The organism is Pseudomonas sp. NPDC089554, assembly GCF_050280645.1.
GTDB lineage: Bacteria > Pseudomonadota > Gammaproteobacteria > Pseudomonadales > Pseudomonadaceae > Aquipseudomonas.
Genome location: NZ_JBNNVR010000039.1, coordinates 1 through 42,870 on the forward strand (window position 1 = coordinate 1; position 42,870 = coordinate 42,870).

A 42,870-nucleotide genomic window follows, 5' to 3' on the forward strand; every position below is an offset into this window, starting at 1 on the left:
GAACAGGCGTGCCGGCGAGTAGCCCTTGTACCAGTGGTAGGCACTGACCAGCAGCATGCTGACGCTACCCAGGGCGAGCAGGGCAGGGCGTCGGCTTTCTTGCGCTCTTCCTCGTCCTGGCTGTACTTGACGATGTCCACCTGCTTGGCGGTGAAGTAGACCATCGCGCGGTTGCCTTCGGCGAAGGCCTTCATGGTCAGCAGCATACGGCGCACGTCCGGGTGGACGATGATCGGGTCGGCGGCTTTTTCCGGGGCTTTCGGGCCAGTCAACGAGCGCATCTGCAGACGCTCGCGGGCGTACTTCAGGCCGCCCTGGAACGCCACTTCGGCGTGAGCCAGGCCTTGCAGCGCGGTGCCCAGGCGAGCGGTGTTCATGAAGGTGAACATGCAGTTCAGGCCCTTGTTGGCTGGGCCGATCAGGTAGCCGGTGGCGCCGTCGAAGTTCATCACGCAGGTGGCGTTGCCGTGGATGCCCATCTTGTGCTCGAGGGAGCCGCAGCTCACCGCGTTGCGCTCGCCCACGCCGCCCTGGGCGTCGAGGGTGAACTTCGGCACGATGAACAGCGAGATGCCTTTGGTGCCCGCAGGGGCATCGGGCAGGCGGGCCAGGACGATATGGACGATGTTATCGGCCATGTCGTGCTCGCCAGCGGAAATGAAGATCTTGGTGCCGGAAACCTTGTAGGAACCGTCAGCCTGGGGCTCGGCCTTGGTGCGCAGCATGCCCAGGTCGGTACCGCAGTGTGGCTCGGTCAGGCACATGGTGCCGGTCCATTCGCCGCTGACCAGCTTGGTCAGGTAGTGCTCTTGCTGCTCGGCGGTGCCGTGCTCGGAGATGGTGTTCATCGCGCCATGGGACAGGCCTGGGTACATGCCCCAAGACCAGTTCGACGAACCAACCATTTCGCTGATCGCCAGGCCCAGCGACTCAGGCAGGCCCTGGCCGCCGTGGTCGACGTCATGGGCCAGGCTCGGCCAGCCGCCTTCGACGAACTGCTTGTAGGCTTCCTTGAAGCCGGTCGGGGTCTTCACGCCCGATTCGCTCCAGGTGCAGCCTTCCAGGTCGCCGACGCGGTTCAGCGGGGCCAGCACCTGCTCACAGAACTTCGCGCCTTCCTCGAGGATCGCGTCGACCATGTCCGGCGTGGCGTCCTGGCAACCCGGCAGGCCCTGATAGTGCGCTTCATAGCCAAGCAGCTCGTCACGGACGAAGCGAATATCACGCAAGGGGGCTTTGTAATCAGGCATGGCGATGAACCTTTGTGATGAGTTCGATGGGGAGACCGCGAAAGGCGACCAGCTCTTGGAGGCTTTCGGTCAAACAAGTGTTTGAAACTTACGTTTAGCTCCGATCAATGTCAAGGAGGGACTATAGTGCCATTTACGCCTCGAAAGATGTCATAACTGCCATCCTCAGCCAAACCCTTCAGCCACGGGGGCGCCCCGCGATGCGTTCTGTCAGACGGATAACTTTGGTTACAGACGATGCGACCGCAGGCCAAGCCCGCGATCACAGGGGAGATGTGCGAGTTGCAGTCAGACGTAGGTGTCGATGAACCGACCGAGCATTTCATCGGAAGCCTTGGCGACTTTTACGCCAAGCTCGACCTGGTGCTTGCCCAAGGCAAGCTCCACGGTGCTGGTGGCCAAGTCCATCTGCTGGCTGCGGTCGACTGCACGCAGGCGCTCGGCCTGGAAGTCGCTGGACTGGCTGGTGGCGGAACGCTCGACGCTGTTGTTGGCGATCTGGCTGGCGGCCTGGTCGACGCGATTCTGCCCGGCCTGGATGGCGCCAAGGCCTGCGTAGAAGGCAGAGCTACCGTTGATTTCCATTTCGGAACTCCAAGAAAGCGGAAGACGAACAGCCCTAATTAAAGCAGGGCCGAAGGCAAAAGGCCCGTTTAAATCCCTAATAGCCTAGTGCCAGCTGATAGAGAGCACCCGATGTTGTGCTCAATCCAGCAGGTCCAGTTGCAGGTGCGCCGCCACGGCATCGGCCGTGGCTTGCTTGAGCTTGGGCACCCGGCCCAGACAGGGTGCGGGCAGGCGTTCGGCGAGGCTGGCCAGGTTCTCTTCCAGGCGTGAAGTCCGTGGGTCGACGACGTTGGCCACCCAGCCCGCCAGCTGCAGGCCATCGCGGGCAATCGCCTCGGCGCTGAGCAGCGCATGGTTGATGCACCCAAGGCGCACCCCGACCACCAGGATCACCGGTAATTTGAGGGCCATGGCCAGGTCCGACAGATTGGCATGGTCCGACAGCGGTACGCGCCAACCACCTGCGCCCTCGACCAGGGTGAAGTCGGCGCCTTGTGCCAGCACATGGCGCATGGCCGCGAGCAAGCTCGGCACGCTCAGCGTCACACCCGCCTCACGCGCCGCCAGGTGCGGGGCGATGGCCGGTTCGAAGGCGAATGGGTTGACCTGCTCGTAGGGCAGTTTCACCGAGCTTTCGTCGATCAGCGCCAGCGCATCGCTGTTGCGCAAGCCTTTGGGGGTGAGGTTGCAGCCCGAGGCCACCGGCTTGGCGCCCAAGGTACTCAAGCCTTGCAGCCTGGCGGCATGCAGCAGCCCGGCAGCGATGGTGGTCTTGCCGACGTCGGTGTCGGTGCCCGCGATGAAATACGCCTGGCTCATCTCAGCCCTCCTTGCGCAGCACGCCGTAGACCACCTGGTAGGTAGCAGGCAGCCCTTCGGACTGGCGAAACTGCTCGTAGGCCTGCAACAGCCCTTGCATGCGCGCCCGCCCAGTCAGCCCGGAAGGCCGCCCAGGGTTGAGGTTGTGCGCGCCAAGTGCCTTGAGCTCGTGGGTGAGGCTGCGTACATCCGGGTAATGCAGCACATGGGGTTGGCAAGTCAGCCCCAGCACCTGCAACCCACTTGCGCCGCATAGCCGCTGATAATCGTCGAAACGGCGGAAACGATTGACGTGTACCTGCCCATCCACCGCCTGCCAGCTGGCGCGCAACTCTTCCAGCGTGCCGACACACAGGCTGCTGAAGGCCAGCACCCCACCTGGGCGCAACACACGCCGAGCTTCGTCCAGCACGGCAGCGAACTGATCGCACCACTGCACGGCCAGGCTCGAGAACACCAAGTCGACACAGCCATCACCCAGCGGCAGGCGTTCGGCATCGCCGGCCACATGGTAGTGCGCGCCACCCTGTTCACGGGCATGGTTCAACATACCTTCGGCGATATCCACAGCCACGCCGGTGGCAGTGTCGAAACGTGCCGCCAAGGCTCGACTGAAATGGCCGGTGCCGCTACCCAGGTCGAGCCAGCGCGACGGCGCCAACCCGGCGGGCAATAGCGCGAGCAGGCCTTCGCCAACCGCGCGCTGCAAGGCCGCGACGCTGTCGTAGGTGGCCGCTGCGCGGGAGAACGAGGCTGCCACCTGACGCTTGTCGGGCAGCGCGCCGGGCAGGATCGGTCGGGAAAGGTCAGTCATCGCCACTCTCATGCAGGAAACTCTTGATGCCCGCCGCCAGCTCCTGTGGGTATTCCAGCAGGAAGGCGTGGGAACTGTCTTCGACCAGGCCGACTTCCACGTCCGGTAGCAGTTCGCTCAGGGCCTTGGCGGCGTCGGCCGGCACCAGCGCATCGCTGCCGGCGAACAGGTGCAATTGCGGGCCGGCGTATTGCTCAAGCGCCGGGCGGGTGTCGAGCTTGGCCAGCACCTTGAGCCCGTTGGCCAGGTACAGCGGGTCGGTATCCGGCACCCCGACGCCCAGCTGGCGCAGCAGCGTGCGCGGTTGCTGGGCGCCGTCGCTGCACAGCGTGCGAAAACGCTTGAGGGTGACCTGGGTATGGCTGCGGCAGCCATCGAGGAAGGTGCCGAAGGTGTCTTCGGGCATGCCGTGGGGCCAGTCGGGCCGGGCCACAAAGCTGGGGTTGCTGGCCAAGGTAAGCAGGCCGCAGCAGTGGTCGCCGCGCTTGTGCGCCAGCAGGCTGGCCAACATGCCGCCAAGTGACCAGCCGCCCAGCCAGGCATCGGTGGGCAACGTGCGGTCCAGGTGATCGACCCACACTTGTACATCGTCGTCGGCCAGCTCCGGCAAGGGTGCCAGCTCGATCTGCAGCCGTGGGTCCTGGGCACGCAGGCTTGCGGCCAGAGGCTCCAGGGACGCAGTGCCCAAGCCCCAGCCGGGCAGAAGAATCAGTCGGTTACGCATCGGCAGGCTCCAGCTGTGCATGACATTCAGCCAATGCATTCAACAATAGCTGCACCTGCGCTTCGCTGTGCGCCGCGCTCAGGGTCACGCGCAGCCGCGCGCTGCCGGCGGGTACGGTAGGCGGGCGAATCGCCGTGACCAACAAGCCCCGCTCGCGCAGCATGCGTGACAACTGCAAGGCACGAGCGCTGTCGCCGATGAGAATCGGTTGGATCGCCGTCGGGCTGTCCATCAGGTCCAGGCCGATCTGCCGGGCGCCTTCGCGGAACTGGCGGATCAACGCATTCAGATGCTCGCGCCGCCAGTTTTCGCGACGCAGCAGTTCCAGGCTCTTGAGCGTGGCGCAGGCCAGGGCCGGGGGTTGGCTGGTGGTATAGATGTAGGGCCGGGCAAATTGCACCAGCGCCTCGATCAGCTCTTCGCTACCCGCGACGAAAGCCCCTGCGGTACCGCAGGCCTTGCCGAGGGTGCCGACCAACACCGGGACGTCCTCGACGCCCAGGCCGAAGTGCTCGACGATGCCGCCGCCCTGGGCACCCAGGGTGCCGAAACCATGGGCGTCGTCGACCATCAGCCAGGCACCCTGCGGCCGGGCGACCGCAGCCAGCGCCGGCAGGTCGGCCAGGTCGCCATCCATGCTGAACACCCCGTCGGTGACCACCAAGGTATCGCCCGTGGCTTTTTCCAGGCGGTTGGCCAGACTGACCGGGTCGTTGTGCAGATAACGGTTGAAACGCGCGCCGCTGAGCAGCCCACCGTCGAGCAGGGAGGCGTGGTTGAGGCGGTCTTGCAGCACAGTGTCGCCTTGCCCCACCAGCGCGGTGATGGCGCCAAGGTTGGCCATGTAGCCGGTGCTGAACAACAACGCCCGTGGGCGCCCGGTCAGTTCGGCGAGCGCCTCCTCCACCTCATGGTGTGGCGTACTGTGGCCGATGACCAAGTGCGAAGCACCGCCACCGACACCCCAGCGCTCGGCACCAGCGCGCCAGGCCGCGATCACTTCGGGGTGGTTGGCCAGGCCCAGGTAGTCGTTACTACAGAAGGCCAGCAGCGGCTGGCCATCGACCACCACCTGCGGCCCCTGCGGGCTCTCCAGCGAGGGCCGCTGCCGATACAGGTCCGCGGCGCGCCGTTCGGCCAGGCGCGCCGCCAGGTCGAAGGCCATGCTCAGGCAGAAGCGGCGTTATAGAACAACTCGGTGCTGCGCTGCTCGACCAGCGCCTGCTCGATGGCCGCCTGGTGCACCTCGTCGGCATGCTCCTCGCGCGCTTCAGGCTTGATGCCAAGACGGGCGAACAGTTGCATGTCCTTGTCGGCCTGGGGGTTGGCGGTGGTCAGCAGCTTCTCGCCATAGAAGATCGAGTTGGCACCGGCCATGAAGGCCAGGGCCTGCATCTGCTCGTTCATCTGCTCACGCCCGGCGGACAGGCGCACATGGGATTTCGGCATGAGGATGCGTGCCACCGCCAGCATGCGGATGAAGTCGAACGGGTCGACGTCTTCTTCTTCGGCCAGCGGCGTACCCGCGACCTTGACCAGCATGTTGATCGGCACCGACTCCGGGTGCTCGGGCAGGTTGGCCAGCTGGATCAACAGGCCTGCGCGGTCGTCCAGCGACTCGCCCATGCCCAGGATGCCGCCGGAGCAGATCTTCATCCCGGCGTCACGCACATAGGCCAGAGTTTGCAGGCGCTCGCCGTAGGTGCGGGTGGTGATGATGCTGCCGTAGAACTCCGGCGAGGTGTCGAGGTTGTGGTTGTAGTAGTCCAGGCCTGCGTCGGCCAGCGCCTCGGTCTGCTCGCGGTCGAGGCGGCCCAGGGTCATGCAGGTTTCCAGGCCCATGGCCTTCACCCCTTTGACCATCTCCAGCACGTAGGGCATGTCCTTGGCGGACGGGTGCTTCCAGGCCGCGCCCATGCAGAAGCGCGTGGAGCCGATGGCCTTGGCCCGTGCGGCCTCCTCCAGCACCTTCTGCACTTCCATCAGCTTCTGCTTTTCCAGCCCGGTGTTGTAGTGGCCGGATTGCGGGCAGTACTTGCAGTCTTCCGGGCAGGCGCCGGTCTTGATCGACAGCAGGGTGGAGACCTGCACGCGGTTCGGGTCGAAATGCGCGCGGTGGACGGTCTGCGCCTGGAACAACAGGTCATTGAACGGTTGCTGGAACAGCGCCTTGACCTCGGCCAGGGCCCAGTCGTGACGTGTTGTTGCAATTGTGCTGGCGCTCATCGGCGTTTCCTTATCTAGGCTCTGACTGGCGCCGGGACAGCAATGCCCGCCAGCGCATCACGGATAGCTCGCATAGTCAGGGAAGGCCCATGCACTGTCAACCACACATAAAAGCACTGGTTTACAAGTGTTTAAATATTAAACAATTGTGTTTGCTCTGTGGCGAACCTGCCGGGCAGCCCTACCCGCTATGCGTCACCTGCGAGTGCGAGCTGCCCTGGCTTGAGGAGCAATGCCTGCGCTGCGCCTTGCCGCTGCCCCTGCAAGACCTGCTCTGCGTGCAGTGCAGCCGCCGCTCGCCGGCATTCGAGCAGGTAGTCGCCCCTTGGCACTATGGCTTTCCAATCGACACGCTGATCAGCCGCTTCAAGCATCAAAGCCAGTGGCCGCTGGGGCATTTACTGGCCCAACAGCTTGGCATGGCGCTGCAACACCGCTACGCCGAGGGGTTGGCGCAGCCAAACCGGCTGTTGCCGGTACCGCTGGCCCGAGGTCGACTGCGCCAACGCGGCTTCAATCAAGCCGGCATGATCGCGCAGTGGCTATCGGCGCAACTGGGCATTCCCTGCGACGCGCAACTGCTACAGCGCCCGCACGACACCCCCGCGCAGCAAACCCTCGGCGCCAAGGCTCGGCAGCGCAACCTGCAGCGCGCGTTCAGCCTGAAGGCGGGGGCACAGGTGCAAGGCCTTCACCTGGCGGTGGTCGACGATGTGCTGACCACCGGAGCCACCGCTCAGGCTCTGGCCAGCCTGCTGCTCAAGGCCGGGGCACGCCGAGTCGATGTCTATTGCCTGGCGCGCACCCCGAAACCCGAGCAGGGTTGACTTGGCCGAGGTCGGGAGGCAAGTTCGGCGCATTCCCATAACCGATACCGGCCCCATGTCCCTGCCTGCCCTGCTCACCCAGCACATCGCCCGCCGCCCGCAACGTATTGCGCTGTTGCAGCACATTGCCGAACAAGGCTCGATCACCCGCGCCGCCAAGGCGGCAGGCATGAGCTACAAAGGCGCCTGGGACGCTATCGACGAGCTCAACAACCTGGCCGCCAGGCCCTTGGTGGAGCGCAGTACCGGCGGGCGCGGCGGCGGTGGCGCCAAGTTGTCGGCCGAAGGCGAGCGGGTGCTGCGCCTGTACCAGCGCTTGCAGGCTCTGCAGGCTGAAATCCTCGATGCCGCCGAAGAAACCAGCGACCTCGACCTGTTGGGCCGCCTGATGCTGCGCACCAGCGCCCGCAACCAGCTACAGGGCCAAGTCAGCGGCCTGCGCCGCGAAGGCCGCCACGATCGCGTCAGCCTGGCGCTGGGCGGCGGTCTGGAGATCGAGGCACTGATCACCCGCGACAGCACCGAGCGCCTGGAGCTGACCTTGGGCAGCACGGTCGTTGCACTGCTCAAGGCTGGCTGGGTGACCTTGTTGGGGCCCGATGACCAACTGGAGGCCGGCAGCAATGGCCTGAATGCAGTGGTTGAGGAGGTGCTGGCCGACGACGAAGGCGCCAGCGAGGTGCGGCTGGCCCTGGGCAATGGCCAGACACTGTGCGCCTTCGCCGAACGGGCGTGGCTGGAGCAGCGCAAGGTGCACGCTGGCAGTGCCTTGCGGGTGCAGTTCCACCCCAGCGTCGTGCTGCTCGGCGTGCCGGTGTAAGGCCGAACAGGGCGGCTTTCACAAGGGCTAATGCGCTACCATGGGGCACGCCGTTCAGCCGCCCGGAGCCTTCATGTCCCACCCCTTCGACACCCTCACCCCCGACCTGGTCCTGGATGCCGTGGAAAGCCTGGGTTTGCTCAGCGATGCCCGGGTGTTGGCGCTCAACAGCTATGAAAACCGCGTCTACCAGGTGGGCATCGAAGGCCAGCAGCCGCTGATCGCCAAGTTCTATCGCCCTGGGCGCTGGAGCGATGCGGCAATCCTGGAAGAACACCAGTTCACCGCCGAACTGGCTGAGCACGAAGTACCGGTAGTCGCACCCCAGCAGCACGAAGGCCGTAGCCTCTTCGAGCACCAGGGCTTTCGCTTCGCCCTGTTCCCGCGCCGTGGCGGCCATGCGCCAGAGCCCGGCGACCTCGACCAACTGTACCGCCTCGGCCAACTGCTTGGGCGCCTGCACGCCATTGGCGCCAGCCGCCCCTTCGAACACCGCGAGGCGCTGCTTGTGGACAACTTCGGCCACGCCTCGCTAGACACCCTGCTGGCCGGCGGCTTCGTCCCCAAGGAACTGCTGCCCGCCTTCGAATCCGTCGCCCGCGACCTGCTGCAACGGGTCGAGGCCATTTACCGCCGCACGCCTTACAACGCCATCCGCCTGCATGGCGACTGCCACCCCGGCAACCTGATGCATCGCGACGAGACCTTCCATGTCGTCGACCTCGACGACTGCCGCATGGGCCCCGCAGTGCAGGACTTGTGGATGATGCTCGCCGGCAGCCGCGAGGAGCGCATGGGCCAATTGGCCGAACTGGTCGATGGCTACAATGAGTTCCACGATTTCGAGCCGCGCCAGCTGGCCCTGATCGAACCCTTGCGTGCCCTGCGCCAGTTGCACTACAGCGCGTGGCTGGCCAGGCGCTGGGACGACCCGGCATTCCCACGCAGCTTCCCCTGGTTTGGCCAGCCGCGCTATTGGGGTGACCAGATCCTCGCACTGCGTGAACAGATCGCTGCCCTGGACGAAGAGCCGCTGAAATTGTTCCAGTAGAACCGCATAGTCTGTCTACAATACGCGTCGCATATTTAGTTACCTAAGCAAGGAATCAGCATGCACGCCGCCAACCCGCAACGCGGGTACATCCTCGGCCTTTCCGCCTACATCATCTGGGGCCTGTTCCCCCTCTACTTCAAAGCCATCCAGAGCGTTCCCGCGGTGGAGATCATCGTGCACCGGGTGCTCTGGTCGGCGCTGTTCGGCTCGCTCCTGCTGCTGGTATGGAAACACCCTGGCTGGTGGCGTGAGCTGCGCGACAACCCCCGGCGCCTGGCGATCCTGGCCCTGAGCGGCACGCTGATCGCTGCCAACTGGCTGACCTACGTGTGGTCGGTGAACAACGGGCGCATGCTCGAGGCCAGCCTGGGCTACTACATCAACCCGCTGATCAACGTGCTGCTGGGAATGCTGCTGCTCGGCGAGCGCCTGCGCCGCCTGCAATGGCTGGCCGTGGGCCTGGCGGCGTTGGGGGTCGCGCAACAGGTGTGGCAGGTCGGCAGCCTGCCGTGGGTATCGCTGACCCTGGCCTTGACCTTCGGCTTCTATGGCCTGATCCGCAAACAGGCGCCGGTAGCCGCGTTGCCAGGCTTGGTAGTGGAAACCTGGATGCTGGTGCCATTGGCCTGTGCCTGGCTGTTGTTCCATCCCGCCGCCCACAGCACCCAGCCTGAGTTCTTCACTACCAGCGAAGCGCTGTGGTTGATGGCCGCAGGCCCTGTAACCCTGGTACCGCTGGTGTGCTTCAACGCCGCGGCGCGCCACTTGCCCTACACGACCCTGGGCTTTCTGCAATACCTGGCGCCCTCCCTGGTGCTGCTGCAAGCGGTGTGGTTGTTCGATGAACACCTGGCGCCAAGCACGCTGGTGGCCTTCATGTTCATCTGGGCGGGGTTAGCGATCTACAGCGTCGATGCCTGGCTGAGCCTGCGCAAACGCAGCTGATCAAAAAACGCACAAAACCCTGCAGACCGCGTCTAACGCGGCCTGCAGGGTTATCTCCAAAGGTTATCCACAGCCTGATCCCCGTGCTTTGTGCACAAGCAACTGATTTTTGTACGTTTTTTACTCAAACCCGCGCATGCCGCATGGTCGTTGGGCTAGCGCTTTGAACCCCCAGGTTATCCACAGGGCCTTCCCCGCGAAACCGGGATAACCCGCTTACTCTTCAGGGCGCAACCGCAGCTCCACCATCAGGTCATCGGCCAGGCTTTCAAGGCGTTGTTGCAGGTCGTCCAGTGACAGCGTAAGCGGTAAGGCCAATAGCGCATCGGCCCGAAACAGCGGCTCGCTGCTCATGGGGGCGGGCACCACTTCGGTGGAGAAGCGCTCCAGGTTGACCCCCTGCTCGGCCAACAGCCGGGTGATGTCCCGCACGATCCCCGGCCGGTCATTGCCCACCAACTCCATGGCGATCGGCTTCCAGCTGCAAGAGGGCTCGATGCCGCTCTCGGCGATCAGTACGCGAATGCCGAAGGTATCGAGCTTCTGCAAGGCGACCACCAGCTCGTCGTAGCCCTCCGCCGGCACCGCCACCCGCAGGATCCCGGCGAACTGCCCGGCCATGCGCGACATGCGGCTTTCCAGCCAGTTACCGCCATGCTCGGCGATGCACTGGGCGATGCGTTCGACCTGCCCGGCCTTGTCAGGGGCGATCACGGTCAGTACAAGATGGTCCACAGGCCACTCCTCTGAAACGCTTCAAGCGTTATGAAACAAAGACATCGCATCAGTATAGGCAAGGCGCGGCAACCTGCCGCAGGGCGCTGCGCGCAACAAATCGTGTACCGTTTAAAGATTTATCTGGAACAATTAACCAGTTTTTTGCGAACATACGGCCTCCCAGCGTGACCCCACGCGACCGATGGGTCGCGCAACGGCGCTTTTAGTCTGATGTTCACCCGCCTACTGCATCATGTAGTATTCGCCAGCGCAGACTACAAAACGTCGTTCGACTGTCTGCCAAGGCGCCTGTGAAAATACGCAAACCGCTTGCCGGCACGTCTGGCAGGCAGCACCCAGCCGCCTCGCACGCGATGGAGGCATGTACTGGTAGGCGTATTTAGAGAAGCGCTACAGGCTTAATACTGAAAGAGCGAAACAGCTGAGCAGAGTGAGGCAAGCAATGACTGAACACGTTCACGTCGGTGGCCTTCAGGTCGCCAAGGTCCTGCACGACTTCGTCAACGACGAAGCCATTCCAGGCACCGGCATCGTCGCCGCGCAGTTCTGGGCAGGCGCAGAGAAGATCATCAACGACCTCGCTCCAAAGAATAAGAACCTGCTCGCCAAGCGCGACGCGCTGCAAGCCAAGATCGATGCCTGGCACCAGGCACGCCAAGGCCAGGCCCACGACGCCGCCGCCTACAAAGCCTTCCTCCAGGAAATCGGCTACCTGCTGCCACAAGCAGACGATTTCCAGGCCACCACCGCCAACGTCGACGAAGAAATCGCCCACATGGCCGGCCCACAGCTGGTCGTGCCAGTGATGAACGCACGCTTCGCGCTCAACGCCGCCAACGCCCGCTGGGGTTCGCTGTATGACGCGTTGTATGGCACCGATGCCATCAGCGAAGCCGGTGGCGCCAAGAAGGGCCAGGGTTACAACAAGGTGCGCGGCGACAAGGTCATCGCCTTCGCCCGCGCCTTCCTCGACGAAGCCGCGCCACTGGCCGCTGGCTCGCACGTCGACTCCAACGCCTACCGCATCGAAGCCGGCAAGCTGGTGGTCGGCCTCAAGGGTGGCAGCAACAGCGGCCTGCGCGACGACGCGCAACTGATCGGCTACCAAGGCGACGCCGCAGCGCCCACCGCCATCCTGCTCAAGCACAACGGTCTGCACTTCGAAATCCAGGTCGATGCCAGCACCCCGGTCGGCAGCACCGATGCCGCTGGCGTGAAGGACATCCTGATGGAAGCGGCACTGACCACCATCATGGACTGCGAGGACTCGGTCGCCGCCGTCGACGCCGACGACAAGGTCATCGTCTACCGCAACTGGCTGGGCCTGATGAAAGGCGACCTGGCCGAAAGCGTGAGCAAGGGTGGCAAGACCTTCACCCGCACCATGAACCCGGACCGCGAGTACACCGCAGCAGGTGGCGGCGACGTCACCCTGCACGGCCGCTCGCTGCTGTTCGTGCGCAACGTCGGCCACCTGATGACCAACCCGGCGATTCTCGACGGCCAAGGCAACGAGATTCCCGAAGGCATCCAGGACGCGCTGTTCACCGGCCTGATCGCCCTGCACAACTTCAAGAGCGACGTCAGCCGCAAGAACAGCCGTACCGCCAGCCTGTACATCGTCAAGCCGAAGATGCACGGCCCGGAAGAAGTGGCGTTCACCGCCGAGATCTTCAGCCGCGTCGAAGACTTGCTGGGCGTGCCGCGCAACACTCTGAAAGTGGGCATCATGGACGAGGAGCGCCGCACCACGGTCAACCTCAAGGCCTGCATCAAGGCCGCTGCCGAGCGCGTGGTGTTCATCAACACGGGCTTCCTCGACCGCACCGGCGATGAAATCCACACCTCCATGGAAGCCGGCGCCGTGGTGCGCAAGGGCGCCATGAAGAACGAGAAGTGGATCGGCGCCTACGAGAACAACAACGTCGACATCGGCCTGGCCACCGGCCTGCAAGGCCGCGCGCAGATCGGCAAGGGCATGTGGGCCATGCCTGACCTGATGGCCGCGATGCTGGAGCAGAAGATCGCCCACCCGCTGGCCGGTGCCAACACCGCCTGGGTGCCATCGCCGACCGCTGCGGTACTGCACGCCCTGCACTACCACAAGGTCGACGTGCAGGCGCGCCAGCGCGAGCTGGCCTCGCGTACCCCGGCGTCGGTGGACGACATCCTGACCCTGCCGCTGGCTGCGGACACCAACTGGTCGGCGGACGAAATCCGCAACGAGCTGGACAACAACGCCCAGGGCATCCTCGGCTATGTGGTGCGCTGGATCGACCAGGGCGTGGGTTGCTCGAAGGTGCCAGACATCAACAACGTCGGCCTGATGGAAGATCGCGCCACCCTGCGTATTTCCGCGCAGTTGCTGGCCAACTGGCTGCGCCATGGCATCGTCAGCCAGGAGCAGGTGCTGGAAAGCCTCAAGCGCATGGCGGCGGTAGTCGACAAGCAGAACGCCGGCGACGCCTTGTACCGCCCGATGGCGCCGAACTTCGACGACAACGTCGCGTTCCAGGCGGCTGTGGAGTTGGTGGTAGAAGGTGCCAAACAGCCGAATGGTTATACCGAGCCAGTGCTGCACCGTCGTCGTCGTGAGTTCAAGGCGCGTAACGGGTTGTAAGCCTGTAGATGGGGCCGCATAGCGGCCCCATTTTTCAATTGATCCCCAGCTCCTTCCTCACCAGCTCCAGCAACCTTCCCAGATCCACCGGCTTGAGCAGGAAATCCACCACCCCCAGGTGCATCACGTCCACCGCCTCCTTCACATCGGTGTCGCCCGACACCACGATGATCGACAACGCCGCCCGCTCCGACTCGCGAATCTGCCGGATCAACTCCAGGCCATCCTTGGGCTCCATGCGCAGGTCGGTGATCATCACGCCGATACGCGGCTCGCGCTTCAGGCACTCCAGCGCCGCCTGGGCGCCGTCGGCGGTGATGCAGTCCAGGCCCTTGGTCTTCAGGTACAGGCACAGCGCTTCGCGGTTGACCTGGTTGTCATCCACCACCAGCACCCGTTGCGCCAGGGCCGGGGGGACGGCGAGCACGGCCAACGCCTCACGCTCGGCGTCACTCAGCAGGTCGTCATGCTCGTTCATGGCCATCTCGTCAAAAAAATCCCTAATTCGAAGTTCAGACCGCAAAACAATGCCGTGCAAACTGCCTTTCGTCGGCTATTTGACGCGCATCGCCCACACATTCCGCTTATAGACTTACGTCCAATGGGCACCGCAGAGCGCTCGGCCGACCATGGGGCCCTAGAACAACAATGCCTGTGTATAAACACACAGACACACATACGCGGTCAGTTCCATGAGCAAGAAGGACGCCTACACCCAAGCCGGCAGGACAGCAGTGCTACAGAACATCCAGGGTACCCTGCAGTTCCTCCAGCGCTTCCCGCCGTTCAACCAGATGGAACACAGCCACCTGGCCTATCTGGTCGAGCAGTGCCAACTGCGTTTCTACGCCACTGGAGAGAGCATCATCAAGCCCTCCGACGGGCCGGTGGAGCACTTCTTCATCGTCAAGCAGGGGCGCGTGGTGGGCGAACGCCAGCACGTTACCGGCCCTGGCACGCAAACCACCTTCGAAATCGCCAGCGGCGAGTGCTTCCCGCTGGCCGCATTGCTGGGCGAACGGGCCACGCGCACCGAGCACCTGGCCGGCGAGGACACCTTCTGCCTGCAACTGAACAAGGCCGCGTTCATCCGCGTGTTCTCGCTCTCGGCGGTGTTCCGCGACTTCGCCCTGCGCGGCGTCAGCAGCTTGCTCGACCAGGTCAACCAGCAGGTGCGCCAGCGCGCCGTGGAAACCCTCGGCACCCAGTATTCGCTGAACACCCCGCTGGGAGAGTTGGCCATGCGCCACCCAGTGACCTGCACGCCTGACACGCCCCTGCGCGAAGCCGTGCGGCTGATGCACGAGCAGCAGGTGGGCAGCATCGTCATCGTCGACGAACAGCGCTTCCCTACTGGGATCTTCACCCTGCGCGACCTGCGCCAGGTGGTCGCCGACGCCAGCGCCGAGCTCAGCGCGCCAATCGAACGCCACATGACCGCCGCGCCTTTCTACCTCAACCCGCAGGCCAGCGCCTTCGACGCGGCCATGGCGATGACCGAACGGCACATCGCCCACGTGTGCCTGGTGGACGGCCGTCGCCTGTGCGGCGTAGTGTCCGAGCGCGACCTGTTCTCGCTGCAGCGGGTCGACCTGGTGCACCTGGCACGCACCATCCGCCACGCCCCGCGCCTGGACGTGCTGGTGGCACTGCGTGGCGAAATCGGCCAACTGGTCGAGCGCATGCTGGCCCACGGCGCCTCGTCGACGCAGATCACCCAGATCATCACCCTGCTCAACGACCACACCGTGTGCCGGGTGATCGAACTGGCGCTGGCCGAGCGCGGCGACCCCGGTGTGCCGTTCAGCTGGCTGTGCTTCGGCAGCGAGGGGCGCCGCGAGCAGACCCTGCACACCGACCAGGACAACGGTATTCTCTTCGAGGCCCGCGACAGCGCCGAAGCCGACGCCATCCGCGCGCGGCTGCTGCCATTGGCCCAATACATCAACCACAACCTGGCGCAATGCGGCTTCACCTTGTGCAAAGGCAACGTGATGGCCGGCAACCCCGCGCTGTGCCTGTCGCGCAGCGAGTGGGCGCGGCGTTTTTCGGGGTTCATCCGCGAGGCCAGCCCCGAGAACCTGCTGGGCTCGAGCATCTATTTCGACCTGCGCGTGGTCTGGGGCGACGAAGCGGGTTGCGAGCAACTGCGCCAGGGCATTCTGGCGCAGGTCGCCGACAACCGTATCTTCCAACGCATGCTGGCCGACAACGCCCTGCGCCAACGCCCGCCGGTGGGGCGCCTGCGTGAGTTCGTGCTGACCCGCCAGGGCAACGACAAGGCCGCCACCCTCGACCTCAAGGTGCAGGGCCTGACGCCCTTCGTCGACGGCGCCCGCCTGCTGGCCCTGGCCCATGGCATCGCCGCCAACAACACCCTGGAACGTCTGCGCCAGTTGGTGGCCAAGCAAGTCATCGATCCGCTCGACGGCGCTGCCTTCGAAGAGGCCTATCACTTCATCCAGCAAACCCGCATGCAGCAGCACCAGCGCCAGAGCCGCGACAACCTGCCGTATTCCAACCGCCTCGACCCGGACAGCCTCAACCACCTCGACCGGCGCATCCTGCGCGAGTCACTGCGCCAGGCCCAACGCCTGCAAAGCAGCCTGGCGCAGCGGTACCAGCTATGAACCTGTTCGCCTGGTTGCGTCCGGCGGCCCCCAAGCTCGACGACGACCTGCGCCAGCGCCTGGCGCACCTGCCGCGCCCGGCGCCGCTCGGCGAGCACCCGCTGCGCGCCCAGCGCTGGGTGGTACTGGATCTGGAAACCAGCGGCCTGAACCTGAACCGCGACCAGGTACTGTCGATTGGCGCCGTGGCCATCGAGGACGGCGCCATCGACCTGGGCCGCCAGTTCGAGCGCACACTTCACCGCCCCGAGCAGAAGACCAACTCCAGCGTGCTGATCCACGGCCTCGGCCCCAGCGCCCTGGCCGCCGGCTGCGACCCGGCCGAAGCCCTGGTCGAGCTGATGGAGTTCATCGGCGACAGCCCGGTGCTGGCCTTCCACGCGCCCTTCGACCAAGGCATGCTCGCCCGCGCCTTGAAGGAAAGCCTCGGCCACCGCCTGCAACACACGTTCCTCGACGTGGCCGAACTGGCCCCCCTGCTCAACCCGGAAACCGTGCTGCGCGAAGCCGGGCTGGACGACTGGGTCGCACGCTTCGGCCTGGAGGTGCAGGCGCGCCACCATGCCAGCGCCGACGCCCAGGTGACTGCGGAGCTGGCCTTGATCCTCTTCAGCCAGGCCCGCCGCCAACAACTCGACAGCCCGTTGCAGCTCGAGCAGCGCCTGAGGCAATGGCGTCGGCGCAACGTGACGGGCCACGGCCTATGATGGCATTCCGATAAGCGTCGATTGCGTCCCCCACCCTGGCTCTGCCACAATCGCGAATAGTTATCGTTAGTTAACGCATTTTCTTTCGGGGGACGCCTTTTGACGTCTGCGCACAGCCCACACGCCGAGCTGGTCGGCAACCTGTACCGCGACCATCGCGGCTGGCTGCTGGCCTGGCTGCAACGCAGCACGGCCTGCCGCCAGCGTGCCGAAGACCTGAGCCAGGACACCTTCGTGCGCCTGCTCGGTCGCGAGCAGCTGGACGCCCCCCGCGAACCCCGCGCATTCCTCGTCGCCGTGGCCAAGGGCCTGATGTTCGACCACTTCCGCCGCGCAGCGCTGGAACAGGCCTACCTGGCCGAGCTGGCCCTGGTGCCGGAAGCCGAGCACCCCTCCCCGGAAGCCCTGCACCTGATTCTCGAAGACCTCAAGGCCATCGATCGCCTGCTCGGCAAGCTGTCGAGCAAGGCCCGCACCGCGTTCCTGTACAACCGCCTGGATGGCATGGGCCATGCCGAGATCGCCGAGCGCCTGGGCGTCTCGGTGTCCCGGGTGCGCCAGTACATCGCCCAGGGCATGCGCCAATGCTACGTGGCCCTGTACGGGGAGCCGACGTGAGCAACACGCCGGTCTCGGGCAAGGTTCTGGAAGCCGCCATCGCCTGGAAACTGTGCCTTGAAGGTGGCGACGGCAGCCCTGACGAACGCAACGAATTCAAGCGCTGGCATGAGGCCTGCGAAGAGCACGCACGTGCCTGGTTCCAGCTCGGCATGCTCGACCAGCGCGTTGGCGCTGCCGCAGGCCCGGCCCGTCATGCCCTGCTGCAATCGCGCGCCGGCCTTCGCCAGCGCATCGGCAAGATCGGTGGCGGGCTGGCCGGCATGTTGCTGCTCGGCGGCCTGCTGGCCGGGGTCGGCGCCCCCTCGCTGTCGCCAGATTACTGGCTGGCCGACCAGCGCACTGCCACCGGCGAACTGCGCACCCTGCGCCTGGAGGACGGCACCCTGCTGAGCCTCAATACCCACACTGCCGTGGATATCGACTTCAAAGGCGAGCAGCGGGTGATCGTGCTGCGCCAGGGTGAGATTTCCGTGGAAACCGGCCATGGCGACCCACGCCCGCTGTGGGTGCGCACCGACGATGGCCGCTTGCGCCCACTGGGCACGCGTTTCCTGGTCAAGCGCGAGAGCGCCGGCACCCGCCTGGAGGTGTTGCAAGCCCAGGTGGCCGCCAAGCCTCGCGACAGCGGCAACGAGGAAGTGGTGCGCGAGGGCCAGCAGGTGCTGATGAGCGCCAACGGCCTGGGCACCCTCAGCCAGGTCAGCGTCGGCGCCGACGCCTGGACCCGCGGCATGCTGGTGGTGGACAACGTGCGCCTGGCCGATCTGGTGGCCGAGCTTGGCCGCTACCGCAACGGCCACCTGGGCGTGGCCGACTCAGTGGCCAACCTGCGCGTGACTGGCAGTTTCCCGCTGACCGACATCGACCTGGCCCTGGCCTCGTTGCAGCCGGCCTTGCCGGTGAAGATCGAACGACACACGAAGTGGTGGGTGACGGTCGGGCCTCGCTGAGGGCCGAAACGCGCGTTGGAAAATAATTTTTCGACAGCCCCTGTCACTTTCCAAAACTCACCCGGCAAGGAAGCAGTTGAGCACTTATCCTTCGAGGAGCCGCTGCATGTCCCGTGCTGTTGATTCGATCCTGCGCCCCAGCATGATGGCCCTGGCCATCGGCCTGGCCACCCCGCTGATGAGCACTGCACTGTTCGCCGCCGAACAGTCCACCGTGCGCGCCTACAACCTGCCAGCCGGTGCGCTGTCGACCACGCTGAACCAGATCGCCAGCCAAAGCGGCATCGCCCTGGCGCTGGACCCGGCACTGGTCAACGGCCGCACCTCGGCCCCGGTCAGCGGTCAGTACGACGGCCTCGGCGCACTGCAAGCCGCCCTGCGCGGCACCGGCCTGCAATTGCAAATGGGCAGCGCGGGCAGCTACAGCGTAGTGGCCACCCCGGAGGGCAGCGTGTCGCTGCCGGAAACCGCGATCAACGCCAACCGCGACCTTGAAAGCGCCTGGGGCCCGGCAGACGGCTACCTGGTCAAGCGCACCGCCGCCGGCACCAAGACCGACACCGCGCTGGTGGAAGTGCCGCGCTCCATCTCCGTGGCCACCCGCGAGCAGATGAACGACCGTAACGTGCACAGCCTGGATGACGCCGTGCGCTACATGCCCGGCATCGTCTCGGCCAGCTTCGGCAGCGACACGCGCTACGACTGGATGCGTGTCCGCGGCTTCGAGCCCACCCAGTTCCTCGATGGCCTGCCGCTGCCACGCGGCGTGTACGCCAACCCGAAACCCGAGACCTGGAACCTCGACCGCCTGGCCCTGCTGCGCGGCCCGGCCTCGTCGATCTATGGCCAGACCCCGCCCGGCGGCCTGCTGGACATCGTCAGCCGCCGCCCACAGGCCGAAAGCGCCCACGAAATCGAAGTGCAGTACGGCAGCGACAACCACCGTCAGATCAACTTCGCCAGTACCGGCAAGATCGACGAGCAGGGCCAGTTCCTCTATGGCATCAGCGGCGTAGTGCGTGACAGCGACACGCAGATCGACCACATCGAAAACAAACGCTACAACATCGCCCCCAGCCTGACCTGGAACATCAGCGACGATACCTCGCTGACCCTGCTGACCCAGTTCACCCGCGACGATACCGGCGCCACCAGCCAGTTCCGTCCGATCCAGGGCACCAAGATCGACATGCCATTCGGCAAGATCTCCCACCACAAGAACCTGGGTGATCCGGACTACGAGTTCTACGACCGTACCTACTACGCGCTGGGCTATGCCTTCGAGCATCGCATCAACGATGTCTGGCAGTTCCGTCAGAACCTGCGCTACACCAAGTCGGATCTGTCGTTCCAGACCATCACCCCCGGCAGCTACTACTCGCCCGGCGGCCCGGTGCAGAACGACGGCACGGTCAGCCGCATGTCGACCAACGTAGACGAGGACATCAGCCAGTTCGCCGTGGACAACAACTTCCAGGGCAACTTCTCCACCGGCGAGATCGACCACACCCTGTTGATCGGCCTGGACCACCAGCGCATCAACAGCAACTACCTGTCGATCTTCGGCTTCAACGTGCCGGACACCAACGCCCTCAACCCGGTGTATGGCCTGCCTATCACCCGTCCGGACCGCTCCACCGCGTTCTACGACTACAACCAGAAAAGCCGCCAGACCGGCCTGTACATTCAGGACCAGATGGCCATCGGCAACTGGCGCCTGACCCTGGGCGGGCGTGAAGACTGGGTACACACCGGCACCGAGTTCCACAACCGCAGCGGCGCCACCAACACCCAGCGCGATGTGGCCTTCAGCGGCAACGCAGCGCTCAGCTACGTGTTCGATTCTGGCTTCGTGCCGTACATCTCCTACGCCGAGTCGTTCCAGCCGACCAACAACGCCAGCGCCGACCCGGTCAACTCGTTCAAGCCGACCGAAGGCCAGCAGTGGGAAATGGGTATCAAGTACCAACCGCCGGGTTCCAACACCCTGCTGTCGGCTGCAGTGTATGACCTGACCCAGAAGAACGTCTCGGTCACCAACAACGTCGGTGGCATCACCGTCACCAGCCAGACTGGCGAAGTGAAGGTGCATGGCCTGGAGCTGGAAGCCGTTGCCGACGTCACCGAGAACCTCAAGGTGATCGCCGCCTACACCCTGGCGAAGTCGGAAGTGCAGGATGGCGACTTCAAAGGCAACCGTCTGCAACTGATGCCGAACCAGCAAGCCTCGCTGTGGGCCGACTACACCTGGCGCAGTGGCTTCCTGGATGGCTTCGGCATCGGCGCCGGCGCCCGCTACACCGGCAACACCTACGGCGACCAGGCCAATACCTACCTGGGCAAGGCCAAGGCCTACACCCTGTTCGACGCCTCGGTGCACTACGACCTGGGCCGCCTGGACAACAGCCTGGAAGGTGCCTCGCTGGCAGTCAAAGCCACCAACCTGCTCGACAAGGACTACCTCTCCACCTGTGACTCCTACTATTGCTACTTCGGAGACGAGCGCAGCGTCGTCGCCAGCGCCACCTACAAATGGTAAAAAGCTGACGTTGTGAGATTGCACACCGGGCCGCCCCACCAGGGGCGGCTTTGGTGTTTTTGAATGCCGAGAAAACCGTGCAATGAAAAGCCAAACCATTCGCCGCTGGTCGGTCATCCACACCTGGAGCAGCCTGGTCTGCACGGTGTTCATGCTGTTGCTGGCCCTGACCGGCCTGCCGCTGATTTTCCACCATGAAATCGAGCACCTGCTGGGCGACTCCCCAGAACTACGGGAAATGCCAGCCGACACGCCGCACCTCGACCTGCAACAACTGGTGCTCAAGGCCGAGGCCCACCGCCCCGGCGAAGCCATGCAGTACTTCGGCTACGAGGCAGACGAGCCCAACGGTGTGGTGGCGATCATGGCCGCCACGGCCGGCACCCACCCCAACCTCTCGCATACCTTCATGCTCGACGCCCGCACCGGCGAGGCCGTGGAGATGCCGGCCGCCAACGGCGGCTTCATGATGCTGGTGCTGCGCCTGCACGTGGACATGTTCGCCGGGCTTGCGGGCAAGTTCCTGCTGGCGTTCATGGGCGTACTGTTCGTGGTGGCGATCGTCTCCGGCACGGTGCTGTACGCACCGTTCATGCGCCGGCTGAAGTTCGCCGAGGTGCGCAACGACAAATCCACCCGCCTGCGCTGGCTCGACCTGCACAACCTGATTGGCGTGGTCACCCTCACCTGGGCACTGGTGGTGGGTGTCACCGGGGTCATCAGCGCGTTGTCCGACGTGGTCATCGCGGCCTGGCGCAACGACAGCCTGGCGGCGATGGTCGCGCCCTACCGCGACGCCCCACCGCTGCTGGAGCGCGCACCAGCCTCGCGCCTGCTGGACATCGCCGAACAGGCCGCGCCCGGCATGCGCCCGGACTTCATCGCCTTCCCCGGCACGCGCTTCTCCAGCGAACACCACTACGCGGTGTTCATGAAAGGCGGCACGCCGCTGACCTCGCACCTGTTCACCCCGGTGCTGATCGATGCGCAAACCCTGGCGGTCACCGCCGTGGGCGACCGACCCTGGTACCTGGATGCGATGGGCTTGTCGCAGCCGCTGCATTTCGGCGACTACGGCGGCAGGCCGATGCAGATCCTCTGGGCGGTGCTGGATGTGCTGACCATCATCGTGCTGGGCAGCGGCTTGTACCTGTGGTGGGGCAAGCAGCGCCGAGCGAAGGCGGTGCCGACATGAGCCACAAGTCGCAGAGCACCCGGCGGATCTTCGTCTGGCCAGCCGTGATCGGCGTGCTGGGCGCTGCGGGGTTGTTCGCCGCGCTGCTGGGCGATGGGCCCTGGGATGCGCTGGCCTGGATAGGCCTGGGCGCCCCGGCGGTGCTGGGCACCTGGGGTTTGTTCCGACGATGAGGTAGCCCGCTGGCCCCCCAGGGGGCTCGGCGGGATGCACGCTCGCGCTCTCCTACTGCCAAGGAGAGAAAGCCATGACCCCCTTGCAACGCCTGCAATCCTTCGACGAACCGATCGCCGCCCTTTTGTCCGGCCCGCCAAGGCCTGAGGCAAACGACGACCCCAGGCTGGCCCGCCAGGGCTTCTTCGCAGGCCTGGCCAGCTACTGGCTTCAACCAGACAGCAGCGGCCTCTCTCGCCAGGCCCGCTTGAGCCAGTTGCGGCTTGCCCAGCTGCTGGCCGAAATCGACCTGCGGGTCGACGACCAGACCCTCGCCGAACCCTACGCTGCCTTGCTACGCACCAGCCTGGACAACCCCCTGCCCTGGCAACGCGAGGCACTGCCCGCCGCGACACGCCCCCAGCTTTATCGCCCACGCCTGGACATCACCCGCCCGAACTGGCGCGGCCACCTGCCGGGGGCCATCGTCATCGTGCAAGGCGGCCCGCAGGGGCAGTGGCTGGGCCATGAACAAGCCACCGGTATCGTGGTGCTGTGCAGCCTGGCCCATGGCATCGAAGCCTTCAGCAACCTGCAGGCGCTGCACACCGAACTGTGCGAGCGCCTGGACGACCCCATGCAGAGCCAGCCCATGCTGCGGCTCTTCCCCCATGAGCGTGACCAGGACTGCGCGCACAACGCCGAGCGCCTGCGCTATGAATGGCTGGCGGACGATATGCTGGACCTTCAGGTGCAATGCCTGCTCGATGCCCAGCACGGGCAATTGACCCAGGCCTGGCAGGCCGCGCTGGAAGCCGACCTGCTCGTCGCTTCGCCGGCCTTCGACGAGCGCCTGCGTGTTGCCGCCGACATGAGCGCATACGCCTCCAGCAAGGCCGCGCTGCCAACCCGCTATGCGCTGCTGCTGGAAAAACACTCGCCGGCCTGGGTGAAGAACACCTCGGTACAAGGCCTGACCCACATCATGCAGACGATGCAGGAGCTGATCGTCGCCATCGAACAGGCCGGCGCCCCAGGCATCCTCACGTACCCGCAGTTCCTCGAGCAGAACAACCTGTTGGCCTGGACCCGCGAGCAACTGCGCCGGGAACTGCGCCAGCAGTACCAGCTGGACATCGCCGCAGAGCAGATCAAGGTCAGCGTCACGCTGGCGCGCCAGATCGGCCCGGTGTTCCACCCCAACCTGCCCAACGGCTACGTGCCCGTGGCCAGCCGCCCGCAGGTGGGCGACACCATCGAGATGGTCAGCAAGACCTACAGCCTCGACCGCCTGGCGCTGCTCAACGTAGGCTGGTTCGACATCGACTACTGGCTCACCGCACGTGTGCACCTGGCCGATGGCAGCCCCCTCGCAGGGCTCGCCCCCGCGCAGGCCAAGCAACTGGTACGCGAGTTGAACGTCGGCAGCAGCTATGCGCAGTTCCTGCAAACCCACCTTGTCGACTCCCCGGCAGGGCAATGGCGCAAGGAAGCCTACGCCAGCATCAGCCAGGCGCGTATGCGCGCAGAGGCGGCCAAGGCGCGTTACGCCGGGCATTTCCTGGAAGATCCACTCGAACAAGGTTATCGCTGGGCCAGGGTGCTGCTCATCTATCCCGATAGCCATTGGCGACCGCTGGTCGAGAACAATCGCCTCAGCGTACGCCAGTTGCTGATTGCTGGGCAGAGTGTCCAAGGGGTGTTGTTGATCATTCCTGAAGCGCCGCAAATGCAGCGCTTCCTGGTCTACACCCCGGATGCCCCAGACCGCAGGCCTTGGCGCGAATACCGCAATACCCGCGCGCTGCTGCGCACCCTGCGCAGCTCACCGGTGTTGCGCCAGTATGTGATCGAGCGCTTGCCACTGGCCAAGCCCGGCAGCGTCGAGCGGCTGCTGACCAAGGGCGGCTTGGGTGCGCAGGTGGAGCGCCGCGAAATCACCGGCAACTTCCAGCATGCCTGCTACCTGGCCGACGTCCGCGCGGTGATGGCAGCGGTGGATGCCGGCACCAACACACGCCAGGAACTGCTCGGCGAAACCAGCCTGCATACCCTGTGGATACTCCTGGACTTGGTGAGCCTGGTGTTGCCCACACCCGCACTGAGTGCGCTGGCGTTCGGCAGGGCGGTGGTTTCTGCGCTCGACAGCCTGCAAGCGCTGCACAACGACGACCGACTCGGCGCCCTCAAGCACCTGGTCGAGGCGTTCACCCACACCAGCGATGGCATCAACAACATCGCCGGGGCGACCGTGGTGCGTCGGGCCATCCGCGCCTTGCCACCCAGCCCGCCCTTGGCCCTGCCACCAAACTACGCGGCCAGGCCGGACGTCAGCACACTGCGCTACCGCATCGACGGCATCCATGCGCCGGGGGTCTACGAGAACACCCCTGAACATCCTGGGGTGCCGCTCTACTACATCAGGGATGCGACCGGCCACTTCTACCAGGTGTCATTCGATGGCTATCGTTGGCGTGCCGTCGACCCTCGGCAACCCGATGCCTACCTCAAGGTGGCGGTCAAACGGCGTGAAGATGGCCAGTGGGTGGTCGACTCACCCGTGCTCTGGTACGACGGGCTGCCGGACCTTTCGGCGCTGTTCGCGCAATGCCGAATGCCAGAAGCCCCCAACGGCGAAGCCGTGCCCGGGGTGGATGGCCTGCACCAGGCAGATGGACAACTGTACCTGCTGGCAGGCAGCCACGCCTTGGCGCTACGCGCGCACCTGCTCGAACGGCACTACCACCTGTTGATACCCGGCCAACCCAAGGAAAGCGGCACCGCCTGGGCCATCCTGCGCTGGCAGGACGACCAATGGCGGATCCGCGTGCGCCAGCCCGGGCGCAGCAGCGACTGGATGGCGCTGCCTGCGCACTAGTCGGCGAGCCGTGGCAACAGCTGGTCGAGCCGTTGGTGCAAGGCGCTGTCGCTGGGCCAGTTGCGCAACAGCCGCGCCCGGTCGCGGGCGTAGGCGGGGGCGAAGCTCAGTTGGGTGGCGTGCTGGCACATGGCATCGAGGTCGATCAGCGACCAGTCGCCATCCTGCCAAAGCAGGTTGTGCCCCTTGAAATCGCCATGGCTGATGCGCGCCTGGATCAGCCGCTGCATCAGCTGCACCAGCGCCTGCACCTGCACCTCGGGTGCATCGCCAGTGTCGACGTAGGGCGCGAAGCTGGCCTTGAGGTCTGGCCCATCGGCATGCTCGGTCACCAGGTAGGCCTTGTTGCGCAGGCCCATCACCCGCTGCTCCAGCACCGCCAGCGGGCGCGGCGTGGTGATGCCGAGAAACTCCAGGCGCAGGCCTTCGATCCAGGCGTGCCAGGCGCGGCTGGGGCGCCAGAAACGCTTGAACCAGTGGGCGGTGTTCTTGATGTTGTAGCGTTTGAGCACCAATGCGCGGCCGTTGACGTCGATACGCGCAACACTGGCCGAGCCGCCAGCCTTGTACGAATGGCCCTCTTCGATGCAACGATCGGCCTGTTCCAGCACCGGCAACAACGTCTGCACCTCGGCACGGCGGATCGCCCGCAAGCCCGAGAGGCTGCGCTCGACGCTGAACAGCGTGCAGTCGCGCCCAGCCTTGTCGAGGAAGTCCTTCTGGCGCCAGGCACGCACCTTGTCCACCTGCTTCTGCAAGGCTTCCAGCGGCAGCGCGTGTTCGGCGTTGGCCATCAGGTAGTGCACCAGCAGCTCTTCGATGAAAGGTTCTAGGCGCTTGGGCAATTGGGCGAAGAACACCCCGAGATTCTCCAGCACGCGCTGACGCGACAGCTGCTGGCCTGGGGTCTCGGCCTTGATGCCACCACCATCGATCAGGTACAGCTGGCCTTCGTGACGCAGCAGGTTGTCCAGGTGCAGGTCGTCCTGCCACAGGCCCTTGGCGTGCATCCGCGCCACGGCGGCAAGCGCCTCGCCCAGTACCTGCTGCTGCGCGTCGGCCAGCGGCGGCAACTGTTCGACCGCCGCCCAGGCATCACCCAGGCTTTCGGCATGCTCGAGGAACTCGAACAGCAGCCAGCCGCCTTCGCCTTCCTTCAGGCCATCGGCCAGCAGGCGCGGCGTGGTCAGGCTTTGGGCCGCCATCAGTTGCACACCTTCGCGTTCACGCTGGAAATGCCGGGCCGCGTTGCCACCGACCAGCAGCTTGGCCAGCACCGGCGTGCCGCGCCAGACACCAGCGCCGACGTAACGCTGGCCAGGCAGCACGCGCAGCAGGCTGAGCAGTTGCAAGTCGGCAGGGCCTGCGGCGTCGGCCAAGGTGACGGTCAGCGGCAACGACGGGCTACGCCCGGCATCCTTGAGTTCAGACAAACGCATCAGCGGGCCTCTTTGTGGCGACGGCGTTGCATCAGGCGCTGCAACCAGGTGTTGACTAGAGCGCTGTCCGCGGGTTGTTCCAGGTAGGCGGCCAGCAGGCTGCGCACATCCGCCTCGCTCCAGGCGTCGGCGCGGCGCAGCAGCGGCTCGAGGTCTTTGAGGCGGTCGCGCAGGCCGAACAGCAGTGGCCGGGTTTTCTCCAGGTCGATCAACTGCGCCTGCCAGCCTTCGCGGCGCTCACGCAGGAAGATGTGCTTGGGGTAGAAGCAGCCATGCACCTGCCCGGCAGCGTGCAGGGTGCGCGCCAGGCGGCCGCAGGCCTGGAGAATGCCCTGGCGCTGCGCCTGCGGCAGTTGCGGCCACTGCGCCAGCAGCTCGCTGAGGTCTTGCCAGTCGTCCAGCGCGCGGGTCAGCAGGATCGCGCGGTGCTCGCCGCCCTGCTTGCGCTCGCCGAAGAACACCGCCTGCAAGGCCGGGATCCGCAGTTTCTCGTAGCGGCAGATATTGCGAAATTCGCGGGCGAAGGTCGGCTCGCCGAAGGGCCGGTGCAAGGTGCGCGTGAGGTAGTCGCGCTGGCGCTTGAGGAAGTAGCCCTTGCCCTCCAGCTCCAGGCGGAACACGCTGCTCCAGCCGCCACGCCCGGTGTTGGGCTCGTCCACGGCATCGAGCTGCAGTTTCCACAGCGCTTCGAAATCGTTCAGGCCATGGCGCTTGAGCAGCGCGTGGTCGGCACTGGCCAGGTAATCGGTCATTCCCTTCCCTCGAAGAATTTCACCACTTGGCGAACCCGCTGCTTGTCCTTGGCATCGAGACGCGCCCGCCCGCTGTACTGTAAGTAGAAGCGCAGTCGCTGGGTGGCCGACAGGTGGTATTTGGCGACCTTGTCCAGGCACGCCAGGTCCTTGATAAGCCGGTGGCGCAGCATGAAGCCGCGCCAGAAGTCGCCGGTGGGGCAATCGATGAAGAACAGCGTGCCCTGGTCGTCCACCAACAGGTTGCGCCACTTCAGGTCGTTGTGGGCGAAGTGGTGGTCGTGCATCACTCGGGTGCAGTGCGCCAGCTGGCGGCTGACGTGGTCGACCCAGGCCCGGTCGGCCAGCCGCGCGTCGTTGCGCTGGGCCAACTCGGACAGGTCTTCGGTACGCGGCAGCTCGCGGGTGATCATCGCCCCACGGCCGAATGCCAGGCCATTGCGCTCCAGGCCCCAGGCCACCACTTCGGCAGTGGGGATGCCCCACTTGGCGAACTGCTTGAGGTTCTGCCACTCGGCCTTGATCCGCGGGCGCCCGACGAAGCGGCGCATGTGCTTGCCCGCGCTGGTATAGCGCTTGACGTAGTAGTTCACCCCATCGCGCTGGATGCGCACGACCTCGCTGAGCGGGTCTTGGGTCAGGCGTTCACCTTCGAGGGCGAACACCGCTTCGATACTGCCGAAATCTGCCTCCAGGTGCCGATACGCAGGCTCCAGTGTCCAACCCGCCATCAGAGCGCGCCCCCGTAGCGCAGTTTACGATCGTAGAGTTTCAGTGCCTTGCGCTCGAGCCGTGCCAGCAGCGCGGCTTCCTCGCGCAGCACCTGGCGCAGCGGGCGCTGGAAATAGCCCTTGAGGAAGCGCAGCTTGTCGCGCGGGGTCAGGCCGATGTCCAGCGCCGAGAAGTACAGCGCGGCCAGGTCCTTGTCGCGCCAGCGCTGGGGCACTGTGGCACGGGTTTGCGCGCGGTGCAGGTCGATTACCGACAGCTTCAATGCTTCTGGCGTCACCGGGCGATCGGTGTGCAGCAGGAAGTGGCAGATGTAGCAGTCGCGGTGGTTGACCCCGGCGCGGTGCATGCCGCCGGTCATCTTCGCCACTTCGGCGATCAACGCGCGCTTCAGGCGTGGCTCTGGCGGCTGGCTAGGCCAGTCGACGCAGTAATCTTCCAGGCTGATGGTGGGCGCCAGTTCCTCGGTGACGATGAACGAGTGCTGGGTCGCCGGGTTGTTGCCACGCTCGCCATAGGCCACGGCGGTCATGGTCGCAATGCCCGCCTCATGCAGGCGCTGGATCGCTCGCCACTCCTGGCCGGCGCCCAATACCGGCAGCTTGGCGCTGAACAGGTTCTTGAACACCTCGCCCCAACCGATGCCGCGGTGGATCTTGACGAAGTAACCTTCGCCATCGACCTCGGTACGCAGCGTACGGCGGCCTTCCAGCTCGCGGTACACCTCGCCCTGCAAGGCCTCCACGGCCTCGAAGGCATCGCGCTCGGCCCACAGGCGCTTGAAGGGTTCTGCCAGTATCAGCTTCATGGCGCCTCCTGGCCGAGGATCACGTCGGCGGCGTGCTGCGGCATGCTGTACAGATCGGCCGTTTCGGCGAAGGCCAGGCCATTCTGGCCCCAGGCCGCGCGGGCCTGAGGGTCTTCAAGCATGCGTTGCAGGTAGGCGTTGAGCTGCTCCTGGGCGAACGGCTCGTCCAGCACCAGGCCACTGTCGGCCTCGGCGATGTAGTGGGCGTAGCCGCACACCTTCGACACCAGCACCGGCAAGCCAGCCACCAGGGCCTCCAGCAGCACGGTACCGGTGTTCTCGTTGTAGGCCGGGTGGATCAGCAGGTCGGCCCCCAGCAGGAAACGCGGGATATCGCTGCGGCCCTTGAGGAACTGCACTTGCTCGCCCAAGCCCAGCGCTGCGCTTTGCAGCTGGAATACCTTGGGGTCGTCCTGGCCAATGACCATCAACCGGGTGCGCTTGCGCAAGCTGGCGGGCAGTGCTGCAAGGGCCTTGAGGCTGCGGTCCACACCTTTGGTCTTGAAGCCCGAGCCGATCTGCACCAGCAGCAGCTCGTCGTCGCCCAGGCCGAACTCCTGGCGGAACGCGGCGCGGATCTCGGCGGCGTTGGCCGGGGCGCGGCGGTCCTGGGAAATGCCGGGCGGCAACAGGTGGAAACGCGCCTCGGGGGTGGCGTAGTGCTTGATGAACAGGGGTTGCTGCACTTCGGAGATCATCAGGATCTCGGTGGTGGCGTCCTTGGCGAACACCGCGCGCTCGTATTCGGAGAAGTGCCGGTAGCGGCCCCAACGGCGGTACAAGCCGCCCCGCAGGTTCTGCGCCTTGTCCTCGAAACAGCCGTCGGCGGCGTAGTACACGTCCAGCCCCGGCATCTTGTTGAAGCCGATCAGCCGGTCGACCGGGCGTTTGGCCAGGTCCGCAGCCATCCAGGCGCTGAGCTTCTCGTTACGGCGATGGTTGAACAGCGCCTTGACCGGCGCCACCAGCACTTCGAAACCTTCAGGCACATCACCTTCCCAGATCAGCGTGTACACGCGGATCTGGTGTCCGCGCTTCTGGCACTCGAGGGCGATGCGCATGAAATCGCGCTGCAGCCCGCCGAAGGGGAAATACTTGTAAAGCACAAAAGCCAGTTGCATCAACGCACATCCTCGGCCAGCAGCAACGCGCCCAGGCGGCTCGCCACATGCTCGGGATTGAGGCGAGTGAAGCACAGCGGCCACTCGCGTTTGAGATCGAACCGGCGCAGGTCCTCGGCGCTCGGTTTATAGGTGCACTTCTTCTGCAGGCAGGGTGCGCAGGGGAAGTTGCTGGCCTGGTGGATCTGGGCGCGTCCGTAGGCGCCGGTCAGGCCAGGGTTGGTCGGGCCGAACAGGGAAATGGTCGGCACGTCCAGGGCGGCGGCCAGGTGGCCCAGGCCGGTGTCCACCGCCACGCAGGCCTTGGCCGCAGCCAAAATGCGGGCCACGCCCGCGAGGTTCAATTTGGGGAGTACCTTGCAGTTTTCCAAGCCTTGGGCGATGCGCTCGGCACGCGCCTTCTCGGCCGGGTTGCCCCAGGGCAGCAGCACTTGCAGCTTGCGTCGGCCCATGCGCTCGGCCAGCTCGCGCCAGTAGGCCTCGGGCCAGTGCTTGGTGGCCCAGGTAGTGCCATGCAGGAACACCACGTAGGGCGCTACCGGCGGCAGCTCCAGGCGAGCAAGGTCAAGGCCGTAGTCGCCGATGCCCTCGGGCAGGTCATAGGCCAGGGACAGGGCGAACAGCTGGCGCACGCGCTCCACCGCATGCTGGCCGACGGCGACCGACAAGGGCCGGTCATAGAAGCGGCTGGCCCAGCCCTCGCGCGCCGAGTAGCGGTCGAGCCCGGCCACCGGCGCTTTCACGTAGCGGGTCAGCCAGGCCGACTTGACCAGGCCCTGGGCGTCGATCACCAGGTCGTACTTGCGCTCGCGCAGGCGCTGCTTGAAGGCCTTCCACTCGCCGCTCTTGTGGGTCTGCCAGAGGTTCTTGCGCCAGCGCCGGATCGCCACCGGAATCACCTGGTCGACCGCCGGGTGCCAGGACGGGATCTCGGCGAAGCCTTCTTCCACCACCCAGTCGAAACGAATGCCGGGAATGGCATGGGCCGCGTCGGTGAGCGCCGGCAGGGTGTGGATCACGTCCCCCAGGGAAGACGTCTTGATGATCAGAACCCGCACTTAGTCGACCTCGGCCATGACATCGATCAGGTTTGGCCCGCCCAGGTGCTGCAAGGCGGCGATCACCGCTGCGGGCTCCAGCAGGCGCAGGCAGTTGTAGTGGCCGAAGCGGCAGGTACGCTCGAAGCAGGGGCTGCATTCGATACCGGTGCGCACCACCTCGACCTGGTCGGCCAAGGGCGGCGTAAAGCCTGGCGAGGTGGAGCCATACACCGCCACCAGCGGGCGGTTCAGCGCGGCGGCCACGTGCATCAGCCCGGAGTCGTTGGAGACCACGGCGTCGGCGCACGACAGCAGGTCGATAGCCTCGGCGAGCGACGTTTCCCCGGCCAGGTTGCTCGACTCCTCGCGCAGGCCGGGAATCAGCCGCTCACGGATCTGCTCACCCACCGGGTGGTCGCTTTTCGAGCCGAACAGCCACACCTGCCAACCCTGGCGGATCAGCGCTTCGGCCACCTGGGCGTAGTGCTCGGCGGGCCAGCGCTTGGCCTCGCCGAACTCCGCGCCCGGGCACAGCGCCAATACCGGCCGGTCGAGGGCCAGGCCGAACTTGGCCAGGGCGGCATCGCGGCTTTGCGCTTCGATGCGCAGGCTCGGTCGCGGGTAGGGTTGCGGCAACTCGGCACCCGGCGCGTAGGCCAGGGCCATGAAGCGCTCGATCATCAGCGGGTAGCGGGCCTTGTCGAGGGTCCGCACGTCGTTGAGCAGGAAGTAGCGCATCTCGCCGCGCCAGCCGGTGCGCTTGGGGATACCGGCAAAGTACGGCACCAGCGCCGACTTGAGCGAGTTGGGCAGCAAAATCGCCTGGTCGTACTGGCCGACCAGCGACTTGCCGATGCGTCGACGCGTGGCCAGCTCCAAGGCGCCGTGGCCGAGCGGGAAGCTCAAGGCCTGGCGCACTTCGGGCATGCGCTCGAGAATCGGCCGGCTCCAGTCAGGGGCCAGCACGTCGATCACGCAGTCGGGGTGCTGCTGTTTGAGGCACTGGAACAGGGTCTGCGCCATCACCATGTCGCCGACCCAGCTAGGGCCAATGATCAGTATTCTCATGGGTTGTCCAGAAACACTCGGGGAGGCTGCAAGCTGCGGTACAACCTGGCCTCCCCTCTTTATATTCAGGCTATGTGGCGGACAGTGTAACACTCAGGTCAAACCGAGCTGCCCCCAGATCCGCCGCACCTCGCGGCGCTCATCCACGAACTGCCCGGCATCGATGACCCCGGCCTGCTTCTGCAAGGCCTGGCGGTGCGAAGCCGAGCGAAACGCCTTGTACACCTCGCGCAGCAACACGGCATCCGCAGCGGGCATCAGGCCTGCCTGTTCGAGCTCTTCGAGAATGCGGATGTTGTCGGTCCAGCGCAGCAAGGCCGGATGCTCGTGGGACCAGGCCAAAGCGGCGTATTGCACCATAAATTCGATATCGACGATACCACCGGCATCCTGCTTGATATCGAACGGCTGGCCAGGCTCGAAGGCGTTGTCGGCGGTGCCTGCGCCGGTGCGTTTGCTGCCCAGGTTGTCGCGCATCTTGGCGCGCATGTCGCTCACCTCGGCGCGCAGCTTGTCCAGGTCACGGGCCTGCCCGAGCACCCGTGCACGCACGCCCTCGAACGCCGCCGCCACGTCCTTGCAGCCCACCAGCACACGGGCGCGCACCAGGGCCTGGTGCTCCCAGGTCCAGGCTTCGTTCTGCTGGTAGCGCTCGAAGGCGCCGACCGAACTGACCAGCAGGCCCGAAGCGCCAGAGGGGCGCAGGCGCATGTCGACATCGTAGAGCTGGCCGGATTGGGTCTGGGTGGTCAGCAGGTGGATGATGCGTTGGCCCAGGCGGGTGAAGAACTGCGCGCTGTCGATGGGCTTGGCGCCATCGGTCTCGGCGTGCAGGTCGCCGTCGTGGATGAACACTAGGTCGAGGTCCGAGCCATGGCCCAGTTCGAGACCGCCCACCTTGCCATAGCCGACGATGATGAAGCCTGGGTCGCACAGCCCACCATTGCGCAACTGCGGTTGACCATGGCGGGCGACGGTCTGGCGCCAGGCCAGGGCCAGCACTTGGTCGAGGATGGCTTCGGCCAGCCAAGTCAGGTAGTCGCTGACCTTCATCAAGGGCAGGTTGCCGCTGATTTCCGAGGCGGCCACGCGCAGGTTGTGGGCCAGCTTGAAGTGCCGCAGGGCCTCCATTTGCTGTTCCAGGTCGTCCTCGGGAATGCGCGTCAGCCGCTCGCGCAGCTCTGCCGCCAGTTCCGGCGCCAGCGGCGGGCTGAACAGGCGGCCCTCGTTGAGCAACTCGTCGAGCAGCAGTGGGTAGCGGGCGATCTGTTCGGCGATCCAGGGGCTGGCCGCGCACAGGGTCAGCAGGCGGCGCAATGCGCCGGGGTTTTCGGTGAGCAGCACCAGGTAGGCCGAACGCCGCGCCACCGCCTCGACCAATGGCAATACGCGGTCAAGCACCAGGTCAGGGTCGGCATGTTCGACAGTTTGGGCCAGCAGACGCGGAATGAAGGCATCCAGGCGTTCCCGCCCGATGCGCTGGATCGAGCGCAGCGCTGGGCTGTTGCGCAGCGAGGCCAGGCGCCGCAAGGCCTCTGCGGGCTGCTTGAAGCCGGCTTCTTCGAGCTGGCGGCTGGCGGCCTCTTCATCCTGGGCCTGCTCCCACAGCGGCGACCACTCTCCGCCGACCACCAGCTCACCCTCGCCGTCCTCGTCATCCGGGTCGGCGATCACCTGGCGGAAGTGCCAGTCGACCCGACCACGCCAATGCATCAGCTGATCGTGGAAGGCCTGCCAATCGGCGAAACCGAGGATATAGGCGACCCGCGCCCGGTCCTGCTCGTCGTTGGGCAGCATCTGGGTCTGGCGGTCGCCGATGGCTTGGATCGCATGCTCGGTGTAGCGCAGGAATTCGTAACCTTCGCGCAGCTCGCCAACCACCGCTGGCGGCAGGTAGCCCTGGCCTTCCAGGGTGGCCAGCACCTTGAGCAGTGGCCGCTGCTGCAGGCTCAGGTCGCGCCCGCCATGAATCAGCTGGAACGCCTGGGCGATGAATTCCACCTCGCGAATGCCGCCTGCGCCCAGCTTGATGTTCTCGGCCATGCCCTTGCGCCGCACTTCCTGCTGGATCAGCTGCTTCATGGTGCGCAGCGCCTCGATGGCCGAGAAGTCCAGGTAGCGGCGGTAGACGAACGGTCGCAGCATCTCCAGCAACTGCGCACCGGCCACCTGGTCGCCCGCCACTACCCGCGCCTTGATCATGGCGTAGCGTTCCCAGTCACGCCCCTGGTCCTGGTAGTACTGCTCCAGCGCGTTGAACGACAGCACCAGCGCACCGGCCGAGCCGTAGGGGCGCAGGCGCATGTCGACACGAAACACGAAGCCATCGACGGTCACCGGGTCCAGTGCCTTTATCAGGCGCTGGCCCAGGCGGGTGAAGAACTCCTGGTTTTCCAGCGAGCGCTTCACGCCTTCGGTTTCGCCACCCTCGGGGAAGCCGAAGATCAGGTCGATGTCCGACGACAGGTTGAGTTCCACGGCGCCGAGCTTGCCCATGCCCAGCACCACCATGTGCTGGGGCTGGCCGCTGCGCTTGCCGATCGGTGTGCCGAACTGCTGGCAATGGCGCGGGTACAGCCATTGATAGGCCTCGTCGATGGACGCATCGGCCAGTTCCGAAAGGTCGCGGCAGGTCTCGCCCAGCGCCGCCTGGCGGGTGATGTCGCGCCAGATGATACGCAACTGCTGGCGGTTGCGTTCGCGACGCAGGTTGCGCGCCAGCTCGTCCTCGGTCTGCGCGGTGTCGGCCGCCGCCTTCACCCGGGCACGCAACTGGCCAGGGGCGAACGCCTGGTCGAGTTCGCCACTGGCAAGCAGGTCGAACAGCATCGCCGGTTCGCGCCGGGCCAGCTCTTGTACGAAGTCGCTGGCCGCAGCCACTTGGTCGAACTGCAACTGGTGCGCCGCACTCCAGGTGGCGACGTCCAGTTCCGGGTGCTGGGCCAGGACTTCGGCCAGGAACTGGCGGTTGCGAGCGACCAGCGGTTGCAGGGCGACGGGCAGAGCGAGCGGCAAAGGCAGGCGCATGGTCTATCCTTGATCGGCGTGAATGAGAGGGGGACAGGCGGTCACGAGAGGGTCAGGCCACGGTTGGACTGTCATACAAAAGTTGTAAATAGCTGAAAAACGCGAATCATTGGCAAGAAACATCAAGGTTCACCCAGAGCAAACACAGTACCAACCAACAGGAACGATTTTCTCCACAACCTGGAACACAGCCAAAAGCGCTTTTCCTGTAGTTTTACTACTACCCCTTTCGCGCAAAAGCATGAAATGCCGAAGCATTTGTAGTAAAACTACACGGCGCCGGATGACTGTCCGGCTAATCCAAGAATTCACGACGTCTGCCCAAAAGGCCAGTCGCAAACTCAGGCTTCCGATTCTGGTTGCCTTTCCGCCCTGGAGCAAGCCATGCAAGACCTCGATCCCATCGAAACCCAGGAATGGCTGGATGCCCTGGAGTCGGTCCTCGACAAAGAAGGCGAAGACCGCGCTCATTACCTGATGACCCGCATGGGCGAGCTGGCCACCCGTAGTGGTTCGCAGCTGCCATATGCCATCACCACGCCATACCGCAACACCATCCCTGTCACCCACGAAGCACGCATGCCTGGCGACCTGTTCATGGAACGCCGCATCCGCTCGATGGTGCGTTGGAACGCCCTGGCCATGGTCATGCGTACCAACCTGCAAGACTCGGACCTGGGCGGACACATTTCGAGCTTCGCCTCCAGCGCTACCCTGTACGACATCGGCTTCAACTACTTCTTCCAGGCCCCGACCGAAGAACACGGCGGCGACCTGATCTTCTTCCAGGGCCACGCCTCCCCAGGCGTCTACGCCCGCGCCTTCATGGAAGGCCGCATCAGCGAAGAACAGATGACCAACTTCCGCCAGGAAGTCGATGGCAAAGGCCTGTCGTCGTACCCACACCCATGGCTGATGCCTGACTTCTGGCAGTTCCCGACCGTTTCGATGGGCCTTGGCCCGATCCAGGCGATCTACCAGGCCCGCTTCATGAAGTACCTGGAAGCCCGTGGTTTCATCCCGGCCGGCAAGCAGAAGGTCTGGTGCTTCATGGGTGACGGCGAGTGCGACGAGCCGGAATCCCTGGGCGCCATCGCCCTGGCTGGCCGCGAGAAGCTGGACAACCTGATCTTCGTCATCAACTGCAACCTGCAGCGCCTCGATGGCCCGGTTCGCGGCAACGGCAAGATCATCCAGGAACTCGAAGGCGTGTTCCGTGGCGGCGGCTGGAACGTCAACAAAGTCGTCTGGGGCCGTTTCTGGGACCCACTGCTGGCCAAGGACACCAACGGTGCCCTGCAGCGCCGCATGGACGAAGTCATCGACGGCGAGTACCAGAACTACAAAGCCAAAGACGGCGCGTACGTGCGTGAGAACTTCTTCAACACCCCAGAGCTCAAGGCCATGGTCGAAGACCTGTCCGACGACGAGATCTGGAAGCTCAACCGCGGTGGCCACGACCCGTACAAGGTCTATGCGGCCTACCACCAGGCGGTGAACCACAAGGACCAGCCGACCGTCATCCTGGCCAAGACCATCAAGGGTTATGGCACCGGTGCTGGCGAAGCCAAGAACACCGCGCACAACACCAAGAAGGTCGACGTCGACAGCCTGCGTCACTTCCGCGACCGCTTCGACATCCCGGTCAAGGATGCCGACCTGGAAAGCCTGCCGTTCTTCAAACCTGAAGAAGGCTCCGCCGAAGCCAAATACCTGGCCGAGCGCCGCAACGCCCTGGGTGGCTTCGTGCCGCAGCGCCGCGCCCAGAGCTTCAGCGTGCCGACCCCGCCACTGGAAACCCTGAAAGCGATCCTGGATGGCTCGGGCGACCGTGAAATCTCCACCACCATGGCCTTCGTGCGCATCCTGGCGCAGCTGGTCAAGGACAAGGAAATCGGCCAACGCATCGTCCCGATCATCCCGGACGAAGCCCGTACCTTCGGTATGGAAGGCATGTTCCGCCAGCTGGGCATCTACTCGTCGGTCGGCCAGCTCTACGAGCCAGTCGATAAAGACCAGGTGATGTTCTACCGCGAGGACAAGAAGGGCCAGATCCTCGAGGAAGGCATCAACGAAGCCGGCGCCATGTCGTCGTTCATCGCTGCCGGTACCTCGTACAGCTGCCACAACCAGCCGATGCTGCCGTTCTACATCTTCTACTCGATGTTCGGCTTCCAGCGTATCGGCGACCTGGCCTGGGCCGCTGGCGACAGCCGCACCCGTGGCTTCCTGATCGGCGGTACCGCCGGCCGTACCACCCTCAACGGTGAAGGCCTGCAGCACGAAGACGGCCACAGCCACATGATGGCGGGCACCATCCCGAACTGCCGCACCTATGACCCCACCTACGGCTACGAGCTGGCGGTGATCATCCAGGACGGCATGAAGAAGATGACCGAAGAGCAACAGGACATCTTCTACTACATCACCGTGATGAACGAATCCTACCAGCAGCCCGCCATGCCGGCCGGTGTCGAGGAAGGCATCATCAAGGGCATGTACCTGCTCGAAGAAGACACCCGCGAAGCCGCGCACCACGTACAGCTGATGGGCTCCGGCACCATCCTGCGCGAAGTTCGCGAAGCGGCGAAGATCCTGCGTGACGAGTACAACGTCGGTGCCGACGTGTGGAGCGTCACCAGCTTCAACGAACTGCGTCGCGACGGCCTGGCCGTAGAGCGCGCCAACCGCCTCAAGCCTGGCCAGAAGCCACAGCAGACCTACGTCGAGCAGTGCCTGAACGGTCGCAAGGGCCCGGTCATCGCCTCCACCGACTACATGAAGCTGTTCGCCGAGCAGATCCGCCAGTGGGTACCGAGCAAAGAGTTCAAGGTTCTGGGTACCGACGGCTACGGCCGCAGCGACAGCCGCAAGAAGCTGCGTCACTTCTTCGAAGTCGACCGCCACTTCGTGGTGCTGGCTGCGCTGGAAGCCCTGGCTGACCGTGGCGAGATCGAACCCAAGGTTGTTGCAGACGCTATCGTCAAGTTCGGTATCGACCCGGACAAGCGCAACCCACTGGACTGCTGAGGAGTATTTTTAAGTGAGCGAACTCATTCGCGTACCTGACATCGGCAGCGGTGAAGGTGAAATCATCGAGCTGTTCGTCAAGGTCGGTGACCGTATCGAGGCTGACCAGAGCCTGCTGACCCTGGAGTCCGACAAGGCCTCCATGGAGATCCCGGCCCCCAAGGCCGGCGTCATCAAGGAACTGAAGGTCAAGCTGGGCGACCGCCTGAAAGAAGGCGACGAACTGCTGGTGCTGGAAGCCGAGGGCGCCGCTGCCGCGGCCCCTGAGGCTCCGGCTGCCGCGCCTGCCCAGGCCGCGGCCCCTGCCGCCGCCGAAAAGCCGGCCGAAGCCGCGCCTGCACCTGCCGCAGCCCCGGCTGCCGCCAGCGTGCAGGACATCCACGTGCCGGACATCGGCTCGTCGGGCAAGGCCAAGATCATCGAAGTGCTGGTCAAGGTCGGCGACACCGTCGAAGCCGACCAGTCGCTGATCACCCTGGAGTCCGACAAGGCCTCCATGGAAATCCCGTCGCCTGCTGCTGGCGTGGTCGAGGAAGTGCTGTGCAAGCTGGAAGATGAAGTCGGCACTGGCGACTTGATCTTCAAGCTGAAAGTCGCGGGCGCTGCCCCGGCAGCGGCCCCGGCTCCGGCCGCAGCGGCTGCGCCAGCCAAGGCCGAGGCTGCTCCTGCTGCCGCGCCTGCCGCTGCTGCTCCAGCCGCTGCCCCTGCCCCGGCTGCTACCGCACCGGCTGCCGGCAGCAACGCCAAGGTTCACGCCGGCCCTGCCGTGCGTCAGCTGGCCCGTGAATTCGGTGTCGAGCTGGGCGCCGTCGCTGCCACTGGCCCGCACGGTCGTATCCTGAAAGAAGACGTTCAGGTCTACGTCAAGGCCATGATGCAGAAGGCCAAGGAAGCTCCAGCTGCCGGTATTACCGGTGGCGCAGGCATCCCGCCGATCCCGACCGTCGACTTCAGCAAGTTCGGTGAAGTGGAAGAAGTGGCCATGACCCGCCTGATGCAGGTCGGTGCCGCCAACCTGCACCGCAGCTGGCTGAACGTGCCACACGTGACCCAGTTCGACTCCGCCGACATCACCGAGCTGGAAGCCTTCCGCGTTTCGCAGAAAGCCGCCGCCGAGAAGGCGGGCGTCAAGCTGACCGTGCTGCCACTGCTGCTCAAGGCCTGCGCCTACCTGCTCAAGGAACTGCCGGACTTCAACAGCTCGCTGGCGCCAAGCGGCAAGGCCGTGATCCGCAAGAAGTACGTGCACATCGGCTTCGCCGTGGACACCCCGGACGGCCTGCTGGTACCGGTGATCAAGAACGTCGACCAGAAGAGCCTGCTGCAACTGGCTGGCGAAGCCGCGGCCCTGGCCGAGAAGGCGCGCACCAAGAAGCTGTCGGCCGACGACATGCAAGGTGCCTGCTTCACCATCTCCAGCCTCGGCCACATTGGCGGCACCGGCTTCACGCCGATCGTCAACGCGCCTGAAGTGGCGATCCTCGGTGTGTCCAAGGCCACCATGCAACCGGTCTGGGACGGCAAGGCCTTCCAGCCGAAGCTGATGCTGCCGCTGTCGCTGTCCTACGATCACCGCGTGATCAACGGCGCCGCCGCCGCGCGCTTCACCAAGCGCCTGGGCGACGTGCTGGCGGATATCCGCACGATGCTGCTGTAAAGCACCACCCTGCCCCTCCCAGGAGGGGCAGTACCCTTTTCGAGCTGCCACGCTCGTACCTCAACCCCGTCACGTTCTGGCGGGGCTTTTTTTGCCTGGCGCAAAGTGAATTACCCTTGCCTGGGCGCGCGGGAAAGCCTGTGGAAACTTCAGATAATCGTGCATTAGCCGACAATCTGCACACTGCTACCCATATGGCCGCTTGCCAGCCTTCGGGACATGATGCACCCTTGCTCAACGCGCAACCGCCTGTCCGTGGCAACTGCGCCCACAGCCCTGTTCAAGCGAGTCTTCGATGAAAAGCCAACCCGATGCCGTCAGCCGTGTGGCGGCCGAGGTCGTGACGCAGCTCCCCGTGCCCTCGCGGCTCGGTATGCTGCGTTTCGAGCGGCTGAACGAGGCCAGTTGGGCGATGCTTTACCTCGACCCGGCCTGCGACCGCCAATTTGGCCTGGCGGCCAGCGAGCTGTGCGCCTTGATCGGTTCGCCTTATGCCAGCCTCATGGAACCCGAAGCGCGCTACCGCCAGCATGACCAGATCCAGGCACAACTGGCCCAGCGCGGCCATTACCGGGTGCGCTACACCTTGCACAGTGCTGCCGGGGCCTTGCGCTTGCTGGAGACCGGTGAAGCCTACAAGCAGCACAATCGCCAACTGCTGCGCGGCTACCTCACCGTGCTGGACGACCAGCAGGACGACAGCGCGGAGCAGGACACCAACGACCTGGAGTCGCGCAACAGCCGCCTGGAACTCGCCCTGCAACTGAACCAGCGCGCCCAGCAGGAACAACTCGAGCACCTCGAGCGGGTACATGCCCAGCAAGACTTGATCCTGCGCCTGGCACGCCAGCGCTACAGCGCCAGCAACTCGCTGCTGGAAGCCGCCGAGCTGATTACCCGCAGCGCCTGTGAGATCTACAAGGTCGACTGCGCCAGCATCTGGTACCTCAACGAGCAGCGCCTGGAACCGATCAGCGCCTGGGACCAGCACGCGCAAGCCTATCGCTTGCCAGAGCCGATCGACGCCAGCCAGTTCCCCGACTACCTCGAGGCCCTGCACGCCAGCCGCGCCATCGACGCCCACAACGCCAGCCACGACCCGCGTACCCGTGACATGGCGGAAATCCTCTTCAACAGCGACGACAACGCCATGCTCGACGCCAGTATCCGCGTCGATGGCCAAGTGGTTGGTGTGCTGTGCCTGGAACAGACCGGCCTGCCCCGTGCCTGGCAGTCGGATGAAATCGCCTTCGCCGGCGAGCTGGCCGACCAGTTCGCCCAGGTCATCACCAACCACAACCGACGCACCGCCACCAGCGCCCTGCACCTGTTCCAGCGGGCGGTCGAGCAAAGCGCCAGCGCCTTCCTGTTGGTGAACCGCGATGGCGTGGTGGAGTACGTCAACCCAAGCTTCACGGCGATCACCCAGTACAGCACCGACGAAGTGCAGGGCCGCCACCTGGCCGAACTGCCGGCGCTCGAGAACCTCAACCAGATCCTCTTCGACTCACCCTCGAGCCTGGCCATCGGCAACAGCTGGCAGGGCGAGTTCAAGAGCCGGCGCAAGAGCCTGGAGCCCTACTGGGGCCAGCTGTCGATTTCCAAGGTGTATGGCGACAACCGCGAGTTGACCCACTACATCGGCATCTACGAAGACATCACCCAGAGCAAGCTGGCCCAGCAGCGCATCGAGCGCCTGGCCTACACCGACAACCTGACCAGCCTGGGCAACCGCCCGGCGTTCATCCGCAGCCTCGACGAGCGCTTCGCCCGCGACAGCAACAGCCCGATCTGCCTGCTGCTGGTGGACATCGACAATTTCAAGCGCATCAACGACAGCCTCGGCCACCAGACCGGCGACAAACTGCTGATCAGCCTGGCCCGCCGCCTGCGCAACAGCTTGAGCGACGGCGGCAGCCTGGCGCGTTTCGCCAGTAACGAATTCGCCGTGCTGCTCGACGACACCAGCCTGGAAGACGGCCAGGGCGTGGCCCAGCAGTTGCTGCGCACCCTCGACAAACCAATGTTCGTCGACAACCAGCTGATCAACGTCACCGCTTCCGTGGGCCTGGCCTGCGCGCCGCTGCACGGCAGCGACCCGGCCACCCTGATGAAGAACGCAGGCCTTGCCCTGCACAAGGCCAAGGCCAACGGTAAGCATCAGGTGCAGGTGTTCACCGAGGTGCTGAACGCCGAGGCCAGCTACAAGCTGTTCGTCGAAAACAACCTGCGCCGAGCCCTGACCCAGAACGAACTGGAAGTGTTCTACCAGCCCAAGCTGTGCCTGCGCAGCGGCCGCCTGCTGGGCCTGGAGGCGCTGCTGCGCTGGAACCACCCCGAGCGCGGCATGATCCGCCCGGACCAGTTCATCAGCGTGGCCGAGGAAACCGGGCTGATCATTCCCATCGGCAAGTGGGTGGTGCGCCAGTCCTGCCGCATGAGCAACGAGCTGCGCGATGCCGGCATGGGCAACCTGCACGTGGCCATCAACCTGTCGCCCAAGCAGTTCTCCGACCCCGAGCTGGTCAGCTCGATCGGCACCATCCTCGAAGAGGAAGCGCTGCCACCGCACCTGCTGGAGCTGGAGCTCACCGAGGGCCTGCTGCTGGAAGCCACCGAAGACACCCGGCGCCAGCTCGACGACCTCAAGCGCCTGGGCCTGACCCTGGCCATGGACGACTTCGGCACCGGTTATTCGTCGCTGAGCTACTTGAAAAAATTCCCCATCGACATCATCAAGATCGACCGCAGCTTCATCAGCGAGATCCCCGCCAACCAGGACGACATGGAGATCACCTCGGCGGTGGTGGCCATGGCCCACAACCTCAAGCTCAAGGTGGTCGCCGAAGGCATCGAGACCGCCGAGCAGCTGGCGTTCCTGCGCAGGCACCGCTGTGACGTTGGCCAGGGCTACCTGTTCGACCGGCCGATTCCCGGGCGCGAACTGGTCGACAAGCTCAAGCGCTACCCGCGCGGGCCAATCGACTGACAGCGGCGCGAAGCTCGGGCACTATTGGACACAGCGTCGGCCCCACTGGCCTGGGTGCGCGCATCGAGAAGCCGGTCAAGGTCGTCGACAACACCCTGCAGACCGCTCACGCGGCCTACGAGGCGTCGAACCC

The 42,870-nt window shown here is 65.1% G+C and carries 32 protein-coding genes and 1 pseudogene; 16 read left to right on the forward strand and 17 right to left on the reverse strand.

Annotation, left to right across the window (positions count from 1 at the left end; all coding sequences use genetic code 11):
• The 7 genes and pseudogenes from ACQKPE_RS13545 to bioB all read right to left on the reverse strand — a co-directional run.
• A pseudogene (locus ACQKPE_RS13545) lies at positions 1-1,250 on the reverse strand (phenylacyl-CoA dehydrogenase); the annotation flags it as partial.
• Between the two features lie 288 nt (positions 1,251-1,538).
• Entirely contained in the window at positions 1,539-1,835 is a 297-nt protein-coding gene (locus tag ACQKPE_RS13550) for a pyrroloquinoline quinone biosynthesis protein PqqE (RefSeq protein WP_427666545.1), read from the reverse strand.
• Between the two features lie 120 nt (positions 1,836-1,955).
• Positions 1,956-2,636 carry a dethiobiotin synthase gene (bioD, locus tag ACQKPE_RS13555; RefSeq protein WP_427666547.1) on the reverse strand — a complete coding sequence of 227 codons (681 nt, stop codon included), beginning with the start codon at positions 2,634-2,636 and terminating at the stop codon, positions 1,956-1,958.
• A 1-nt stretch (position 2,637) separates the two neighbouring features.
• On the reverse strand, positions 2,638-3,450 hold the full coding sequence (gene bioC / locus ACQKPE_RS13560; RefSeq protein WP_427666549.1) for a malonyl-ACP O-methyltransferase BioC: 813 nt from the start codon (positions 3,448-3,450) through the stop codon (positions 2,638-2,640).
• Positions 3,443-4,174, reverse strand: a complete 732-nt coding sequence (locus tag ACQKPE_RS13565; protein ID WP_427666551.1) for an alpha/beta fold hydrolase — start codon at positions 4,172-4,174, stop codon at positions 3,443-3,445. The genes bioC and ACQKPE_RS13565 overlap by 8 nt, the downstream gene beginning before the upstream one ends.
• Positions 4,167-5,339, reverse strand: a complete 1,173-nt coding sequence (gene bioF, locus ACQKPE_RS13570; RefSeq protein ID WP_427666553.1) for an 8-amino-7-oxononanoate synthase — start codon at positions 5,337-5,339, stop codon at positions 4,167-4,169. Before bioF ends, ACQKPE_RS13565 begins: the two co-directional genes overlap by 8 nt.
• A 2-nt stretch (positions 5,340-5,341) precedes the next feature.
• A complete protein-coding gene (gene bioB, locus ACQKPE_RS13575; protein WP_427666555.1) occupies positions 5,342-6,400 on the reverse strand; it encodes a biotin synthase BioB in 1,059 nt (352 codons plus the stop codon).
• 89 nt (positions 6,401-6,489) lie between these two features.
• On the opposite strand from bioB, the gene ACQKPE_RS13580 reads away from it, so the two are divergent.
• The 4 genes from ACQKPE_RS13580 (at position 6,490) to rarD (ending at position 10,046) form a co-directional block, all read left to right on the forward strand.
• Positions 6,490-7,227, forward strand: a complete 738-nt coding sequence (locus ACQKPE_RS13580) for a ComF family protein (RefSeq protein ID WP_427666557.1) — start codon at positions 6,490-6,492, stop codon at positions 7,225-7,227.
• Between the two features lie 55 nt (positions 7,228-7,282).
• Positions 7,283-8,047: a TOBE domain-containing protein gene (locus tag ACQKPE_RS13585; RefSeq protein ID WP_427666559.1), complete on the forward strand. Its 765-nt coding sequence runs from the start codon at positions 7,283-7,285 to the stop codon at positions 8,045-8,047.
• A 73-nt stretch (positions 8,048-8,120) separates the two neighbouring features.
• Entirely contained in the window at positions 8,121-9,098 is a 978-nt protein-coding gene (locus ACQKPE_RS13590; RefSeq protein WP_427666560.1) for a serine/threonine protein kinase, read from the forward strand.
• A 60-nt stretch (positions 9,099-9,158) separates the two neighbouring features.
• Positions 9,159-10,046 (forward strand): EamA family transporter RarD, encoded by an 888-nt coding sequence (rarD, locus tag ACQKPE_RS13595; RefSeq protein WP_427666562.1) that lies wholly within the window; start codon positions 9,159-9,161, stop codon positions 10,044-10,046.
• Between the two features lie 216 nt (positions 10,047-10,262).
• Here rarD and ACQKPE_RS13600 read toward each other — a convergent pair whose 3' ends face one another.
• Positions 10,263-10,781, reverse strand: a complete 519-nt coding sequence (locus ACQKPE_RS13600) for a glycine cleavage system protein R (protein WP_427666564.1) — start codon at positions 10,779-10,781, stop codon at positions 10,263-10,265.
• Positions 10,782-11,226: 445 nt separating this feature from the next.
• Here ACQKPE_RS13600 and ACQKPE_RS13605 point away from each other — a divergent pair, with 445 nt between their 5' ends.
• A complete protein-coding gene (locus ACQKPE_RS13605; RefSeq protein WP_427666566.1) occupies positions 11,227-13,404 on the forward strand; it encodes a malate synthase G in 2,178 nt (725 codons plus the stop codon).
• Between the two features lie 34 nt (positions 13,405-13,438).
• Here ACQKPE_RS13605 and ACQKPE_RS13610 read toward each other — a convergent pair whose 3' ends face one another.
• The gene (locus ACQKPE_RS13610) at positions 13,439-13,882 is read right to left on the reverse strand and encodes a response regulator (RefSeq protein WP_427666568.1); all 444 of its coding nucleotides are present in this window, start codon (positions 13,880-13,882) and stop codon (positions 13,439-13,441) included.
• Between the two features lie 214 nt (positions 13,883-14,096).
• Between ACQKPE_RS13610 and ACQKPE_RS13615 the strand changes: the two genes are divergently transcribed.
• The 8 genes from ACQKPE_RS13615 to ACQKPE_RS13650 all read left to right on the forward strand — a co-directional run bounded on the left by ACQKPE_RS13615 (position 14,097) and on the right by ACQKPE_RS13650 (position 25,077).
• The gene (locus ACQKPE_RS13615; protein WP_427666570.1) at positions 14,097-16,034 is read left to right on the forward strand and encodes a DUF294 nucleotidyltransferase-like domain-containing protein; all 1,938 of its coding nucleotides are present in this window, start codon (positions 14,097-14,099) and stop codon (positions 16,032-16,034) included.
• A complete protein-coding gene (locus tag ACQKPE_RS13620) occupies positions 16,031-16,741 on the forward strand; it encodes a 3'-5' exonuclease (protein WP_427666571.1) in 711 nt (236 codons plus the stop codon). The genes ACQKPE_RS13615 and ACQKPE_RS13620 overlap by 4 nt, the downstream gene beginning before the upstream one ends.
• Positions 16,742-16,840: 99 nt before the next feature.
• The gene (locus ACQKPE_RS13625) at positions 16,841-17,359 is read left to right on the forward strand and encodes an RNA polymerase sigma factor (protein ID WP_427666573.1); all 519 of its coding nucleotides are present in this window, start codon (positions 16,841-16,843) and stop codon (positions 17,357-17,359) included.
• The gene (locus tag ACQKPE_RS13630; protein WP_427666575.1) at positions 17,356-18,312 is read left to right on the forward strand and encodes a FecR domain-containing protein; all 957 of its coding nucleotides are present in this window, start codon (positions 17,356-17,358) and stop codon (positions 18,310-18,312) included. The genes ACQKPE_RS13625 and ACQKPE_RS13630 overlap by 4 nt, the downstream gene beginning before the upstream one ends.
• Before the next feature lie 106 nt (positions 18,313-18,418).
• Positions 18,419-20,851, forward strand: a complete 2,433-nt coding sequence (locus ACQKPE_RS13635; protein WP_427666577.1) for a TonB-dependent siderophore receptor — start codon at positions 18,419-18,421, stop codon at positions 20,849-20,851.
• A gap of 82 nt (positions 20,852-20,933) precedes the next feature.
• Positions 20,934-22,046 carry a PepSY-associated TM helix domain-containing protein gene (locus ACQKPE_RS13640; protein WP_427666579.1) on the forward strand — a complete coding sequence of 371 codons (1,113 nt, stop codon included), beginning with the start codon at positions 20,934-20,936 and terminating at the stop codon, positions 22,044-22,046.
• The gene (locus tag ACQKPE_RS13645; RefSeq protein ID WP_427666581.1) at positions 22,043-22,219 is read left to right on the forward strand and encodes a hypothetical protein; all 177 of its coding nucleotides are present in this window, start codon (positions 22,043-22,045) and stop codon (positions 22,217-22,219) included. The genes ACQKPE_RS13640 and ACQKPE_RS13645 overlap by 4 nt, the downstream gene beginning before the upstream one ends.
• A 74-nt stretch (positions 22,220-22,293) precedes the next feature.
• The gene (locus ACQKPE_RS13650; protein WP_427666583.1) at positions 22,294-25,077 is read left to right on the forward strand and encodes a dermonecrotic toxin domain-containing protein; all 2,784 of its coding nucleotides are present in this window, start codon (positions 22,294-22,296) and stop codon (positions 25,075-25,077) included.
• Here the strand turns inward: ACQKPE_RS13650 and ACQKPE_RS13655 are convergent.
• From ACQKPE_RS13655 to glnE, 8 genes are all read right to left on the reverse strand, one after another.
• On the reverse strand, positions 25,074-26,516 hold the full coding sequence (locus ACQKPE_RS13655) for a lipopolysaccharide kinase InaA family protein (protein WP_427666585.1): 1,443 nt from the start codon (positions 26,514-26,516) through the stop codon (positions 25,074-25,076). The genes ACQKPE_RS13650 and ACQKPE_RS13655 overlap by 4 nt on opposite strands.
• Positions 26,516-27,268 (reverse strand): lipopolysaccharide kinase InaA family protein, encoded by a 753-nt coding sequence (locus tag ACQKPE_RS13660; RefSeq protein ID WP_427666587.1) that lies wholly within the window; start codon positions 27,266-27,268, stop codon positions 26,516-26,518. The genes ACQKPE_RS13655 and ACQKPE_RS13660 overlap by 1 nt, the downstream gene beginning before the upstream one ends.
• A complete protein-coding gene (locus tag ACQKPE_RS13665; protein WP_427666589.1) occupies positions 27,265-27,999 on the reverse strand; it encodes a lipopolysaccharide kinase InaA family protein in 735 nt (244 codons plus the stop codon). The genes ACQKPE_RS13660 and ACQKPE_RS13665 overlap by 4 nt, the downstream gene beginning before the upstream one ends.
• Positions 27,999-28,805: a lipopolysaccharide core heptose(I) kinase RfaP gene (rfaP, locus tag ACQKPE_RS13670; RefSeq protein ID WP_427666591.1), complete on the reverse strand. Its 807-nt coding sequence runs from the start codon at positions 28,803-28,805 to the stop codon at positions 27,999-28,001. The genes ACQKPE_RS13665 and rfaP overlap by 1 nt, the downstream gene beginning before the upstream one ends.
• On the reverse strand, positions 28,802-29,926 hold the full coding sequence (locus ACQKPE_RS13675) for a glycosyltransferase family 4 protein (RefSeq protein WP_427666593.1): 1,125 nt from the start codon (positions 29,924-29,926) through the stop codon (positions 28,802-28,804). The genes rfaP and ACQKPE_RS13675 overlap by 4 nt, the downstream gene beginning before the upstream one ends.
• A complete protein-coding gene (gene waaC, locus ACQKPE_RS13680) occupies positions 29,926-30,984 on the reverse strand; it encodes a lipopolysaccharide heptosyltransferase I (RefSeq protein WP_427666595.1) in 1,059 nt (352 codons plus the stop codon). The genes ACQKPE_RS13675 and waaC overlap by 1 nt, the downstream gene beginning before the upstream one ends.
• A complete protein-coding gene (gene waaF / locus ACQKPE_RS13685) occupies positions 30,985-32,034 on the reverse strand; it encodes a lipopolysaccharide heptosyltransferase II (protein ID WP_427666597.1) in 1,050 nt (349 codons plus the stop codon).
• Between the two features lie 93 nt (positions 32,035-32,127).
• The gene (gene glnE / locus ACQKPE_RS13690) at positions 32,128-35,061 is read right to left on the reverse strand and encodes a bifunctional [glutamate--ammonia ligase]-adenylyl-L-tyrosine phosphorylase/[glutamate--ammonia-ligase] adenylyltransferase (protein ID WP_427666599.1); all 2,934 of its coding nucleotides are present in this window, start codon (positions 35,059-35,061) and stop codon (positions 32,128-32,130) included.
• A gap of 384 nt (positions 35,062-35,445) precedes the next feature.
• On the opposite strand from glnE, the gene aceE reads away from it, so the two are divergent.
• The 3 genes from aceE to ACQKPE_RS13705 all read left to right on the forward strand — a co-directional run bounded on the left by aceE (position 35,446) and on the right by ACQKPE_RS13705 (position 42,737).
• Positions 35,446-38,091, forward strand: a complete 2,646-nt coding sequence (aceE, locus tag ACQKPE_RS13695) for a pyruvate dehydrogenase (acetyl-transferring), homodimeric type (RefSeq protein WP_427666601.1) — start codon at positions 35,446-35,448, stop codon at positions 38,089-38,091.
• A gap of 13 nt (positions 38,092-38,104) precedes the next feature.
• On the forward strand, positions 38,105-39,748 hold the full coding sequence (gene aceF, locus ACQKPE_RS13700; RefSeq protein ID WP_427666603.1) for a dihydrolipoyllysine-residue acetyltransferase: 1,644 nt from the start codon (positions 38,105-38,107) through the stop codon (positions 39,746-39,748).
• A gap of 295 nt (positions 39,749-40,043) precedes the next feature.
• A complete protein-coding gene (locus tag ACQKPE_RS13705; protein WP_427666605.1) occupies positions 40,044-42,737 on the forward strand; it encodes a putative bifunctional diguanylate cyclase/phosphodiesterase in 2,694 nt (897 codons plus the stop codon).
• Positions 42,738-42,870: the final 133 nt, after the last annotated feature.

Bases quoted from the DNA above. Each gene is read 5' to 3' on its own strand.
- ACQKPE_RS13550 (WP_427666545.1), bottom strand. From the start codon at position 1,835: ATGGAAATCAACGGTAGCTCTGCCTTCTACGCAGGCCTTGGCGCCATC.
- bioD (WP_427666547.1), bottom strand. From the start codon at position 2,636: ATGAGCCAGGCGTATTTCATCGCGGGCACCGACACCGACGTCGGCAAG.
- bioC (WP_427666549.1), bottom strand. From the start codon at position 3,450: ATGACTGACCTTTCCCGACCGATCCTGCCCGGCGCGCTGCCCGACAAG.
- ACQKPE_RS13565 (WP_427666551.1), bottom strand. From the start codon at position 4,174: ATGCGTAACCGACTGATTCTTCTGCCCGGCTGGGGCTTGGGCACTGCG.
- bioF (WP_427666553.1), bottom strand. From the start codon at position 5,339: ATGGCCTTCGACCTGGCGGCGCGCCTGGCCGAACGGCGCGCCGCGGAC.
- bioB (WP_427666555.1), bottom strand. From the start codon at position 6,400: ATGAGCGCCAGCACAATTGCAACAACACGTCACGACTGGGCCCTGGCC.
- ACQKPE_RS13580 (WP_427666557.1), top strand. From the start codon at position 6,490: ATGCACTGTCAACCACACATAAAAGCACTGGTTTACAAGTGTTTAAAT.
- ACQKPE_RS13585 (WP_427666559.1), top strand. From the start codon at position 7,283: ATGTCCCTGCCTGCCCTGCTCACCCAGCACATCGCCCGCCGCCCGCAA.
- ACQKPE_RS13590 (WP_427666560.1), top strand. From the start codon at position 8,121: ATGTCCCACCCCTTCGACACCCTCACCCCCGACCTGGTCCTGGATGCC.
- rarD (WP_427666562.1), top strand. From the start codon at position 9,159: ATGCACGCCGCCAACCCGCAACGCGGGTACATCCTCGGCCTTTCCGCC.
- ACQKPE_RS13605 (WP_427666566.1), top strand. From the start codon at position 11,227: ATGACTGAACACGTTCACGTCGGTGGCCTTCAGGTCGCCAAGGTCCTG.
- ACQKPE_RS13610 (WP_427666568.1), bottom strand. From the start codon at position 13,882: ATGAACGAGCATGACGACCTGCTGAGTGACGCCGAGCGTGAGGCGTTG.
- ACQKPE_RS13615 (WP_427666570.1), top strand. From the start codon at position 14,097: ATGAGCAAGAAGGACGCCTACACCCAAGCCGGCAGGACAGCAGTGCTA.
- ACQKPE_RS13620 (WP_427666571.1), top strand. From the start codon at position 16,031: ATGAACCTGTTCGCCTGGTTGCGTCCGGCGGCCCCCAAGCTCGACGAC.
- ACQKPE_RS13635 (WP_427666577.1), top strand. From the start codon at position 18,419: ATGTCCCGTGCTGTTGATTCGATCCTGCGCCCCAGCATGATGGCCCTG.
- ACQKPE_RS13640 (WP_427666579.1), top strand. From the start codon at position 20,934: ATGAAAAGCCAAACCATTCGCCGCTGGTCGGTCATCCACACCTGGAGC.
- ACQKPE_RS13645 (WP_427666581.1), top strand. From the start codon at position 22,043: ATGAGCCACAAGTCGCAGAGCACCCGGCGGATCTTCGTCTGGCCAGCC.
- ACQKPE_RS13650 (WP_427666583.1), top strand. From the start codon at position 22,294: ATGACCCCCTTGCAACGCCTGCAATCCTTCGACGAACCGATCGCCGCC.
- ACQKPE_RS13655 (WP_427666585.1), bottom strand. From the start codon at position 26,516: ATGCGTTTGTCTGAACTCAAGGATGCCGGGCGTAGCCCGTCGTTGCCG.
- ACQKPE_RS13660 (WP_427666587.1), bottom strand. From the start codon at position 27,268: ATGACCGATTACCTGGCCAGTGCCGACCACGCGCTGCTCAAGCGCCAT.
- ACQKPE_RS13665 (WP_427666589.1), bottom strand. From the start codon at position 27,999: ATGGCGGGTTGGACACTGGAGCCTGCGTATCGGCACCTGGAGGCAGAT.
- rfaP (WP_427666591.1), bottom strand. From the start codon at position 28,805: ATGAAGCTGATACTGGCAGAACCCTTCAAGCGCCTGTGGGCCGAGCGC.
- ACQKPE_RS13675 (WP_427666593.1), bottom strand. From the start codon at position 29,926: ATGCAACTGGCTTTTGTGCTTTACAAGTATTTCCCCTTCGGCGGGCTG.
- waaF (WP_427666597.1), bottom strand. From the start codon at position 32,034: ATGAGAATACTGATCATTGGCCCTAGCTGGGTCGGCGACATGGTGATG.
- glnE (WP_427666599.1), bottom strand. From the start codon at position 35,061: ATGCGCCTGCCTTTGCCGCTCGCTCTGCCCGTCGCCCTGCAACCGCTG.
- aceE (WP_427666601.1), top strand. From the start codon at position 35,446: ATGCAAGACCTCGATCCCATCGAAACCCAGGAATGGCTGGATGCCCTG.
- ACQKPE_RS13705 (WP_427666605.1), top strand. From the start codon at position 40,044: ATGAAAAGCCAACCCGATGCCGTCAGCCGTGTGGCGGCCGAGGTCGTG.